This window comes from Sphingomonas sp. DC5200-1, assembly GCF_049897245.1.
Lineage (GTDB): Bacteria > Pseudomonadota > Alphaproteobacteria > Sphingomonadales > Sphingomonadaceae > Sphingomonas > Sphingomonas aquatilis.
Genome location: NZ_JAFCVW010000001.1, coordinates 572,824 through 630,494 on the forward strand (window position 1 = coordinate 572,824; position 57,671 = coordinate 630,494).

Consider the following 57,671-nt stretch of genomic DNA (forward strand, 5'->3'; position numbering starts at 1 on the left):
CCCGTCATCTATGTGAACCAGGAAATGGTGCTCCGCCTCGGCGCGGTGACCGGGGTCGGCCATGCCCGGCTGATCTTCCAGCGCTTCGGCCGCTTCTGGGGGGCGTTCAGCGTCATCGACCTGTTCCTGCTCAATGCCCTGACGATCGTCACCGAATTCATCGGCATCGCGCTGGGCCTCGACTATCTCGGCGTGCCGCGGCTTGCCGGCGTGGCGATCGCGTCGATCCTGATCGTCGCCGCGGCCAGCACGGGCAGCTTCCGCCGGTTCGAACGCTTCATGATGGTGCTGGTGTTCGGATCGCTGTTGCTCGTCCCGATCGCCGTCGCGATCCACCCGCCGGTCGGGCAGATCGCGCGCGACATGGTGGTGCCGCACATGCCCGCAGGCGGGCAGCTTGCCGACGTCATGCTCCTGATCATCGCGATCGTCGGCACCACCGTTGCGCCCTGGCAGCTGTTCTTCCAGCAAAGCTATCTGATCGACAAGCGGATCGGGCCGCGCTTCATGGCCTATAGCCGGATCGATCTCTGGGTCGGCATCGCCGTCGTGATCATTGGCGCGGTCGCGATGATGGCGTTTACCGCCGCCGCGTTCGCCGGCACCGCGGGGGTCGGCCACTTCACCGATGCCGGCGCGATCGCGCGCGGGATCGAGGCGCATGCCGGTCGGCTGATGGGCATCCTGTTCGCCATCGCGCTGATCGATGCCTCGATTATCGGCGCGGCGGCGGTGTCGCTCAGCACGGCCTATGCCATCGGCGACACGTTCGGCATCCGGCATTCGCTGCACCGCTCACCGAAGGACTCGATCCCCTTCTACCTCGTCTTCGCCGGGCTGATCGGGGTCGCGGCGGCGCTGGTGCTGATCCCGGGCACGCCGCTGGGCCTGCTGACCAATGCGGTGCAATCGCTCGCGGGCGTGCTGCTGCCCAGCGCGACCGTGTTCCTGCTGCTGCTGTGCAACGACACGGCGGTGCTGGGGCCATGGCGCAACGGGCGCTGGCTGAACCTGTTCACCGGTGGGGTGATCGCCGTCCTCGTCCTGCTGTCGGTGATCCTGACCGCCTCGGTGCTGTTCCCGACGATCGGCGCGGCGGCGATGTTGTGGATTTTGGGCGGGGGATCGGCGCTGGCGCTGATCGGCTGGGTTGGCATGCGCCTGCTGACCGGCGGGACGGCGGAGGCGATCGATCGTCGCGGCCGTGCCGACTGGCGGATGCCGCCGCTCGATACCCTCGCGCCCGCCATGCTGGGGCGGGGCGAGAAGGCCTGGCTCGGCATCCTGCGGCTCTATCTCGTCGTCGCCGGTGGCTTCGTGCTGGTCCGCATCATTCACCTCGCGCTGACACACCAGCTGTAACCGGCACCGTCCAAGGGGACTTATCATGACCCGGCTTTTCCCACTGGCGGGCGCCTGCGCGCTCGCCGGCCTCATCCCACACGCGCCCGCCGCGGCGCAGACCGTCCAGGACCGCGCGCCGACCGTCACCGCGCCCGCCACGCCGATCGCGCCCGACGCCATGCCGGACGATCAACGGTACGCGGTCCACGGGCAGGCGACGGTCGTCCTGCAAGCCACGCCCGGCTTCGCCTCGCCCTATGCCGGCGCCAACAGCCTGACGCCGCGTCAGGCGAAGGAGACCGTCGACGTCACGCTCTATGCCGGCGTGCGGCCCTGGGCGGGCGGCGAGCTGTGGGTGAACCCGGAGATCGACCAGGGCTTCGGCCTGTCCAACACGCTTGGCGTCGCCGGTTTCCCGAGCGCGGAAGCCTATAAGGTCGGCCGCAATTCGCCCTACACGCGGCTGCAACGGCTGTTCCTGCGCCAGACCATCGACCTGGGCGGCGCGCGCGAGGCGGTAACCGGCGTCGCCAACCAGCTCGCCGGATCGCGCACCGTCGATCGTCTGGTGCTGACCATCGGCAAGTTCGGCGTCGGCGACGTGTTCGACACCAACAGCTACGCCCACGATCCGCGTGCCGACTTCCTCAACTGGTCGGCGGTCGACACAGGCAGCTTCGATTATGCCGCCGACGCCTGGGGCTATAGCACCGGCATCGCCGCCGAATGGTATCGGGCCGCCTGGACGCTGCGCCTGGGCGCCTTCAACCTGTCGAAGGTCCCCAACGGCGAGACGCTGGAGAGGGGCTTCGGCCAGTATCAGCTCGATGCCGAGGTGGAGCATCGCCACCAGCTGGCCGGCCGGCCGGGCGGGGTGCGCGTCACGCTCTTCCGCAACCGCGGCCGGTTCGGGCGCTTCGATGAGGCGCTCGCGCTGGCGGCGCGGACCGGCGACGCCGCCGATACCGGCCTGGTGCGCAGCCGCCGCACGCGGGCGGGCATCGGCATCAACGTCGAACAGGCGGCGAGCGACACGCTCGGCGTCTTCGCCCGCGCCGGCATCGCGGACGGCCAAATCGAGCCCTACGACTTCACCGACATCGACCGGACGGCACAGGCCGGTCTGTCGCTGCGCGGTGTCGGTTGGGGACGGGGCGGCGATACGCTGGGGGCGGTCGTCATCGTCAACGCGATCAGCCGCGCGCACCAACGCTATCTCGATGCCGGGGGCCTGGGCGTGCTCGTCGGGGACGGCCGCCTGCCGAACCCCGGTGCCGAACGGATCGGCGAGGCCTATTACAAAGTCGCCGCCGCGCGGGGTGTCGAGCTGACCGTCGATTATCAGTTTATCGCCAATCCCGGCTACAATCGGGATCGCGGGCCGGCCAACGTGTTCGCGTTCCGGGCCCACGGCGCCTTCTGACCGGGGGATCGCAACCAAAGCCGGACCGCGATGCGGCGCGTCAGCGGCGCGCCGCGTCGCTCTTCGCGCGTTCGGCGGCGAACGGTTCGGAGGCGTTCCACGTCGGCCAGGTCGCGCCGGCCGCGATTTCGCGGCCCAGCGCATAGGCCACGCTGCCCTCCTGCGCCGCGCCGGTCATGTCCCAGCCGGGTTTGAACGCGTCGCAGGTCTGGTGATAGCATTCGGCATTGTAGCGCGCCCGCTCGCGCTCGCCAGCAGCGGCACCCCCGCGCACCAGATCGCGCCCCGCGCGAAAGTAGACGCCCGGCACGCCCTTTTGCGCGAAGGCATAATGGTCGGAACGGTAATACCAGCCCGCCTCGGTATTCTCCTCCGGCACGATCCGCAGCCCCTGCGCCGCGGCGACGCGGGCGAGGTCCTGCTCCAGCGGGGTACGGCCGACCCCGATCAGCTCCAGGTCGCGCGTCCGCCCCAGCACGACGTGCGGGTCGAGGTTGAACTGCGCCGCCGTGGTCGCCAGCGGCAGCGCGGGATGGTCGGCATACCAGGTCGCGCCGAGCAGGCCCTTTTCCTCCGCCGTCCACAGCGCGAACACGACCGAACGGCGCAGGCGCGGCGCACCTGCGAAGGCGCGTGCGATCTCCAGCAAAGTCGCGGTGCCCGTGCCATTGTCCACCGCACCGTTGCGGATCCGGTCGGCGGGCGGATCGAACGCATTCTCGCCATAGGCATCCCAATGCGCGCCATACAGGATGCTGCCCGCAGCGGGATCGGTGCCGGGCAGGATGCCGACGATATTGTGGCTGACCGCGCGGTCCAGGCTGGTGCGGACATCGGCGGACAGGGCGACGCCCTGCAACGGGACGCCGCGGAAGTCCGCCCGTTGTGCCGCGCGCTTGGCGGCGGCGTAATCGAGGCCGCCCTGCCGCAGCAGCGCGACGCCGATATCGTTGCGCAACGTGCCGCGAATGCCGAAGGCCGGCGGAACGCTGCCCGTATCCAGCGCATAACCGGGCACCGCATCGCTGTTGGCGAGCTGCAGCCAGGGGTAGCTCGACGGGAAGGTATCGTGGATCTGGAAGAAGGCGGCGGCGCCATGCTTCTGCGCCTCGGCCAATTTGGTGCGCGCCGCGGGGCTGGATGCACGCCCGCCGAAGCCCAGATCGCGCCCCGCCTCGACATCGGGATCGCCGGCAAGCGCGACCACCACCTTGCCGCGCACGTCGATGCCGCGATACGGATCATAGCCCAGCCGCGGTTCGACCACGCCATAGCCGACGAAGACGACGCCCGCGCGATCGAGCGCCGTCGTCCCGACGATACGCGACGATGCCGCGATCTCGACGCCGGGCCGCAGCGCCTCCGTCTTGCCGCCCAGCGACAGGTCGAACCGCGCTTCTTCGCGCGTCCAGCGCAGCAGCGGAACGGTCTGGCGATATCCAGCATCCCCCGCCGGTCGCAGCCCGAGCGCCGCAAACCGTTTTTCGAGGAAGGCGAGCGTGATCGCCTCGCCCGGCTGGGTCGGCCCGCGCCCGTGAAAATCGTCCGCGCTCAGCGTCTTCACATCGGCCTTGATCCGCGCCGGCGACAGGATGGGTGCGCGGGGATCGGCCGACGCCGTCGTGGCGGCGGTCAGCAACAGAAGGGGGAGCCAGCGGGTCATGCCGGCAGCGTGACCCAACCGATCGCGACGCGCAAGCGCTACACGCCCGCGTCGCGGATCGTTTCCATCGCGACGAAGGTGGAGGTGTTGGCGACATGCGGCAGCGCCGAGATCCGCTCGCCCAGCACCTCGCGATAGCGGCGAATGTCGGGGGTGCGGACCTTCAGCAGATAATCGAAGCTGCTCGCGATCATATGGCATTCCTCCACCTCGGGAATGCGCAGCACGGCGCGGCGAAACGCATCGAGCGCGGCTTCGCGCGTGTCGGACAGCTTCACCTCGGTGAAGGCGATGTGATCGAGGCCGAGGCGGACGGGATCGATGACCGCGCGGAAGCCGAGGATATAGCCCTGATCGATCAACCGGCGCAGACGCACCTGGCACGGCGTCTTCGACAGGCCGACACGGCGGGCAAGCTCGGTAACGGACAGGCGACCATCGTCGCGCAATGCCTCGATAATGCGCCGGTCGAACGTGTCAATCGGCGCGTTCTGGGATGGTTTGCCGTCCATTTCGCCTGTGACGCTCTCGAAATTCAGGTCGTTCGGCGCGATCCTGCGCGCATTTCGGACGGATCGCCAGCGCGAAAGTCGATATGGGCGGATCGTAGAGAGGATCTTCGCCCATGACCCGCCCGCCCTTCGCCGATTTCGCGCCGCCCGTCCGCCCGCAGACGCCGCTGCGCGCCGCGATCACCGCCGCCTATCGCCGGCCGGAGGCAGAGTGCCTCGCGCCGCTGCTCGACGCCGCAACGCTGCCCGACGCGATCGGCCGCGACGCGGCCGCGACGGCGACGGCGCTCGTCACCGCGCTGCGCGCCAAGCACAAGGGCACCGGCGTCGAGGGGCTGGTGCAGGAATATGCGTTGTCGAGCCAGGAGGGCGTCGCGCTGATGTGCCTCGCCGAGGCGCTGTTGCGTATTCCCGATACGGCGACGCGCGACGCGCTGATCCGCGACAAGATCGCCGGCGGCGACTGGCGCAGCCATGTCGGCGACGGCCGCTCGCTGTTCGTCAACGCGGCGACCTGGGGCCTCGTCGTCACCGGCAAGCTGACCGGCAGCGTCAACGACAGCGGGCTGGGCGCCGCGCTCACCCGGCTGATCGCGCGCGCGGGCGAGCCGGTGATCCGTCGCGGCGTCGACATGGCGATGCGCATGATGGGCGAACAGTTCGTCACCGGCGAGACGATCGCCGAGGCGCTGAAGCGCGCCCGCCCGCTGGAGGCGCGCGGCTTCCGCTACAGCTACGACATGCTGGGCGAAGCGGCGACCACGGCAGCGGATGCCGACCGCTATTATCGCGATTACGAAAATGCCGTGCGGGCGATCGGCGAGGCGTCGGCCGGCCGCGGCATCTTCGACGGTCCCGGCATCTCGATCAAGCTGTCGGCGCTCCACCCGCGCTACGTCCGCGCGCAGGCGGCGCGGGTAATGGGCGAGCTGCTGCCGCGCGTGAAGGCGCTGGCGGTGATGGCCAAGGGCTATGACATCGGCTTCAACATCGATGCCGAAGAGGCCGACCGGCTGGAGCTGTCGCTCGACCTGCTCGAAAGCCTCGCCACCGATCCCGATCTCGCCGGTTGGGATGGCCTCGGCTTCGTGGTGCAGGCCTATGGCAAGCGCTGTCCGTTCGTGATCGACTGGATCGTCGACCTCGCCCGCCGCGCGAACCGGCGGATCATGGTCCGTCTGGTCAAGGGCGCCTATTGGGACGCCGAGATCAAGCGCGCGCAGGTCGATGGCCTCGCCGACTTCCCGGTCTACACGCGCAAGATCCACACCGACGTCGCCTATATCGCCTGCGCATGGAAGCTGCTGGGCGCGCGCGATGCGGTGTTCCCGCAGTTCGCGACGCACAATGCGCAGACGCTCAGCACCATCTACCATCTGGCGGGCACTGACTTCACCGTCGGCGACTATGAATTCCAGTGCCTGCACGGCATGGGCGAGCCGCTGTACGACGAGGTTGTCGGCGCGGAGAAGCTGAACCGCCCGTGCCGCATCTACGCGCCGGTCGGCACGCATGAGACGTTGCTTGCCTATCTCGTCCGCCGCCTGCTGGAAAATGGCGCGAACTCGTCCTTCGTCAATCGCATCGCCGATCCCGAAGTGTCGATCGCCGATCTGATCGCGGACCCCGTCGAGGCGGTGCGCGCGATGGCCGCGCCGGGGCAGAAGAACCCGCAGATCGCTTTGCCGCAGGACCTGTACGGCGCGCGCCGCAATTCCGCCGGCCTCGACCTCAGCGACGAAACCACGCTGGCGATGCTCAGCGAGACGATGGCGGGCGAAGGCCCGTGGGACGCCGGCATCGTCGGCACGGCGCGCGCGGTGCTGAACCCCGCCGATCATCGCGACCGCGTCGGTACGGTGCACGAGGTATCGGTGGAGCAGGCGCAGGCCGCCGCCCGCGCCGCGCAGGCCGCCGCGCCCGGCTGGGCCGCCACCACCCCGGCGGAACGGGCCGCGATGCTCGATCGCGCCGCCGACGCGATGCAGGCGCGCATGCCGCAGCTGCTGGCGCTGATCGTGCGCGAGGCGGGCAAGTCGCTGCCCAATGCCATCGCCGAGGTGCGCGAGGCGATCGACTTCCTGCGCTATTATGCCGAGCAGGCGCGCGCGACGTTGGGCACCGGCCATCGCCCGCTGGGCGTCGTCACCTGCATCAGCCCGTGGAACTTCCCGCTGGCGATCTTCATCGGACAGGTCGCCGCGGCGCTGGTCGCGGGCAATGCGGTGCTCGCCAAGCCCGCCGAGGAAACCCCGCTGATCGCCGCGCAGGGCGTCGGCCTGCTGCATGCGGCCGGCGTGCCGACCGACGTGCTGCACTTCGTGCCCGGCGACGGCGCGATCGGCGCGGCTTTAGTCGCGGCGCCCGAGACGATGGCGGTGATGTTCACCGGATCGACCGAGGTCGCGCGGCTGATCCAGAAGGAACTGGCCAAGCGTCTGCTGCCCGATGGGTCGCCCATCCCCTTCATCGCTGAAACCGGCGGGCAGAATGCGATGATCGTCGATTCCTCCGCGCTCGCCGAACAGGTGGTGGCAGACGTCATCGCCTCCGCCTTCGACAGCGCAGGCCAGCGCTGTTCGGCGCTGCGCATCCTGTGCCTGCAGGAAGAGGTCGCCGACCGCACGCTCGCGATGATCAAGGGCGCGCTGCACGAACTGTCGATCGGCCGCACCGACACGCTGGCGACCGACATCGGCCCGGTCATCACCGCCGAGGCGAAGGCCAATATCGACGCACACATCGCGAAGATGCGGGACGGCGGCCACCGCGTCGAACAGCTCGCGCTCGCCGGCGATACCGCGCACGGCACCTTCGTCGCGCCGACGATCGTCGAACTGTCCGACATCGCCGAGCTGGAGCGCGAGGTGTTCGGGCCGGTGCTGCACGTCGTCCGCTTCCGCCGCGCCGAGCTGGACCGGCTGATCGACCGGATCAACGCCACCGGCTATGGCCTGACGTTCGGCCTGCACACGCGCCTCGACGAGACGATCGCGCATGTCACCAGCCGGGTGAAGGCGGGCAATCTCTACATCAACCGCAACGTCATCGGCGCGGTGGTGGGCGTGCAGCCGTTCGGCGGGCGTGGCCTGTCGGGCACGGGGCCCAAGGCGGGCGGGCCGCTCTACCTCGGCCGGCTGGTGTCGGGCGCGGACCTGCCACCGGCGGTCGTGTCGGACCATGCCGATCCGGCGGCGCGCGATCTGGCGCTGTGGCTGGAGGATCGGTGCGAGAGCGCGCTCGCCACGCGCGTTCGCGACGCGATCGCGACGTCGATGCTCGGCGCGGCGACCGAGCTGGCCGGCCCGGTCGGCGAGCGCAACCTCTACGCCCTCCACCCGCGCGGACGCGTGCTGCTGCTGCCGCAGACGCGCGACGGCCTGATCGAACAGATCGGCGCCGCGCTGGCCGCCGGGAACGACGCGGTGGTCGGCGATGCAGGATCGCTGGCCACGGCGCTGGCCGCTCTGCCGCCGAGCGTTACCGCTCGCGTCCGCATCGCCGACGACTGGCGGCGTGCGCTGGCCTTCGCGGGCGCGCTGATCGAGGGCGGGGCCGCGCACGTCTCCACCGCGCTGGCCACACTCGCCGAGCTGCCTGGCCCGATCGTGCTGCCCCAGGCGGGCTGCGCGGGCTATCGCCTCGACTGGCTGGTCGAGGAGGTGTCGACGTCGATCAACACCACCGCGGCGGGCGGCAATGCCAGCCTGATGGCGATCGGCTGACCCACCGGCTGGGGCGCGTCGGTCAGACGCGCTCCAGCATCAGCGCGATCCCCTGGCCGACGCCGATGCACATGAACGCCATAGCGTAGCGGCCGCCGCTGCGGTGCAACTCCTCCACCGCGCTCATCACGATCCGCGCGCCCGACATGCCGAGCGGATGGCCCAAAGCGATCGCCCCGCCGTTGCGGTTCACCCGCGGGTCGTCGGCGGCGATGCCCAGATCGCGCAGCGTCGCGATCGCCTGCGCGGCAAAGGCCTCGTTCAGCTCGATCACGTCGAGCTGGTCGAGGCCGATGCCGGTGATCCGGCACAGCTTGCGCGCCGCCTCGATCGGCCCGACCCCCATGATCCGCGGCGCGATCCCGGCCGCCGCCATGCCCAGCACCCGCGCGCGCGGCGTCAGGCCGTGCTGCGTCGCCGCCGCCTCGCTCGCCACCAGCATCGCCGCGGCGCCATCGTTGAGGCCCGAGGCATTGCCCGCGGTGACGGTGCCGTCCGCCCGCACGACGGGCTTCAGCTTCGCGAGCGCGTCGAGGCTGGTCGCGCGAGGATGCTCGTCGGTCGAAAAGACGATCGGATCGCCCTTGCGCTGCGGGATCGTCACCGGCACGATCTCCGCCGCCAGCCGCCCGCTGGCGATCGCCGCCGCCGCCTTCTGCTGGCTGGCGAGCGCAAAGGCGTCCTGATCCTCACGCGCCACACGCCACTGGTCGGCGACATTCTCCGCGGTCTGCGGCATCGTGTCGACGCCATAGGCCGCGCGCATCGCCGGGTTGACGAAGCGCCAGCCGAGCGTCGTATCCTCGATCTGCTGCGCCCGGTCGAAGGCGCCGGCCGCCTTGCCCATCACATAGGGCGCGCGCGTCATGCTCTCGACGCCCCCCGCGATCCCCAACGCCGCATCGCCGCAGCGGATCGCCTGCGCGAGGCTGCCGACCGCGTTCAGCCCCGATCCGCACAGGCGGTTGACGGTCGCGCCCGGCACGCCGTCGGGCAGGCCGGCGAGCAGCACCGCCATGCGCGCGACGTTGCGATTGTCCTCGCCCGCCTGATTGGCGCAGCCGAGCAGCACATCGTCCACCGCGCCCCAGTCCACCGATGGATTGCGCTCCATCAGCGCGCGCAAGGGGATCGCGGCGAGGTCGTCGGCCCGCACGCTCGCGAGCGCGCCGTTCAATTTGCCGATCGGCGTGCGGATCGCGTCACAGATGAAGGCATCGGGCATCGGGCGTCCTCTCCAGCGTTTGCCGAAGGGCGTCGCCCCGAATGGCGTGCGTCGTCAAGCCGCTACGGGCCGGCGCGCGTCGCTTTGCCTAGGCGCGCCGCTCGATCAGCAGGCGGTACAGCCGCTGCGGGATATGCCAGCGCCGGCCGAGCAGGATCGCGCCGATCAGGTCCGCGCCGGCATCGCGCAGCTGCGTCACCAGCGTCCGCGCCACCGGGCGACGCGTCGCCTCCGCCTCGACCACGGGCACGACGACATCGACCGCCTGCGACAGCTCGATCCCCTCATAGCCCACCGCCATCGGCGGCGCGGTGACGACGATATAGTCGAACCGCTCCCGCAACTCGGCGAGCAGGCGCACGTCGCGCCGTTGCAGCGAACAGGCCGCGGTGCCGATGATCGTCGTCATCATGTCTTCGAACGGTTCGAGTTCCAGGCTCGCGGCCGTCTCCGGCACCGGCGCATCGCTGGCGAAGCGGACGAGCAGCACGCGCGCGCCGGCGCGACGCGCCATTGCGCGGCCCAGGCCCAATGCGGCGGTTTGCAGGCTCATCCGCGAACTCGGCGCGACCAGCAGCACCGCCCGCCCGCTACCGTGATGGTGCGCGTCGACCGCCGCGATCAGCCGGCTGTAATCGCGCGCCACGCCCTCACCCTGCTCGGCGACCGGGGCGGCGAGCACCGGCAGGCCGAGCGCCCGCTCGACCTCCACCGGGGTCAGGAAGGTTTCGCGCAGGCTGCCGGCGATGAACACCGCCGCACCCGCGATCAGGATGCCGGCGAAGATGCTGCCGGCGATCAGCAGCAGCGGCGGATTGGTGCGCCTGGTCGGGGGCGTCGGCGCCTCGATGACGCGGACGTTGGGGCTGCCCGCCTCGGTCGTCTGGTTAAGCTGCACGCGCGCCTGTTCGACCTGCGACGACAGCGACTTGAAGCTGTCCGCCAGCACGTCGCGGTCGAGCTTCATCGTCGTCAGCCGGTCGCTGATCGCATTGAGCTGCGCCAGCCGCGCGCGCGATTGGCCGAGTTGCCCCGCCAGTTCGGCGCCGCGCGCCTCCGCCCCGGCCACCGTCGCGCGCGACTGGATCAACTTGTCCTTGGTCGAATCGAAATATTGGTTGCGGCCGGTGCGCTGCGTCATGACCAGCGACGATTTCTGCTGCGTGATCGTCGCCTGCAACGCGGCGATCTGCTTGTCGAGCTGCGTCACCTGCGGCGACGTCGCCATGAAGCGCGACGCCAGATCGGCGCGCTTGGCCTGCAGGCCCAGCAGCTGCGCCTGCATTTCGCCCAGCGCCCGCGCCGCCTCGGTATTGTCGTTGTACAGGCGGATATCGGCGGGCACCGATTTGGCCTGGCTGCTGAGGCTCGACAGGCTGCGGCGCCCGTCGGCCAGCTCCGCATCGCTTTCCAGCTTGCTCTTGCGCAGCAGGTCGTCCTGCGCGACCGCGCCCGCCACCTGCGCGGCGATATCGACGATGCCGTTCTGCTGCTGATAGGCGGTGATCCGCGCGCTCGCTTCGTCCAGCTGGCGCTTGATCGCGTTACGCTGCTGTTCGAGGAAGGCGACGCGACCCGAGGCACCGTCGCGCGGCTTTCGAAATAGCGGCGGATCAGCTGGCGCAGCGCGTCGGCAGCCTGTTGCGGATCGCGCGCCGTATAGGTCAGCTGAATGACGTTCGCTTCGTTCGCCTTGGTGACGTGCAGGTGCGACTGGAATTTCTCCAGCGCCGCGTTAATCTCCGCCGGTGAGGCGGCAGGGCCGAGCTGCGCGCGCACCACGTCGCGGTGCAGCTCCAGGCTGTCGAGCATCTGAAGTTCGACATTGGCGACCGCCCCCGGGTCGAGCACCTGCCCCGGCAAGGGCGCGCGCCCGGCGTCCTGCATGTCGTAGATGCCGGCGCTCAGCGGCAGCAACCGCGCCTCGGCACTATAGCTCGGCGGCAACAGCAACGCGACGAGGATGCCCAGCCCGATGATCGATCCCGCGACGATCAGCGCGAGTCGGCGATAATAGAAAATGCCGTTCAGCAGGTCGCGCAGTGCGAATTGCCCGTGGCGCGTCTCCGTTTCCTGCTGCTCGGACGAAGACGTGAAATCAAGCATCTGGTGGATTGTCCGAGGCTGCTGGAAAGGGCTGGTGCGCCTTATGGTCGGTTCCTCTTACCTTTCCATTAAGCCTTCCGCTATATCGACTTAGCGGAAGCGACCCGTCCCGTGTCTTGCAGTGGGACGGCCGGGTGGCGCGCGGGCAACGGGACGGTGACGATGGGCAGATACGGCTTGGCGACCATGGCGGCGGTGCTGGCGCTGGTTGCGCCGACGATGGACGCGCTGGCGCAGGTCGCGCCGGTCGGGCGGACGCCCGTGCGCGGGACGATGGCGGCGACACCAGCCCCCGCCCCCACCCGGGCTCCGGCCCCGGTCGTCGATCGCACCGCCTATCGTATCGCGCCCGGCGACGAGCTCGCGATCAGCTTTCCCTATAATGCCGAACTGGACCATGCCGGGCCGGTCGGTCCCGATGGCCGCATCGCGATTCCCCTGGTCGGCAACGTCCCCGTCGGCGGCCGCACGATCGACGAGGTCGCGGCGCTCATTTCGGCCGATCTGCGCCGGCAGGGCGTGGTGGAGGATGCCCGCCCGACGGTGGCGGTGCGGCAATATGGCGGCGTCGTCTATGTCGGTGGCGAGGTCCGCCAGCCTGGCCCGGTGAAGCTCACCGCGACGATGGACCCGATGCAGGCGGTGATCGGCGCCGGTGGCCTGCTCGACACCGCGCGCACGCGCAAGGTGGTGGTGATCCACCGCAATGCCGACGGCACGATCGCGCAGCGTCAGGTCGATCTGAAGGCCTATACGAAGAACGGCATCGCGACCGGCATCGATCTGCAATCGCAGGATATCGTGTTCGTCCCGCGCTCGTCGATCGCCGAGGCCAATCTGTGGATCGACCAGCATATCAACAAGCTGCTGCCGTTCAGCCGCAGCCTGAACTACAATCTGGGCGGCGGAGCCGTCTTCGGCCGCTGACATGACCGCCGCGACGCGCGCCCTGCCTTTTCCGCGACGCAGCCTGCGCGGCTGGATGCAGGCGGCCGACGTCCGCTGGGCCTATGTCGCGCTGCTGGTCGCGCTGCTGCCGCTGTTCGGGCAGAGCTTTCATTACGTGAAGCTGCTCAAACCCGCCTGGGCCCTGTCCAAGGCGTTTCCGCTGCTGTCGCTGCCGCTGTGCCTGATCCTGTTCGCCGGGCGCCGGCCGGAAGGGTCGCGGCAGATGGTCGTCACGATCCTGTGGCTGGTGCTCGTCCCCACCTTCATCTCGCTCTTCACCTTCCAGCAGACCTTCTTCATTGCGCTGGCCTCGCAGCTGAAGCTGTTGCCGCTGCTCTACATCTTCTCGCTGCTCGGGCTGCTGCGCTGGCTGCGGCCGACGCTGCGCGAGATCGCCGCCGCCTTCCTGATCTGTGCCGTCGTCACCTTCGTCCTGCTGCTCGCGATCTGGCGGCTGGCGCCGCAATCGGCCTATGCCGAACATTATGTGGCGGGCGATTCCCCGCTTCTGTCGGCGGACGCCCGCGGCAATCGCATCCGCATGCCAATGTACTTCGGCCTGATCGGCATCCTCTATGCCTGGCGCCGCTTCACCGCGCGCTGGCAACCGCGCTGGTTCGCGGCCTGGGGGGCGGGCTTTGCCATGGTGTTCGGCCTCGTCCGCATGCGCACCTTCGTGCTCGGCCTGACGCTGATGGCGGCGATCAACGGCTTTCTCGCGGCGGGCCCGCGCCTGCGGCTGCTGATGCTGGCGCTCATTCCCTTCGCGCTCGCGGCGCTGTTCTCGGTGCCGTTCATGGCGTCGATCTTCAGCACCGACAAAGCCTTCGCGTTCGACGTCCGCTATATCTCGACGATGAAGGCGATCGGTTTTCTTGGCACCGATCCGTTTCGCTGGATCTTCGGCGTCGGCACGATCAGCCCGATCGATCCCGCCGGGTTGATGACCTATTTCAACCACTTCTTCTTTCTGGGTGACATCACCTGGATGGGGATCATTTTCGAGTATGGCATCATCGGCGCGCTGCTGATCGCGACCGTCCCCTTGCGTGGCGTGCTGCTGATGGATAGCGCCCGCCGCCTGCATGACACGCCCTTCCTCGCCGCGCTGCGCGACTATCTCGTCTATTCGCTGCTGATATCGGAAATGCTCCCCATGACCCTCGCCCCCGGGGAGATCACGTCGATCATGGCGATCGCCCTCTACGCCCGCGAGCTGCCTAAGGCCGGGGGGCGCCGTCGATGAGTAGCGCGGCCGAACACTCCCTGCTGCGTCGTCTGCACCAGCGCTATGGCGGGTCGCTGGTGACGGTCGGCACGCGGCTGATCGACATTCCCTGCCGATACGGCATGCACCTGATGATCGCGCTGCGCCTGTCGCTGGATCAGGTCGGTGCCTTCTACATCGTGTTCGGCGCGCTGATGATCGCATCGGGCCTCGGCCGCCTGGGGATCGACCGCGCGCTGACCCGCGAAATGGCACGCCTGCTCGCGGCGGACGATGCGGCGGGCGCACGGGCGGCGATGCGGCGGGCGGCGATCATGGTACTGCTGCTGTCGCTCGCGCTGACCGCCCTCGCGCTGCTCGCGGCCTGGCCGCTCGCCGCCTATGTGATGCGCAAGCCCGACATGGCACCGCTGTTCGTGATCGGCGCACTGGCCATCCTGCCGCAGAATTTCGCCAATCTCGTCGCAGGCGCGCTCGCCGGGCTGCACCGCGTCACGCAGAGCCAGATCGTCTATACCTGGCTGTGGCCGGGGCTGTTCTGCGTGCTGGTGTTCGCGCTGCCGATGTCGGATGCGCATGCGCTAGCGGCCGTGGCAGCGAGTATGACGCTCGCGACGCTGATCGGCGGCGTGATGCTGCTGCGCGATCTGCCGGCGGTGACGCCGGGCCGGCCGTCCAATCCACCCGAACCCCTGCTCGGCACCGGCCTGTCGCTGTTCAGCCTCGAACTGGTGCAGCTTCTCATCAGCGCGGCGCCGCCCTTCATCCTCGGCATCATGGCCTCAACGGACGAAGTGGGCCTGTATGCCATCGCCTGGCGGGTGGTGCTGGTGATCTACATGTTCGTCAGCGGCGTCGCGTCGATGGTCGCGCCACGCTTCGCCCGGCTCTACATGATCGGCGACCTCGCCGGCTTGCGGCAGGAAGCCGCGCGCGCCCTCGCCCTGGCGCTGACGCTCGCGATCCCGCCGATCCTCGCCGTCATCGTGTTCCCGGACCGAATTCTCGCCCTGTTCGGCCAGCAATTCCTGCCCGCCGCCACCGCATTGCACATCCTGATCCTCGGTCAGTTAGCCGCCGCACTCACCACCACCACGCCGGAGCTACTCGGCATGACCGGCTATGCGCGCGCGCTGCTGCGCGTCAACGGCCTCGCGACGCTCGTCCTGATCGGCGGGCTGGTGCTGCTGTCGGCGCCTTTGGGCGCGCAGGGCGCGGCGATCGCGACGAGTGCGACGATGCTGGTCAACGCGATCGGATGCAGCCTGATCGCGCGCGACACACTGGGCTTCACGCCGCTGGGAGCCGTCTACGCGATGTGGCAGAACCGCCGGACAGCGTTACCGCAATGAGCGAACGGCTCGACGTGGCCGATAAATGCCCGCTATGTTGTCATAAATTCCTTGGTGGCGGTGGCCGGAAAACGCAATGTTAAGCCTTTGTGGCCTAAGGAGTTTTCAAGCCCGTTTCCGGAGTCCGTGGTCTTGACGTCCGACACAACGACCGATCCGAACCACGGCGAACCCTATCGGGGGGTGGAACGCCGCCTGCGTGCGCCAGTGTTGGGCATGCGCTTCCGTGATCTCGATGAAAACGGCGCGGCGCAATACATGCTGCAGACGCCGCGGACCGTCGATGAAGGCCTGGGCGTGTTCGTCACGCCCAATATCCAGCATATCGCGCTGGCGCGGAAGGACGACGAGTTTAATCGCGCGCTGCAAAGCGCCCAGATCATCGTTGCGGACGGGTTTCCGGTCTATCGCTTTGCAAAGCTGCGCGGCCTCTCGCTGCCGGGCCGCGTTGCCGGGCGGGCCGTGATCGAGCGGATGTTCGCCGACCCCGCCGCGCTGGCGGGCCACAGGGGGTTCTTCGTCGTGGACAGCCGCGCCACGGCGGAGGGCATCGAATGCTGGCTCAAGGACTTTGCGCCGGCCTTCGCGGTTGAAACGCTGGTGCCGCCGTTCGGCTTCGAAAAAGACGCCGCCTATTGCCGCTCACTCGCCGATGCGATCTCGACCTTCGACGCGACCCTGATCTTCCTGTGCATCGGCGCGCCCAAGAGCGAATTGTTCGCCTACCGCTATCGCGCGCTGCTGCCGCCGGCATGGGCCTTGTGCGTCGGTCAGTCGTTCCGATTGCTGCTGGGCATGAATGCCCCCCCGCCAGACCTGATGGTGCGCCTCAACCTGGAATGGCTGTGGCGCATCGTCCTAGAGCCGCGACGCATGCTACAGCGCTATGGGCCCAGTACGATCGGCTTTCTGCGTGCAGCGGTCGCAGACCTGCGTCAGTCGCGTTAAATCCATCTCATCTTGCTGAGGACATTTTCGTGGAAGACCAATTGCGTAACATCCTCGACGACGCCGGCGGGCTGTTGAAGCCGGCAGCGTCGCTGTCGCCGCGCGACGACCTGTTCGCCGCCGGTCTCACCTCGTTCAAGACCGTGGGCGTGATGCTCGCGATCGAAGAGGAATTCGACGTGGTGTTTCCAGATCAGCTGCTCACGCGTGCGACCTTCAGCAGCATCGCCGCGCTGACGGCGGCGATCGAGAGCATTCGGGGAGATGCCGATGCTGCATGATCCGTCCGCGACCGGACGTGCGATGGCCGCGGCGATCGAGCGGGTCGTCGCCGTCGCCGCCGCGCATGCCGACGCGGTGGATCGGGAAGGCCGTTTTCCCGCCGAGGCCGTCGCGGCGCTGCGGCAGGAAGGGCTACTCGGCGCGCTGGTGCCGGTCGCGCTGGGTGGCAGCGGTGCGACGATGGCGGAGATCGTCGGCCAATGCCAACGATTGGGCCGCGTCTGCGCATCGACCGCGATGGTCTATGCGATGCACCACAGCCAGCTCGCCTGCCTGGTGATGCATGCGCTGGACGACCCTTGGCAGCGCGACTTCGCACGCCGGATCGCGACCGAGAATTTGCTGATCGCCTCGATCACGTCAGAGGTCGGCATCGGTGGCGACATGCGGTCGAGCCGGTGCGCGGTCGACGTGCGCGATGGTCGCTTCAGGCTGGAAAAGCAGGCGCCCACCGTCTCCTACGGCGATTATGCCGATGTCTTCTTCGTGACCGCGCGCACCCATGCCGAGGCGCCGCCGTCCGATCAGGTCCTCGTCGTTGTGCCGCGCGAAGATGCCTCGTTCGAATCGACCGGCGGCTGGGACGCGCTGGGCATGCGCGGCACCAGCACGGTCGGCTTCACCTTCCGCGCCGAGGGCGTGGCCGCGCAGATCATGGCCGTGCCCTTCGCCGATATCGCCGCCGAGGCGATGGTGCCCGCATCGCACCTGATGTGGGGCGGCGTGTGGACCGGCATCGCGGTGGAGGCGCTGACCCGCGCGCGCACCTTCCTGCGCACCGCCGCGCGCCGCCAGCCCGGCCAGACGCAGCCGGGCGCGCATCGCCTGATGCACGCCGCCGGCCTGCTCGACGGCATGCAGGCGCGGCTGCGCACGCTGATCGACCAATTCGACGCTACCTATGCGCTGGGCAACGACCGCGCCGTGGCCGATCCGCAGGAGACGGGCTGGCCGCAAGGCATGGCGCGCGCGACCGTGCTCAACATGCTGAAGCACGACGTATCGACGCAAGCCCACGAGGTGGTGCTGGAGGCGCTGCGTATCTGCGGCATGGCCGGATATCGCAACGGCACCGAATTCAGCATCGGCCGTCATCTGCGCGACATCCTGTCGGCGCAGCTGATGATCAACAACGACCGCATCGCCAGCGGCACCGGCGCCATGCTGTTCGCACAGCGCGCCGAACTGGGAACGCTCTGAACCATGGACATGCCCACCAGTTTCCGCACCCGCCTGATCGAGGCCGGCCTCGTCTTCCCGACCGGTATCGACGGGCTTTGGGGTCGCAGCGGCACGTTCGAGGCGGTGTTCGACGGCCTGGAGCGCGCGATCACCGCGGCGGGACTGAAGGACAAGCCGGAAGTCATGCGCTTTCCGCCCGCGATGGCGCAGAAGACGTTCGAAAAGAGCGGCTATATGAAGAATTTTCCGCATTTCGCGGGATCGGTGCATTGCTTCTGCGGCGACGATCGCGCGCATCACAAGCTGATGGGCCAGATGGAGCGCGGCGAAGATTGGATGGGGAACCAGCAACCCGCTGACCTCGTCCTGACGCCGGCCGCCTGTTACGCGGTATACCCCATCGTCGCCGAACGCGGCGTGCTCGGCGAGAACGGCCACCTCGTCGACGTCGCGTCCTATTGCTTCCGCCACGAACCCTCGCTGGAACCGACACGGCTGCAGCTGTTCCGCATGCGCGAATATGTGCGGATCGGCACGCCCGAACAGGTGCTCGCCTTCCGCGCCGACTGGATGGAGCGCGGGCAGGACTTCGTCCGCACGCTGGAGCTGCCGTTCGAGGTCGATGTCGCCAACGATCCGTTCTTCGGCCGTGCGGGCAAGTTGCTCGCCGACAATCAGCGGATGCAGAATCTGAAATTCGAGCTGCTGGTGCCGGTCAATGACGGCGCCGGGCCCACGGCCTGCCTCAGCTTCAACTATCACATGACCTATTTCGGCGATACCTGGAACATCCGGACGCCCGATGGCGCACCGGCGCAGACCGCCTGTTGCGCCTTCGGCATGGAGCGGCTGGTGCTGGCGTTGCTGCGTCATCACGGCTTCGACCTCGCCGCCTGGCCCGCGGGCGTGCGCGCGACGCTGGGCCTCGACTGAGCGCATCCGATGGCGATGACCCCGATCTATATCGATGGCCGGTTCGGCTGGCTGCATGCACCGGCCGAAGGCGGACACGCGCCGGTCGGCGTCGTGCTGTGCCCCGCGTTCGCACAGGAAGAGGTGTGTACCCACCACGGCCTGATGGCGCTGGGCGAGGCACTTGCCGCGCGCGGGGCCGCGGCGGTCCGCTTCGATTATGGCGGGACCGGCGATTCGATCGACGGGCCGGTGACGCTGGACGGGCTGGTCGCCGATGCCGAAGCGGCGGCGGCCTGGCTGCGCGGCCATGCCCACGTCGATCGCGTGATGCTGGCCGGCGTGCGATTGGGCGCGGCGGTCGCCATGCTGGCGGCGAAGCGGCTGGATGATGTCAGTGCCCTCGTCCTGCTCGCACCGGTGCTGTCAGGTCAGGCGTTTCTGCGGGAAACCCGTGCTTCGGCGGCGGTCGCGAGCCTGTCGGGTCTCGATCCCGTCCCGCCTTTGGAGAGCGATCAGCCGCTCAACACCAACGGCTTCCGCTGGACCGCCGCATTCCAGCGCGAGGTGGCGGCGATCGACCTCACGTCCGTAGAGGCGCCCGTCGAGACGGCGCTGTTCGTGCCGCCGCGGACGGACCGGCGTTCGGGCAAGCTGGCCCAGCGCTGGCGCGACGCGGGCGGTGCGGCCACCGAACTGCCCTTCGCTGATTACGACGGCTGGATGCAGGATCCCACGACCAACGAGACGCCGGTCGACACCTTCATTGCCGTCGCCGATTGGGTGACCCGGCACGCCGGAACGCCCGCGGGCGCCGCCATCGCGCCGCTGCGTGACGCCATATCGCTTCACACCGACAGCTATATCGAAGAGCCGCTACGCTTCGGTCCGGACGACGCGCTGTTCGGCATGCTGTGCCGACCCGCCGGCCGCCCGGCGGCGCCGGTCGCGGCATTGTTGATGCACGAGGGCAGCACCCATCACATCGGCAACGGGCGCGCCTATGTGCGCCTCGCGCGCCGGCTGGCGGCAGAGGGCTTCGCCTCACTGCGGATGGACCTGACCGGCATGGGCGACAGCCCCGCGGGCGACAATCCGCGCCATCCGCATTACGACCCCGAACGCATTCCTGAAGGCGTCGCCAGCCTCGATTGCCTGGAGGCGCATGGCTTCCCCCGCGCGATCGTCGCCGGCCTGTGTTCGGGCGCACACACCGCCTTGCAGGTGACGCTCGCCGACGAACGCGCGGTGGGCAGCGTGGTGCTCAACCTGCAAAAGTTCATCTGGCATTATGGCGACGATATCCGCGTCGCGGTGCGCGACAACAAACGGTCGCTGAAGGGCTATATCCGCGCGATGCGCAATCCGGGCGAATGGCGCCGGATGCTGAAGGGGGAGGCCGACCTGCCCGGTATCGCCCGCGTCCTCGCCAAGCGGAGCGCCGTCCGCCTGCGTCACGCCGCGACCAGCCTGCTGCCGCCCAAGCCTGGATCGGAAGCCGCGCAGGTTCGCGAACAGCTCCAGACGCTGTCGGCGCGCGGCGCCCACGTCCACCTCGTCTTCAGCGACGAGGACCCCGGCCTTGCCGACATGGGCATGAAGCTCGGCCGCTGCGCGCGCCTCCTGCGTCAGTATCCGCCCGTCCGGATGGTCACGCTCGACCGCGCCGACCATCACTTCAACGGCACGCTCGCGCGCGATCGGCATATCGAGATGATGATCGCCGCGATGACCGACGCGGTCGCCGCGCATGGTGCCGGCCTGCCCCCCGTCTCGCCGCGGACGGAGCTGCCGGCGGCGGCGGAGTGACCCAGGCCGCTTCGGTGCGGCCCGAAGCGGCCAGCGGCACGATCGCCGGACGCGGATTTCGCCTCGGCATCTATGCAGCGCTGATCACGCTCGATCTCACCGCGCTACTCGCGTCCTTCACCTTGGCCGGCGCGGTCACGTTGAACGACGCACTCGACGTCTGGGTGGTCAACGATCTCGCGGTGCTGCTGCCGATCTATTTCGGCATAGTGCTGCAGCGAAAGCCGTACAGCGGCCGGTTCTTCCAGAACTGGCGGCGGACGACGCGCGATGCGGTAACGGCGCTGCTGACCGCGACGGGAACGGCGCTGTTGCTGGTGTCCTATCTGCATGCCGAAGTCGACGTATCGTTCCGTCTGCTGCTGGCCGGGGTCGTGATCGCCGCCGCGCTGATGGTGGCGGGCCGCTGGGCCCTGCACAAACTCGCCGAAGCGCATACCGGCGGCTGGCATATCGCCACCATGGTCGTCATCGACGGCATTCAGCCCGCTGCGCTGCACGATCCATCGATCGCGCGGCTGCCGGCGATCGACATGACCGGCATCGACATCACGGCGCCCGCGCTGCCCCACCATATCCTGGCGACCTTCAGCGAACGAACCGCCGACGCCGAGCGCGTCATCGTCGCCTGCGCGGCGGACCGGCGCGAGGCCTGGGCGCGACTGCTTCGCGGTGCCAACGTCCAGGGCGAAGTGCTGCTGCCCGAATGGCAGAGCCTGGCGCCCGTCCGCCTCTCGCACCTTGCCGACATGCCCAGCGCGGTCGTGTCGCTGGGGCCGCTCGACACGCGCAGCCGCCTGCTCAAGCGCGCCTTCGACCTGTCGGTCGCGGGGGGCGCATTGGTGCTGCTCTTCCCGATCCTGTTCCTCACCGCACTGGCGATCAAGCTCGACAGCCGTGGGCCGGTGCTGTTCCGCCAGCCGCGCGTCGGGCGCGGCAACCGGCTGTTCCACGTCCTGAAGTTTCGCAGCATGCGCGTCGATGGCGCCGATCTGGCGGGCGATCGGTCGACGCAGCGTGGCGACCCGCGCGTCACCCGCGTCGGTCGCTTCATCCGTGCGACCAGCATCGACGAATTGCCGCAGGTGCTCAACGTGCTGCGCGGTGAGATGAGTATCGTCGGTCCGCGTCCCCACGCGCTCGGCAGCCTGGCGGGCGACCGGTTGTTCTGGGATGTCGAGCCCCGCTATTGGCAGCGGCACGCGATCAAGCCCGGCATCACCGGCCTTGCGCAGGTCCGCGGCTATCGCGGCGCCACGGAACATGCCGACGACCTGCACGGCCGCGTCGATCACGACCTGGCCTATCTGCGCGGCTGGACGCTGTTCCGCGACCTGCGCATCATCCTGATGACGCTACGGGTGCTGGTCCACCGTAACGCCTTCTGACGCGTCAGTCCTTCGGCGCTTCGCGCACGTCGCCCTCGCCCGCCGTGCCGGCGCTGCCGATCGAACGGTCGATCAGGCCCGACCGGCTCATCCACCAGAACAGCAGCACGCCGGGCAGCGCGGCAAAGGTCGTGCCCCAATAGAAGGCGACATAGCCGAACCGGTCGACCAATTGCCCCGTCGTCGTTGCGGTCAGGATACGGCCGACGATGCTAGCCGCCGCGGAGATCAACGCATATTGCGAGGCGGTGAAGCGCAGGTCGCACAGCGCCGAGAAATAGGCGACGACGGTGACGCCGCCGATGCCGCTCGCCATATTCTCGAACGCCATCGCGCCCGCGAGGCCAAGGTTCGAATGCCCCGATGCCGCCAGCAGCGCGAAGCTGGCGTTGGACACCATCATCAGGATCAGGCTGAGCATCACCGATCGCTTCAGGCCCAGCCGCGCATACAGCACGCCGCCGAGCGCGAGACCGATCCAGAACGCCCAGAAGCCGATAACCACGTCGTACAGCGCGATCTCGTCATTGGTGAAGCCCAAGTCGTCGAGCAGCAGCCGCAGCGCCTGCTGCCCCAGCGTATCGCCGATCTTGTGGAGCAGGATGAACGCGAGGATCAGCCACGCGCCGTGGCGCCGGAAGAATTCCAGGAACGGCCCGACGATCGACGCCTGCACCTCGGCAAGCCCGCGCCGCTGCGCCGGTTCGCGCCGCCGCGCCGGCTCGCCGCGGGTCAGCGCGACGATCATCGCCGGTAACGCGAACAGCACGCAGGCGAGATAGGCGACATGCCAGTTCGATCGCGCCGCGATCACCAGCGCCAGCGATCCGGCCAGCACCGACCCGATCTTCCAGCCATATTGCGTCATGCCCGATCCGACGCCCATCTGTTCGGGCTCCAGCGTCTCGATGCGATAGGCGTCGATGACGATGTCGTAGGTGGCGCCAGCAAAGCCGACCAGCACGACCGCGATGATCGTCGCCTGCAAATTCGCCGACGGATCGACCAGCGCCAGATTGGCGACCGCCGCCATCACCATCACGCCCGCCAGCAGGATCCACGACACGCGCTGGCCCAGCGCGCCGATCAACGGCAGCCGGACCCCATCGACCATCCACGCCCATAACGGCTTCAGATTGTAGACGAGGAAGCCCAGCGTGAAGGCGGTGATCGTCGCCTTGTCCAGCCCGTCCTGCTTCAGCCGCGTCGTCAGCGTCGCGCCGATCATCGTGAAGGCGAGGCCCGACGAAATGCCCATGAAGAACACCGCGATCGGCCCGCGTTCCGCATAGGGCGCCAGCGGCGTCAGCCGCGCCCGGATCGCAGGCGAGCGGCGCATGATCGCGATGACGAGAGCGGCAAGGGCCGCGACGATGAGGAAGTAAAGATTGTTGCCGGTCAACATGGCGGCAACACTAACGGCTTATTCGCCGCCGACCAGCGGGATTACGCGGCGGGCGCCTCCCCCGGCGGCACGGCGAACAGCGCGAAGCCCGTGGGCAGCTTGCGTGGGCGCTTGCCGGCGAGCGCGGCGTCGATCGCCTCGATCGATCCGATCAGGTCGCGTTGCTGATAGGGTTTGACGAGGCGCCCGGTCGCCAGCGCCTCCGCCTCGGGCGGGAAGCGGCCGGTGACGAACAGCACCGGCACCGCGGCGGCACGGGCACTGCGTGCGACATCCAGTCCCGATCCGTCCGCCAGATTGACGTCGACCAGCACCAGGTCAAGCGCCTCTCCCGATTCCAGCACCGACACCGCCTCTGCAACGCGGTCCACCGTCGCGATGATCGTATAGCCCGCCTCGCGCAGAATATGTTCGGTATCGAAGGCGATGAGTGGTTCGTCCTCGACCACCAGCAGCCGTTCGATCAGCCGCTTCTTCCGCCCGAACAACATATGCCGCTATGCCCCTTGGTTGACGGCGTTATCCCATGTCACGCCCGATTCGGTTAACGCGCATCTGGCGGCAAGTGACGCAAATTTTTTCACGCGCGGCACAATTGCGCGTATGGGGCGACGATGGCCGACCCCAAAGACCCCCGCACCCCTGCCGCCGCGGGCAAGACGCCCGGCGACCGGATCGCGAAACTGCTCGCCCGCGCGGGCGTCGCCAGCCGTCGCGAGATCGAACGAATGATCGCCGAAGGGCGCGTCGCGCTCGACGGCACGGTGCTCGATACCCCCGCCACCGTGCTGACGTCGCTGCGCGGCGTGACCGTCGATGGCCAGCCCGTCGGCTCGCCCGAACCGACGCGGTTGTTCCTGTATCACAAGCCGACCGGGCTGCTGGTCACCGAACGCGACCCCAAGGGGCGGCCGACGATCTACGATCGCCTGCCGCACGACCTGCCGCGGCTGGTGCCGGTCGGACGGCTCGACCTCAATACCGAGGGCCTGCTGCTGCTGACCACCGACGGCGGCTTCAAGCGGCAGCTGGAGCTGCCTGCGACCGGCGTCGAGCGCAGCTATCGCGCGCGCGCCTATGGCAACGTCACGCAGCAGCAGCTCGAGGAGCTGGCCGAGGGCGTCGAGATCGAGGGCATTCGCTACGGATCGATCGACGCCAATATCGAGCGGCGCACCGGCGCGAACGTGTGGATCGAGATCACGATCACCGAAGGCAAGAACCGCGAGGTGCGCCGCGTCCTCGAACATCTGGGGCTGCAGGTCAGCCGCCTGATCCGCACCCGCTACGGCCCGTTCGTGCTCGGCGACCTGCCGGTCGGCGGGATCGGCGAGGTGAAGCAGCATGAGATCGTCGGATTCCGCAAGACGCTGAAGGGCGGCGCTCCGGACGAGTCGATCGCGGCCGCTCCCCGTGCCGGCTTCCGCACCGCGCCAAGCGTCGATCGCACCACCCGCACGCGCCGCGGCGCCGAGCGTGGCGTGGAGCGGCCGGCAACCGTACGGCCGACCACGCCAGGCGAGCGCCCGACGCGATCGCGCCCGCGTTCCGAGGGTAGCGCGGACCGTCCCGCTGCGGCCCGTACGGCGAACCCGCGCGCCGCCGCCACCGGCGAAGCGCCCCGCCCCGGCTTCCGCACACCCGCAACGACCGATCGCGGCGCCCGTACGCGGACCCGAACCGACACGCGCGCCCGCGACGACGCCCGCGACGGCAAGGCCAACGTCCCCACCGGCGGCTCGGCGATGAAGCCGTGGGAGCGTCATGATGAGCGCGGCGCCGATCGCAGCGGCGACCGCAACCGCTCAGGCGCTCCCCGCGTCGGCCAAGGCAAGCCCGGCGCATCCCGCACCGGCCAACGACCTCCCCGCGGTGACGCCCCGACGCGCAGCGGCCCCGCAGGCGGCGGCGGCTCGCCGCGCCCATCGGGCGGGCGTCCGCCCAGCGGTGGCTTCAAGGGCGGGCCCAAGGGCGGGCCGCGCGGAGGTCGCTCGTGAGGGTAATCGCCGGCCAGTGGCGCGGGCGTCCGCTCGTCGCGCCCAAGGGCGACGCGACGCGCCCCACCGCCGACCGCACGCGCGAGGCCTTGTTCTCAATGCTCACCAGCCGCCTCGGCAGCTTCGAAGGGCTCGCCGTCGCCGATCTGTTCGCCGGATCGGGCGCGCTGGGGATCGAGGCGCTGTCGCGTGGCGCGGCGTCCTGCCTATTCGTCGAACAGGACGGCGCGGCGCTGGATGCGCTGAAGGCCAACCTCGCCAAGCTCGGCACGCGCGGCGACGTGCGCAGCGGGTCGGTAATGGCGCTGGGGCCGGCGCGCGCGCCGCTCGACCTCATCATGATGGACCCGCCCTACGGCACCGGTGCAGGCTTGGTAGCCTTGGATAAATTGGCGCGGCTGGGCTGGACGAACGCCGCGACCTGGGTCAGCATAGAGACCGCACGCGACGAGGCGGTCGAGGTCGCCGGGTTCGCCATCGACACCAGCCGCGTGCATGGGAAGGCCCGTGTGACACTCTTGCGGGCCGCCTGATCGCAACAGGAGGGAGCCATGGCGACGCAGTTCATTCCCCACCATTACGATGCCCCGCGGCGGTCGGGGCCGCAGGCGGTGGTCGGATGGGTGCATCATCCCTTGCCCAAGGGCATCGAGCTGGAGGTGCAGACGACGCCGTCCGCACAGGCGCTCGACAATCAGCAGATCGCGACGACGCGGCTGGTGCTGAGCCGCAACCAAGCGTTGCTGCTCGCCAGCTTCCTGCTCAACGCGACCGGCTATTCCGAGGCCGATGTCCCGAAACGCAGCGTGTCGCGCTGGCCGCGCTGGTTCAGTCGGCGGTCCTGACCCGCGGCAACAGTGCGAGGCCGGCGAGGCTCACGAGGCCCGCCGCGACCAGATACAGCCCGATCCACCACAGCCCGCGCGCAGCGAGCGCCTGCGCCGCGATCGGCGCGAGTGCCCCGCCCAAGATACCGCCGACGTTGAACGTCATCGACACGCCGGTGTAGCGCACGCCCGCCGGAAACAGCGTCGGCAGCCAGCCGCCGAGCGGACCATAGGCAAAGCCCATGACGAACAAGGCGAAGGCCAGCCACGCGAACACCACGACCAGCGATCCGGCGCCCAGCATCGGCCCCATCAGTGCGCCGGCGACGATGCAGCCCAGAAAGCCGATTACCAGCATCCGCTCCGCCCCCGTCCGGTCTGCCAGAACGCTCGCGACGATCACGCCTGCGGCGAGAAACAGGATCGCGACCAGCTCGACGCCGAGCAGCGCCGTCTTGTCATAGCCCAGCGTCGTCGTGCCGTAGCTCAGCGTAAAGGCGGTCGCGAGGTAGAAGAGCGCGAAGCACGCCACCACCCCGCCGGTGCCGGCCAGCAGCGCGCGGCCATGACCGGCAAACAGCGTCGCGAGCGGCACCTTGGGCAGCGCCTCCGCCTTGGCCGCTTCGACGAAGGCGGGCGTCTCGGTCAGCTTCAGTCGGATCCACAGGCCGAGCGCGACCAGCACCGCGCTCACCAGGAACGGCAGGCGCCACCCCCAGGCGCGGAACTGATCGTCGCTCAGCACCAGCCCCAGCAGCAGGAACAATCCGTTCGCCAGGATGAAGCCGACCGGCGCCCCCAGCGGGGGGAACATGCCCCACGTGTTGCGCCGATGCGGCGGTGCGTTCTCGACTGCGAGCAGCGCCGCGCCGCCCCATTCGCCGCCCAGCCCCAGCCCCTGGCCCAATCGCATCAGGCACAATAGCAGCGGCGCCCAGATGCCGAATTGTCGATAGGTCGGCAGGAAGGCGATCGCGACGGTCGACCCGCCCATGAGCAACAGGCTGGCGACGAGGGTCGACTTGCGCCCGATCCGGTCGCCGAAATGCCCGAACACCGCCGCACCGATCGGCCGCGCGAAGAAGGCCACGGCGAAGCTCGCGAAGCTCATCATCTGCCGCGCCGATGCACTTTCCCCCGGAAAGAACAGCGCCGGAAACACCAGCGCCGCGGCGGTGGCGTAAATGTAGAAATCGTAGAATTCCACCGCCGTACCGACGAGGCTCGCGGTCAGGATCCGGCGCGGCGAGGCTGGCGTGACGGCGGCGTCCGGGACTTCGGCGGCAGGGGTTTGGCTCATGCCGCCTTTCTAACCCCCAAATAAAGGCATCTGGCAACAAAGTTGCCATCCCTTCGCAACATTCCGCCGCTACCGCGATGCCACCGCGGCTCCCCTCCCCCTGTGGGTCGCGATGTATCGGTCGCCTTTCTGTCGACTGGTGCTCCCTGAACTACGGGGCGGCCGCACCGGTGGCTGCCCCGATTTTTCCGGGCTTGCCGCGCTCGCAGCTTGCCGAGCCAAGCGCCGTTCCCTACCTGTTCGCCGGTGACCGACACCGCCTCCCCCGCCGCCCTGCAGGATCCGCCGTATCTCAAGGGGTTGAACCCGCCGCAGCGCGACGCAGTGCTCACCACCGAAGGCCCGGTGCTGATGCTGGCCGGCGCCGGTACGGGCAAGACCGCGGCGCTGACCGCGCGGCTCGCGCATCTGCTGTGGACGCGCAAGGCGTGGCCGTCGGAGATCCTCGCCGTCACCTTCACCAACAAGGCCGCGCGCGAGATGCGCGAGCGCGTCGGCAGAATGGTCGGCGACGCGGTGGAGGGCATGCCGTGGCTCGGCACCTTCCACGCGATCGGCGCCAAGATGCTCCGCCGCCACGCCGAGCTGGTCGGGTTGCAGTCGAACTTCACCATCCTCGACACCGACGATCAGCTGCGGTTGCTCAAGCAACTGATCGTTGCCGCGGACATCGACGAAAAGCGCTTCCCCGCGCGCAGCCTTGCCGGCCTGATCGACGATTGGAAAAACAGGGGCCTCATCCCCGCCGATATCGATGCCGGCGAAAGCGAACGCTACGCCAACGGGCGCGGCGGCGAGCTGTACGCGCAATATCAGGCACGGCTGCGCAGCGTGAATGCCTGCGACTTCGGCGACCTGCTGCTCCACATGCTCACCATCCTGAGGACGCATACCGATGTGCTGCGCACCTATCAGGAGCGCTTCAAATACATCATGGTGGACGAATATCAGGACACCAACATCGTCCAGTATCTCTGGCTGCGGCTGCTCGCGCAGACGCGCAAGAACATCGCCTGCGTCGGCGACGACGATCAGTCCATCTATTCGTGGCGCGGCGCGCAGGTCGAAAATATCCTGAAGTTCGAGAAGGATTTTCCCGGCGCCAAGGTGATCCGCCTCGAACAGAATTACCGGTCGACGCCGCACATCCTCGGCGCCGCATCGGGCGTGATCGCGCATAATGGCGGGCGGCTCGGCAAAACGCTGTGGACCGAACTCGATGTGGGCGAGAAGGTCCGCGTACTGGGGGTGTGGGACGGCCCCGAAGAAGCGCGCCGAGTCAGCGACGAGATCGAGGCCGCGCAGCGGAACGGCACCCCGCTCGACCATATCGCGATCCTCGTCCGCGCGCAGCATCAGACGCGCGAGTTCGAAGACCGCTTCATCTCGATCGGCATGCCGTACCGCATCGTCGGCGGCTATCGCTTCTACGAACGCGCCGAAATCCGCGACGCGCTCGCCTATCTGCGCATCGTCAACCAGCCGTCGGACGATCTGGCCTTCGAACGCATCGTCAACGTCCCCAAGCGCGGCCTTGGCGACAAGGCGATCGCCAAGATCCACCAGCTCGCCCGCGCCGAGGGCGTGCCGCTCACCATCGCCGCGGCGCGCATCCTCGACACCGACGAACTGACCCCGCAGGCGCGCCGCGCGCTCGGCAATTTCGTCGGCGACATCGCGCGCTGGCGCGACCGGGCACGCGACCTACCGCATGCCGAACTGGCGCGGCAGATGCTCGACGAATCGGGCTATACCGCGATGTGGCAGGCCGAAAAGTCGGTCGAGGCGTCCGGGCGGCTCGAAAACCTGTCCGAACTCGTTCGCGCGATGGAGGAATATGAATCGCTCGGCGCGTTCCTCGAACACGTCAGCCTCGTCATGGACAAGGAGGGCGCGGTACAGGCGCCCGAGGTGACAATCATGACGATCCACGCCGCCAAGGGTCTCGAATTCGACACCGTCTTCCTGGTCGGTTGGGAAGAAGGCCTGTTCCCCTCGCAACGCGCGATCGACGAAGGCGGCACGCGCAGCCTGGAGGAGGAGCGCCGCCTCGCCTATGTCGCGATCACGCGTGCGAGGCGCCGCGCGACGATCCTGCACGCCGCCAACCGCCGCATTTACGGCCAGTGGACGTCCAGGATCCCGAGCCGCTTCGTCGGCGAATTGCCGTCCGAACATACCGACAGCGACACGACCATGTCGGGCGGCGAAAGCCTGTGGCGCGCCAATTGGAGCGAGCGCGCCGATCCCTTCGCCAATGTCGCACGCGGCACCGGCCGCGGTCCGGGCTGGCAGCGCGCGGCGGGGTCTGGCTCCGGCTTCACCACCCAGCCGACGCGGATCGTCGAGAGCCGGGCGAGCGCGGTCAGCATCGGCAACAAGGGGCGCAGCGACCTCAGCGTCGGCATGCGCGTGTTCCACCAAAAATTCGGCTATGGTGCGATCGCCGAGATCGAAGGCAACAAGCTGGAGATCGACTTCGAAGCCGCCGGCCGCAAGCGGGTGATGGACAGCTTCGTCACGATCGGGTGATCAGGGCGCCCCCGCCCGAGTATTACCCTCCTGGTCATTGCGAGCGCAGCGACGGACTGAGGCGACGGACTGAGGCGGCCGATCCCACCTTGGCGTCGTCCGGCAACCGCGCCACCGCGACACGCCCCCCATCATCCGTTCAGGAACCGGCAGGGTAGGTTCCGCGTATGGCCGTTACGGTTCCGAATCAACGGACTAAGAAGCTCAGGACGATCGCCATGCTCAAGTCGCTGTCCCTCGCCGCTGCCGCGGCCGCTGCGCTCGCCGCCGCCACTCCGGTCGTCGCCCAGTCGGCGCAGGACGAGGCGCGCTTCACCGCCGCGCAGCAGCGGTTCGACGCCGAACTCGCCCGCTATCGCGCCGAGGTGGATCGCTATCGCGCGTCGCGCGGCGGCTACACCGGCACCGGCGGCTATCGCGAAGCACCGGCCGCAAACTATTACAACAACAATAGCTACCCCGGCGATCGCGACGAAAACGGCTACGATCCGTCGCGCTATTATCGCAGCGGCGACAATTATCGCGAACGCGTGTTGAGCGCGGACGAGCGTGTCTATGCTGGCAATGACGGCCGTTATTATTGCAAGCGCAGCGACGGCACGACCGGGCTCGTCATCGGCGGCGCCGCGGGCGGCATTCTGGGCAATGTGATCGATGGCGGCCGCAGCCGCATCGTCGGCACCTTGCTCGGCGGTGCGGCAGGTGCGCTCGCCGGTAAGGCGATCGACCAGAACCAGTCGCAGGTCCGCTGCCGCTGAGGTCTACGGGGCGCGTCGGCGACGGTGCGCCCCCGCCCCTCTCGCTCCGTCACCCCGGACTCGTCCCGGGGTCCACCGGGCCGCCAGGGGACAGCAAGAGGCTGTGGCCTCCCCCCTCGCCGCAGAGTGGTCCCTGGAACAAGTCCGGAGTGACGGGGGAGTTTGCGGCAGCCTTGAGCGTGCCGAACCTTACCCCAGCTCCACCGCCATCAGCGTCACGCCGACATATTTCTCCGCCTCGGGCTCGAACAGCGCACTCGGGCGGAAGGTGTTCGCGGTCAGCGTCGGATCACCCAGGCCATCGAGCTTGAACGTACCCAGTTTCTCCTCACGTGGCGGCTTGCCGTCGCGCTCGACCGTGGTCGCATCGACGTAGATCTCGCCATGGCGCGTGTAGAGGATGTGGGGGGCGATCGTGACCGCACCCTTGTTGTAGGTGGCGGTGACGGTCATCTGGCGGACGATGGCTTCGAACATCGTCGGCACCGGTCCGGTCGGCGCAGAGGGCTGATTCATCCTCGCATCCATAATCGCTGATGCTGCATCGCAGCAAGACGCTTTACGCGCCCGTCATAGCGCAGTCAGCGATTCTGCGCGAGCAATCTGTCGAAGACGTCGATTTCCAACGGCTTCTTGAACTGGCAGCCGGCGAGATAATCGTCGGACCACATCACGTCGGCCGCGATCGTGCCCGCTTCGGGCAAGGTCAGCCAGATCGTGCTGCCCTTGGCCAGCGCGGAATAGGTTTGCAGGCGAACGCCGTGGATCGAGAGATCGACCACCTTGCACAAGGTGCGAGCGGCCTTGCCGATATGCGCATCCAACGAAACCGGCGCACGCGGAGAGCGGCGCCGGCCATTGGGTTCTGCAGGTTCGAACTCGGCGGCAAACATCGATCAAGAGTATCGCGTCGATGGTTAACGCCGAGTCAACGATCCGGTCAGTTCTTGCGGAGCGTGAGACCGCCACCGAAGCGCTTGTTGAAGCGCGCGACCTGGCCGCCCGCGTCGAGGAGCTGACCACGACCACCGGTCCAGGCGGGGTGCGCCAGCGGATCGATGTCGAGCTGCATCGTGTCGCCTTCCTTGCCCCAAGTCGAGCGGGTTTCGAACACGGTGCCGTCCGTCATCTGGACCTTGATCATGTGGTAGTCGGGGTGGGTATCTTTCTTCACGTCACACGCTCCGTATGCGGCTGGTTCCGACCAGCCTGAAAGGGAAGCGGCGCCCGTAACGGAGCGCCGCCGAAAAGTCAAAAGTCAGCGAAAGTCACACGCGTTACGCCTTGGGCGGATCGGCGATCATCGCAGTAAAGTTAGCCTCTGCAACGACTTGCCCGTCGACCTTCGCAACACCTGCGAACTTGCAGACGCTCGAGCGCTTCTGGACGAATTCCACCTCCAGGCGCAGCAGCACGCCGGGTTCGACGGGCTTCCTGAACTTCGCGCCTTCGATCGCCATGAAATAGACGAGCTTGCCCGATCCGGCGAGGCCTAGGCTTTCGACCGCGAGCACGCCCGCAGCCTGTGCCAGCGCCTCGACGATCAGCACGCCCGGCATGATCGGACGACCGGGGAAATGCCCCTGGAAGAAGCCTTCGTTGATCGTCACCGCCTTGATCGCCGCGATCGACCGGTCGAGGACGATCTCCTCGACCCGGTCGACCAGCAGCATCGGGTAGCGATGCGGCAGCGCCGCCATGACCCGCCCGATATCGAGCGGCCCCATGGTCTGTGCGTCTTCGCTCACCGACGCGGGCCCTTAGCGGCCCTGCGGGGTGCCGGCGGCCGGCGCAGCGGCCGGAGCCGGAGCGCCCGCCTGCTGACGGCGCTGGGCGTTCGCGTAGACGATCTGACGATACTGCTGCAGCAGCTCGACGGTCTGCTGCTGCGGCTGCCAGTTGGCCGGCGGCGTGATCGAGACGGTCGGCGTCGTGCGATCGATCTCGGCGATGATGTCGCGCGTGATGTCGGTCGCCGGCGGCGCGTACTGGATCGCGTTCGGCGACAGCACTAGGTTGATCTTCTTGGCCGTCACGACCGCACGCAGCGCCGGGTCATACTTGGCGACGATCTGTTCCAGCGCATAGGCCTGCGCCTTGATCGCGGGGTTCTGCGCGGCTTCGATGCCGGGCTGCGCGGCAGCCTGGGCGTCGCGCACCTGCTTGGCGATCGTCGGGTTCGATTCGGCCGCGGCGGCTTCCGCCTGGCTGATCTGGCCGTCCTTGTTGGCGTCGAGGATGCCACGCAGCTTCGTGTTCAGCGCGTTCTGCGCCGCAGCGGCCTGATCCAGCTGCGCCTTGTAGGTCGTGCCGATCTGCGTGTTGGCGGTTTCGAACGCCTTCGCGCTGAAGATCGCCGCGTCGGGCTGCGCCGTGGCAATGCCAGCGGTCTGCGCCGAGGCGCCGCCGGCGAGCAGGGCGACCGAAGCCGAGGCGATCGCCACGGCGCACGTCTTGGTAATCGTCTTCATTAGAACTGCGTCCCTACGTTGAAGGTAATGAGCTTGGGATCGTCGCCCTTCTGGGTGACGAGCGCCTTGGCGAGGTCGATACGCAGCGGGCCGAACGGCGACGTCCAGTTGACGCCGATGCCGATGCTGACGCGCGGCGTCGGGCTGCTGCCGTAATAGGTTTCCTTGAACGGCGAGATCGCCTGATCGAACGCGATCGTGTTCGTCTCGCTGCCCGAACATGCGCCGCCCGCAACCGCCGAATAGCCGATCGAACAGGTCGTCGCACGCAGCGCCGGCGCGGTCGCGCCGTCCGGCGTGTAGGTATTGTAATAAAGCTGGCGCCCCGCCGAGTCGGTCAGCAGCCGCTGGATCGGCAGCACCGTCACGTTGCCTGCCGAATCGGTGATCGTCGGGAAGCTCGCGGTCGGCAGCGGCTTGGTCAGGCCCCACAGGCTGCCCGCCTGGACATAGACCGACGGACGCAGGCCCAGTTCGCGCGCGCCGGAGCCCAACGGGATCTCCAGTTCGGCGCGCACGAGGTAATAGGCACGGCCGCCCAGCGCGTCGTCGACGATCTGGTCGCGGTCGGTGACGAGGATCTGCTTGCCGTTCGCGTCCGTCGTATAGGCCTGACGCTGCACGCGCGGGCCGACGCCACGGATATCGAAGCCGCGGAACTGCGGTTCGCCGAGGTAGAAGCGATCGGTAATGCGGACGCTGTCGATGCCGGGGCCGCGGCTCTTTTCCAGCGAGTGGATATAGCCGCCCTCACCGACGATCGAGCCGATGAAGCCGCTGCCGACGTTCCAGAACTTCGATCCTTCGACGCGCGTACGGATATACTTCACGTCACCGCCCAGGCCCGCGAAGTCCTGGTTGAAGGCGAAGCGCTGGCCCGCGGTCGGGCGCAGGCGGCTGTTGAGGCTGTCGTAGATCAGCGAATAGCCGACCGTCGACGTCCAGCGGTTGCCGATCGCTTCGCAGAGGTAACGGCCCGCCTTCAGCGGATCGCAGACGCCGTTGGTGAAATAGGTCGCCGAATCGAGACCGACCTGATCGTAGGACAGGCCATAGCGGCCGGCGAGCGACCAATATTCGGTCAGCGGCACGCCCGCGCGCACCTGGAAACCGGTCGACACCTGCGAATAGGTCGTCTGACGCTGCGTGCCGATATAGTTGAACGAGTTGAAGTCGCGGCGGAACACGTCGACGCCGATCGCGACGTTCTTGTCGAACAGATACGGCTCGGTGAAGCCGAGTTCGACCGACTTCGAATAGGTCGAATAGTTCACGCCCGCGCGCAGCACCTGCCCCTTCCCGCGGAAGTTGTTCTGCGTGATGTTCGCCTGGATGATGAAGCGTTCGAGGCTGGAATAGCCGACCGACAGCTGCAATTCGCCGGTGCTGCGTTCTTCCAGCGTCGTTTCCAACACGACGCGATCAGGTGCGGAACCGGGGTTCTGCTTGATCTCCATCTTGTCCTGGAAGAATCCCAGGCTGTTGATGCGATCCTGGCTGCGCTTCACCTGGAAGCTGTTGAACGCATCGCCTTCCGCCAGACGGATTTCGCGGCGCACGACCTTGTCCTGCGTCTGCGTGTTGCCGTTGATGTCGATCCGCTCGACATAGGTGCGCTGCGCCTGGCCGATGTGGAAGTTCATCCCCATCGTCAGCGTTTCGGGATCGCGGCTGTAATCCGGCTGCACGTCGGTGAAGGCATAGCCGAACAGGCCCGCCGACTGGCTCAGCTGATCGATCGAATCCTCGACCAGCTTGGCGTTGTACCATTCGCCCTTCTTGACCGGCAGCGACGCGGCAAGCTTCTTGTTGTCGAAGTCGCGGATTTCGCTGTCGACGGTGATGTCGCCGAACTTGTAGCGCTTACCCTCTTCGACGACATAGGTGATGATGAAGTCGCGCTTGTCGGGCGTCAGCTCGGCGACCGCGCTGGTGACACGGAAATCGGCATAGCCCTGCGTCAGATAGAATTGGCGCAGCTTCTGCTGGTCGTAGTTCAGGCGATCCTGATCGTAAGACGTGTTGGACGACAGCAGGCGGAACCAGCGCGATTCCTTCGTCGCCATCTCGCCGCGCAGCTTGCCATCGCTGAACACCTCGTTGCCGATGATGTTGATCTGGCGGACCTTGGACTTCGGCCCTTCGTTGATCTCGAACACCACGTCGACGCGATTCTGGTCGAGGTTGACCATCTTCGGATTGACGACCGCGGCGAATCGGCCCTGGCGGCGATACAGTTCCAGGATGCGGCTGACGTCCTGCCGCACCGCGGTACGGGTGAAGATCTGACGCGGCGCGAGCTTGATTTCCTTGGTAATCTTGTCGCTTTTCAGCGCCTTGTTACCTTCCAGGATCACGCGGTTGATGATCGGGTTCTCGCGCACCTTCAGCACGATGTCGCCGGTCTCGACACCCTCGATCTGATATTGGACGAACAGGTCGGATGCCTGCAGGTCCTTCAGCGCCTGGTCCAGCGTCTCCGCGGTATACGGAATGCCGACGCGCAGCTTGGTGTACGATAGCACCGTTTCGGGTTCGATGCGCTGCGATCCTTCGACGCGCAGCGACTTGATCGTGCGCACGGGCGCCGGCGTGGCGGCGGGCGCCGTTGCCGCCTGTGCGCCGGTCGCGGGTGTCGTTGCCGGCGCCTGGGCCGGCGCCTGGGCCGGCGCGGCCGCCGTCTGCGCCATGGCGGGCACACCCGACAGCATGGTGCCGGCGAGCAGCGCGGCACCCAGGCCGGCGAACTTGGAACTTGTCATCGCTGTCACTCAACCCACCCCAAAAACGTCAGGATACCCACGTAACGTCGGGAACCGCAGCGCAACGCCCTGCCCCAACCCGGTCAGCCGATCAACCCGGCCAACCGCTGCCACAGACCAACCGCGCCCAAATCGTTGAACGTGACGATCAGCATCAACGCCAATACCGCAGCCAATCCGCCGCGAAATGCCCATTCCTGTACCTGAGGTTCGAGGGGACGACGCCGCACCGCTTCGATCGCGTAGAAGAAGAGGTGTCCGCCATCCAGCATCGGCACTGGCAGCAGGTTGATGAACCCCAGATTGATGGAGAGCATCGCGACCAGCCAGACGAAGGCCGAAACGCCCAGCGCCATCTGCTCGCCGGAGATTTTGGCGATGCGGATCGGTCCGCCCAGTTCGTCGATCGAGCGGCGACCGCTGATGATCTGGCCGATCGTTTCCAGCGTGCCGCCGATGATCTCGCCCGTCATCCGCACACCGGCGATCGGCGCCTCGGCAAGGCTGACGGGGGCGAGCACGGGATCGCCGCTCTGCAGGCCCAGCCGGCCGATGCGATATTCGTTGCCGAACCGGTCGCGCTGATGGACCGTGCCGATCGTCAGCGGCGCCTCGATATCGCGGCCGGCGCGCGCCACCGTCACCGTGACCTGCTGGCCCGGCCGGATCAGCGCGTAGCGCGCGAGGTCGGAGAAGGTGTCGACCCCGCGGCCGTCGAGCGCGACGATGCGGTCGCCCGCGCGCAGGCCCGCCTTCGCCGCCGCGCCGCCCTCCACCACCGCGCCGACGACGGCGGGGGTGCGATCGACGCCATAGCTATAGGCGAAGCCGGCGAGGATCAGCACCGCCAGGATCAGGTTCACCGCCGGCCCCGCCGCGACGATGATCGCGCGCTGCCACAAGGGCTTGGCCTGGAAGGTCCGCATCCGCTCGTCGGCGGGCAGCGACAGCCATGCCGCATCGGGCTGGCTCGCGGGGTTCATGTCGCCGGCGAAGCGGACGTAGCCGCCCAGCGGCAGCCAGCCGAATTTCCAGCGCGTGCCCCGGGAATCGGTGAAGCCCGCGATCTCGCGCCCGAAGCCGATCGAAAACGCCTCCGCCTTCACGCCAAAGACGCGGCCGGCCAGATAATGGCCCATCTCATGAATGAACACGAGCGGCCCGATGGCGCACAGAAAGGCGAGGACCGCCATCAGGATACCGGGGGACTGGATCAAGCTGCGCAATCCTTCACGCGTGAACCTCTACACGCCCCCCAGTCCGGCCCGTGCTTCGGCCCCGAACCTGCTCGTCCGCTATCCGCCGTGCCTCGGCATCGACCGCCAGGACCGATTCCACCGTGGCGGGCGCCTGCGGGTCGTAACGCTCCAGCGTATCGGCGACGATTGCGGCAATTTCGAGGAAGCCGATCCGTCGCGCCAGAAAGGCAGCGACTGCCACTTCGTTCGCCGCGTTGAGGATCGCCGGGCGCGCACCGCCCGCCTCCAGCGCCTCGCGCGCCAGTGCCAGCGCGGGAAAGCGCACCGGATCGCACGCCTCGAAATCGAGCCGGCCGATCTTGACGAGATCCAGCGGTTCCATCGGCGTCGCCATCCGGTCGGGCCAAGCCAGCGTATGCGCGATCGGCACGCGCATGTCGCTGGGGCCCAGCTGCGCGAGCATCGACCCGTCGACATAATCGACCATCGAATGGATCACCGACTGCCGGTGCATCACCACCTCGATCCGGTCGTTGTCGACCGGGAACAGGCGCGCCGCCTCAATCAGCTCGAGGCCCTTGTTCATCATCGTCGCGCTGTCGACGCTGATCTTCGCGCCCATCGACCAATTGGGATGCGCGACCGCCTGTTCGACCGTCACGTCCGCCATCCGCTCCAGCGACCAGTCGCGGAACGGCCCGCCGCTGGCGGTCAGGATGATCCGCCGCACCCGCTCGGGCCGCGCGAAATCGAAACATTGGTGGATCGCGTTATGCTCGCTGTCCGCGGGCAGCAGTGTCGCGCCGGACGCCGCGGCGGCGGCGAGGATCACCTCGCCCGCCGACACCAAAGGCTCCTTGTTGGCGATGACGACGGTGCCGCCATGCGCGATCGCCGCCATCACCGGCTCCAGGCCCGCACAGCCGACGATGGCGCCCATGGTCCAATCCGCGCCCGCCGCAGCATCGCAGATCGCCTGCCGCCCGCCCGCGGCTTGCGTACCCGTCCCCGCCAGCGCCGCGCGCAGATCGGGCAGGCAGCTTTCGTCGGCGACGACAGCCACCTCCGCCTTCGTGCGAATCGCCGCGGCGGCCAGATTCGCGACATCGCAATTGGCGGTCAGCGCGCGGACGCGGAACCGGTCCGGCTCGCGCTCGACCAAGTCAAGCGTCGATGTGCCCACCGATCCGGTGGCGCCCAAAATGGTGACGGTCTTCATGCAGGAAATCCCAGCGGCACCACGACGAGCAGCGCCGCGATCGGCAGCACCGGCACCACGCCATCCAGCCGGTCGAGCACGCCGCCATGGCCCGGAATGACGCTGCCCGAATCCTTCACGCCCGCACGGCGCTTCAGATGGCTTTCATACAGGTCGCCCGCCTGCGCCAGGATCGCGAGCACCGGCGTCGCCGCCACAAAGCGCAGCGGCAGCAGATAGACGCGGCTCATCACGAGCGCGAGCACGGTCGCGGCGACGATCCCGCCGATCAGCCCGGCCCAGGTCTTGTTGGGGCTGATCGCCGGCGCCAGCTTCGGTCCGCCGATCGTCCGTCCGGCGAAATAGGCGCCGATATCGGTCGCCCAGACGAGACTCAGCGCCCATAAGGCGTTGCGCAGGCCGTCGGGCTCATGCCGGATCAGCAGCAGCGCATAGATCGGCAGCCCGCAATAGAGGACGCCGAGCGCCAGCGCCGGGCGCCGCGTGACGATGCCGAGGAAGAAGAAGGCGCCGGCCAACAGCCCGAGCGCGAAGAAATTGGGACCGGCCGCGATCGGGCACATGATCGCCAGCGGCACGAACAGGACATATTGGCCCAACCGCTTGGTCTGCGGCGGCGCGCCGTTCAGCTCGCTCCATTCGGCCATCATGAACACGCCGATCACCGCGGCGAGCAGCCAGAGCGCAAAGCCGCCGAACGCCAGCGCGACCAGCGCGACGGCGATCATGCCGACACCGGTCACCGCGCGCACGGCCAGGTCCGACGGGCGCTTGCCCGGGGCGGCGTCGCTCACAGGCCGCCGTAACGCCGCTGGCGCTGCCCGAACGCGGTCACCGCATCGGCCAGCGTGTCGCCGTTGAAATCGGGCCACAGGGTCTCGACGAACAGCAGCTCGGCATAGGCCGCCTGCCACAGCAGGAAATTCGACAGCCGTTGCTCGCCCGACGATCGGATGACGAGGTCGAGCGGTGGCAGATCCGCGGTCTGCAACTCTGCCTCGATATGTTCGGGCGTGATCGATGCAGGGTCGATCTCTCCCGCCGCCGCACGCGCCGCCAGCGTCTGCGCCGCCGCGACCAGTTCGGCCTGCGATCCGTAATTGAGGGCGATCACCAGCACCGGGCCGGTGTTGCCCGCGGTCTTGGCAACCGCATCGTCGACCAGGGCGACGAGATCGGGCGCGAACCGGCGATAGTCGCCGATGATGCGCAGCCGGACATTCTCTTCGACCAGCTCGGCGAGATCGCTGCGGATGAACAGCCGCAGCAGGCCCATCAGCGCGCCCACCTCTTCCTCAGGCCGGCGCCAGTTTTCCGAGCTGAACGCATAGAGCGTCAGCGCCTCGATCCCCATCGCGCGCGCGGCGCGTGTGACGCGGCGCACCGCCTCCACCCCCGCCTTGTGCCCGGCGACGCGCGGCAGGTGCCTGGCCTTCGCCCAGCGGCCGTTGCCATCCATGATGATCGCAACATGGCGCGGCACGAGGCCGGTATTCGGAACCGCCGAGAGGAGGGGTGCGCTGCTCACGCGAACACTCCCGAAGGAGTGCCGGGCCGCTCATGCCCCCGGCATGAGCTAAACAGCTGGCGCTGTTTACCCATCACTTACCCAAAATTTCCTTTTCCTTTGCCGCCGCCGCCGCATCGACATCGGCGATCGTCGCGTCGGTCAGCTTCTGCACCTCGGTTTCGTGGCGCTTGCGCTCGTCCTCGCTGAACACGCCCTTCTTCTCATCGGTCTTGAGGTTGTCCATGCCGTCGCGGCGGACGTTGCGTACCGCGATGCGCGCGCCCTCGGCGTACTTGCCGGCGAGCTTGGCGAGTTCCTTGCGGCGCTCTTCGGTGAGGTCCGGGATCGGCAGACGCAGCGTCTGGCCGTCGTTGATCGGATTGAGGCCCAGGCCCGCGGAGCGGATCGCCTTTTCCACCGGCCCGACGTTCGACTTGTCCCACACCTGAACCGAGATCATGCGCGGCTCCGGCACGGAGACGGTGGCGACCTGCGTCAACGGCATGTGGCTGCCATAGACCTCCACGGTGACGGGATCGAGCAGCGCGGTGGAGGCGCGACCGGTGCGCAGACCGGCCAGGTCGTGCTTCAGCGCTTCGACGGCACCCGCCATGCGGCGCTCGAGATCGGACTTGTCATAGGCAGCCATGGGTTACTCCACTTCCTTCTGCACGACCGTCGAGACGCCCTCGCCGCGCAGCACCGCGGCGAAATTGCCGTGTTCGCGGATGTTGAAGACGACGATCGGGATGTTCGAATCACGGCACAGCGCGACCGCGCTGGCATCCATGACCTTGAGATTCTGGGCGAGCACCGTGTCGTAACTGACGGTCGCGAACCGCGTGGCGCTCGTATCCTTCTTGGGGTCGGCGTTGTAGACGCCATCGACGCTGGTGCCCTTGAACAGCGCGTCGCAATTCATCTCGGCCGCGCGCAACGCCGCGCCCGAATCGGTGGTGAAGAAGGGCGATCCGACGCCGGCGGCGAAGATCACGATCCGCCCCTTCTCCAAATGTCGCATCGCGCGGCGGCGGATGAAGGGTTCGCACACCGACGACATCGGGATCGCCGACTGCACGCGCGTCTCGACGCCGATCTGCTCCAGCGCATTCTGCACCGCGAGCGCGTTCATGACGGTCGCGAGCATGCCCATATAATCGCCGGTCGCGCGTTCCATGCCGCGCGCCGCACCGGAAATGCCGCGGAAGATGTTGCCGCCGCCGACGACGATGCACAGCTCATAGCCCTGCGCCTTCACGTCGGCGATTTCCTCGGCCACGCGCGCGGTGACGGTGGGGTCGATCGACAGGCCACCGCCCTCCCCCATCAGCACTTCGCCGGACAATTTCAACAAGATGCGTTTGTAGCGCGGCGCGGGGCTCATGGGGTCCTATCGCATGGGGGAGAAAGCGGCCGGACCTTAGGCGCACATCCGCGCCGGAGCAACCGTCGCCGCGCGGCCCCCGCGTGAGGAAATGGTGCAGGGGCACGGTACGGACCGACGGATGGTGCAAAGGCTGAACCTGCGTTGACGAAGGGGTTCAGCAGATTTCAGGCTCTGCTCGCGTATCGCCGGAGTCATGGACAGGCTGACCCACTGGCTGAAGACGATGTGGCGCCGTTTCCGGCGTGCTTCGGAGGCCGCGTTCGAATCCCCGCGCCGTCCTCCGCCGAAACCCGCGCGCCGCGGACCGCGTCGCTTGCGACGACGGCGCCCCCGCTCGCGATAGGAGCGCCATCCTCCGTGTCGACATGCGGTAGCAAACCCCTCAACCCCTAAACGAGGATGCGCTTCGGCACCCGAGCAGCCGCCCCCTCCCGTCCATATTTGACTCACCTTCCAATGTTGCTATTGCGAATCGTAGTCAATTAGGGGCGGTAATGAGGTATCTGTATCTGACCATCGTGGGCGCGCTGTTGGGAACGACGGCCGCGACCGCGCAAACCGCTCCGCCTCGACAGGACGAGGCCAATGTCCACGACATCGTGGTCACGGCACAGCGGTCGCGCAGCGATATCGTCGCGTCGGGCCATCAGGTGACCACGATCGATCAGAGCGAGATCGAACTCGCCCGCTCGGCATCCGATACGCTGGCGACCATCCTTGCCAAGACCGTGCCGGGCCTCGCCGATTCCAGTCGCACGATCACCGATTTCGGCCAGACGTTGCGCGGGCGCGGCGCGCTGATCCTGGTCGACGGCGTGCCGTACAACACGAACCGCGACAGCGCCCGCGGCCTCATCGCCCTCGAACCCTCCGACATCGCGCAGGTGCAGGTGCTGCGCGGCAGCAGCGCGATGTACGGCAGCGGGGCGACCGGGGGCATCATCTCGATCAACACCCGCCCTGCCGGCGGGCCACTCCGGGCGGAAACGGTGCTGGCGGGCACCGGATCGCTCTCCAACCTGACCACGGACAGTCTGGGGGGCCGGGTGCAGCAATTCGTCTCGGGCTCGGCGGGCAGCTTCGACTTCATCGTCAACGGCGGCTATCAGCGAATCGGCGGCGGGTTCGACGGCAACGGCAATCGCCGCGCGCCCGAACCCAGCCAGGGCGACCTGTTCGACAGCAATGTGTGGAACGTCGGCGGCAAGGCCGGGCTGCGCCTCGGCGGAGCCTATGTCCAGCTGTCCGCCAGCCATTATCGCGCCGATCAGCATACCGATTTCGTGTCCGACCCGGCGGTCGACCGTTTGCCCGCCGGCACCGCCGCCGCCCGCCCCTTGCGCGGAATTCAGCTCGCCAACCAGAACCAGCTCTACAGCACGGTGCTGACCGCCAACCTCGCGGCGCGCGACGTCCTCGGCAGCCGGCTGACCGCGCTCGGCTATTACCGCGACTTCTTCTCCCGCTACACGCCGTTCGATGCGCGCGGCATCGCGACGCGCGGGCGCAACGTCGATCAGGTGACGCAGAACAGCCGGGTCTTCGGCGGCCGCCTGACGATCGAGACACCGCTGGGGGAGCGCAGCTCGCTCACCTGGGGTGGCGATCTCACCCATGAACAGAGCGACATGCCGCTCGATGTGTTCGACCCCGTTGCGTATGATGCGAGCCGGGGGCTCGTGTTCAACCGGATCGCGACGCTCCTCTACATGCCGGAATTGACGACGCTGACCTATGGCGGCTTCGTCCAGGCGCAGCACCGGTTCGCCGACTGGCTCGCGGTCGAAGGGGGCGCCCGCTACGACCGCGCCCGCGCCCGCTTCGATGCCTTCGTCCCGCTCTCGCAATCGCGTGCGGCACGGCCGGGCACGATCCCCGGCGGCACCATTTCCTATGGCGCCTGCACGTTCAACGGCAGCGCGACGGTGACCCCGGTCGCGGGTCAGGATTTCTTCGCGACCTTTTCGCAAGGCTTCCAATTGCCCGATATCGGGCTGCAATTGCGCAACGCGAACCTCGGCTTCAACATCCGCAACTCCGACCTGCAGCCGGTCCGCATCGACAGTTATGAAGTCGGCTGGCGTGGCCGATTCGGTCAGGCGCGCATGACCGCGTCCGCATTCCGCACCACGTCCGAACTGGGCGATGTGCAGAGCCTCAACAACGGCCTGATCCTGGTGCGCACCGCCGAGCGCATCCGCGGTATCGAGGGATCGATCGACGTCGGCGACCCGACCGACCGCGTCCGCGCCGGGGCGACCGCGACCTGGATCCGCGGCCGCGAACGCCCCGCCAATGCCGCCGCGTCGCGCCCGATGACCGGCTATCGCATTCCCCCGCTCAAGGTCACCGCCTATGTCGAGGTCACACCCGTCGACCGGCTCGACATCCGGTTGCAGGGGCTGCTGTCGGGCGACCGCGACTATCGGCTGAACGGCGTGCAGAGCTTCGGCCGGCGCAAGGTCGAGCAATATGCGGTCTTCGACCTGACCAGCCGCTGGCGCCCGACCGACCGGGATACGATCACGGCGGGGATCGAGAACCTGTTCAACACCCAATATTTCCCGGTGTACAGCCAGCTGCTGCGCAGCAACCTCAACAGCAGCCGCGTGCCCGCCAACGGCGCCACGCTGACGGTCGGCTACCGCCGCAACTGGTGAGCGTGTCGCCTGATGGACCTGGCAGCGGGCATCCGGCGCCGCGCGCACCGACGACGCGCGCATCGCCGCTCCGCCGGGGTTAGAAGCCGACGATCAGGTCCGCACTGGCAAGCCACTGACCGCGCCGGGTCCCGCCATCATAGGGCCGCGTACCGTTCAGGGATCGATCGTAGCGCACCTCCGGTCGAACCGTCACCGCGACCCGGCGGCTGTTGAGCGCCGCGGGGCGGTACGAGACGCCGGCGGTCACCGCGCCATAGGTCGTCGGCGGCGCAGTGTAGATCAGCGCCGGCACGCCACGGATCGCGTCGGCGAAGGCCGTGTCGGACCCGTATGTGACGACGAACGCGCCCTGCGGATCGCGCAGCGCATCGAGGCGAAGATTGGCCGACCATTGCGGGTCGATCGTGTGCAGGACATAGGCCGTCGCGCCATAGGCCTCCGCGTTCAGCCCGTCGTCGCGCAGGTAATTCGCCTCCCCCGCCACCGTCGTGCGGTCGTCGATCTTGTAGGTCGCCGTGACGTCGTTCCACCAACGCATCGCCCGGTTCGCATTGGGCAGGGCCAGCCGCGAATTTTCCGGTCCGAAGCGCGTCATCGCCAGGACCGTCAGGCGATCGCCGGCCAGGTGGCTCAGGCTGACCCCCAGATAGCCCGCTGCGGCGCCGTTATTGTCAGACCTGCCGGGGAGCACCTCGTTCCCCGCATCGATGCCGCCGATGACGTCCAGTTGCGGGCTGACATGCACCGTCGCGATCGCCCCAACCGTCTGGAACGCCAGCAGGTAATTGGTGACATAGGACAAGGTGTAGAACGGGCGCGTCGAGGGATCGAGCCCCTCATATCCCATCAGCCCCGGCGACAGCCCCAGTTTGAAATCGACGCCGCCCGGCGTCAGCACCGGCGTGTGGACCACGACATTGGCCTGCGTCAGGATGAACTGATAGCGGCCGGTGAACGTCCGATCGAACAGGCCGATGGTCGGCGAATAGCGCGCGTCGGTTCCGAACAGCCCCTGCAGGTTGAAGCCCACGTCCACCTGCGGACCACCCGCGACCGGGCGCGCGATCGTTCCCAGTATCTGGTTGAGCAAGGGGCGGTTCGCGCGGTCGGCGAACTCCTGTCCGAAGTTCACGCCGTTCGCCGGATTGGCGGGATTGACCGCGATGCTCCCTTCGACCTGCAACGCATAGGTGATCGCCGGATGCTCGCGCGACGATAGCGTGTCCGCCGGCGCGTCGGGCGCCACCGGATCGGCGTCCGGCACCCGCGCCAGCGGTTGCGATGTCTGCGGCGCGCCGACACCGTCGGCGGCTTGCGCAAGCGCCGGCGTCGGCGCGATTAGTGCTGTGCTGGCACACAGGCTGAGGAAATGGATCGTCTTCATCGCTCGTTTCACAAGGCAGGGGCAGCCGGATGGCGCGCCGGCGCGCGGCTCTCCTCGCGTCGCCAGCGACGGCGCGATGGGTGCGCAACCGGCCGCCGTACCGGCTGCCGTGGTCGTCGGATCGGATGATGGGAAGCGAAGGCCCGGCCGGGCCTCCGCCGTCCCAGGCAGCGGTTCAGCTGGCGAGACGCAATGGAACCGAGGAGCGCGCGGCCCCTGCCGCCGCATAGCCGCCATGGGCCAACCGGAAGTGCGCGATCAGCTCGCCCAGTTCATCGGCCTGCCCGGCCAGGCTGCGCGCGGCGGCGGTCGCTTCCTCCACCATCGCGGCATTCTGCTGCGTCGTGGCGTCCATCTCGCTCACCGCGATGTTGATCTGCGACAGGCCCATCGCCTGCTGCTCGGCCGCCGTCGCGATCTCGCTGGCCAGACGGCTGATCTCGATGATCCGCCCGGTCAGGCGATCGAGCACCTTGCGCATCTCGCCGACCGCATCCACGCCGGTGCCGACCTGCGCCGTGCTCGTGGTGATCCGCGCCTTGACGTCGCCCGCCGCATCCGCCGATCGCTGGGCCAGCGCGCGCACCTCGCTCGCCACAACGGCGAACCCCTTGCCGGCCTCGCCTGCGCGGGCGGCTTCCACCCCGGCATTCAGCGCCAGCAGGTTGGTCTGGAACGCGATGCCGTCGATCACGCTGATGATCTCGGCGATCTCGTCGGACGATTTCTCGATATCGCTCATCGCGATCACCGCCCGCCCGACGACCGTATCGCTCAGCGTCACGTCCGCGCGCGCCGCCTCGACGACGCTGTTGGTCTCGCGCGCCGCTGCCGCGGTGGTACGGACCTGCGAGGTGATCTCGTCCATCGCCGCCGCGGTTTCCTCCAGGCTCGCGGCCTGCTGCTCGGTCCGGCGCGACAGGTCGTCCGAAGCGGTGCTGATCTCGCCCGAGCCCGTCCGCACCTCCACCGCGTTGCTCGCGACCGCGGACAGCGTCGTGCCGAGCTTGTCGATGGCGGCGTTGAAGTCGACGCGCACCCGATCGTAATCCCCGTTGAACGGCTGATCGATCTGCGCGGTGAGATCCCCCGCCGCGACCTTCTTCAGATGGGCGCCCAATGTGGAGACGACGAACGCCTGATCCTGTTCCGACCGGCGCTGCGCGATGGCGTTCGCCCGGAACACCGCCACCGCCTTGGCCATCCGATCGATTTCGGACGACACGATCGCGCGGACCGGCGGCTCCTCCAGATTGCCGTTGGCCAATTCGTTCATCTCGCCAGCGATCGCATCCAGCGGTTCGCCGACGATCCGGTTCGCGGTCCGCCGCAGCACGATGATCAGTCCGCCGATGATCGCGATCGCCGCGATCAGCAGCGTCAGTTCCGCCTGGCGCGCATCCGCCATCACCGCGCTCATCGGCAGGTCGACGCGGACGAACCACGCGCCCTTGATACCCTTGAAGTGGATCGGCGTCTCGATGCGCAGCACGTCGCCCAGCGCCGGGTCCGACGTCCGGCCGATGCTCCCCATGCTGGCCGGCGCGGGCTTGCCGAGCAGCGCCGCATTGCGATTGTAAACGAAGGTGCCCTTGTCGGTGACGACGGTCGCCGTCCCGCCGAACGGGACGACCACCTTGTCGAGCCGATCGCGCAAGGCGCTCAGCGCGATGTCGGCGGTCACGATCCCGATGGGCTTGCCCTGCTCCATGATCGGTTCCGCGATCGTCGTCATCAGCACGTCATGGCCTTCGACCGCATAGATATAGGGCTCGATCAGCACGGTGTGCCGCGCGCGCATCGGCATCAGATAATAGTCGCCCGGCCCTTCCTTGGCGTAATCCTTCAGCGGCTCCAGCGACACGCGGTCGCCCGCCCGGTACAGATAGGGGAGGAACCGGCCCGTCTTGTCCGATGCCTTGCTGTCGACGAAGGCCGCATCGCGATTGTCGAACGCGCCGGGTTCCCAGCCGGTCGACATGCCGAAGATCTGCGGGTTGCCCCGCACCTCCGACCGCAGCAATTCGATATGCGCGTTGCGATCCACCACGCCTTGCTGGCGCAGCGACTGCATCGCGACCAGCGCCGAATGGACCAGCCCGATGGGACGTTCGAATTCGCCCTCCGCGCTGGACGCTATCTGCTTCGCCACGATCAGGCCGGTTTCCGACGCGCGTTCCCGCGCCGCGCGGTCGATCAGCACACCCGTCGTCGCCGATCCCAGGCAGACGAAGACGGCAACCGCAATGGCGCCCCGAATGCTGATCATCGTCGCCAAAGATCGTAACGCTCGCATATTTCCCGCCATGTCTTGCTTCGTTGGCGAGGGCTTTAGGTGCCGATTGTATAATTTTTGGTTCATCATGTTCAAAATGGACATCGGACCGGGCGCGACGCCGCCGCGCTGGCGTTCGCCGTCACCGGCAAGGGACGCGCGAGCTGGTTTTCAACCGCAACGTCGCATCCAAAGCGCGCGGGCCATCCGTCACGCTGACGCAACCGCAAAAAGCGTCATCCGACACGACACGAACCGCGCGCACAGGGCACGCAGCCGCATGCGCGAACCGTGCCCAGCAGGCACCGCGATTGCCGTGCTTCTGAAAAGGAGAGTGTCTAACCGCGGCTGCGATTCAGACCCCAAAACCGCCTAAGCTGTTACAGTGCTTAGGAGATTGGGAAGCGGTGGTGCCCCTGGCCGGACTCGAACCAGCATGCCTTGCGGCGTTCGATTTTGAGTCGAATGCGTCTACCAATTTCGCCACAGGGGCAGCGAAGACAGGGCGCCTAGCGGGTCATGCCGCGCACCGCAAGGGCATCGCGGCTCACCACAGCAAGAAAGCGCATCAGGCCGTCGGTGCGCGTCGTCGATAGCTCAACGCCTCGGCAACATGGACGCGCCCGATGTCGTCCGCGCCGGCCAGGTCGGCGATGGTCCGCGCGACGCGCAGCACGCGGGTGTAGCCACGCGCCGACATGCGCGTCGCTTCGGCGGCCTGGGCGAGCAGGCGGCGGCCGGCATCGTCGGGGGTCGCGACCGCGTCCAGCAGCGTGCCGTCCGCCTCGGCGTTGGTCCGCGGCGTCTGCCCCGCATAGCGCGCGCTCTGGATCGCGCGGGCGGTCGCGACGCGCGCGGCGACCTCGGCCGATCCTTCCTCGGGCGGCGGCAGGACGAGGTCGGCGGCGCTGACCGCCGCGACCTCGACATGCAGGTCGATGCGGTCGAGCAGCGGGCCGGACACCTTGGCCTGATAATCCGCCGCGCATTTCGGTGCGCGGGCGCAGGCGAGGCTGGCGTCGCCCAGATGCCCGCACCGGCACGGGTTCATCGCCGCGACCAGCTGCACCCGCGCCGGAAAGGTGACGTGGGCATTGGCGCGCGCGACGCTGACCACCCCCGCCTCCAATGGCTGGCGCAGCGAATCGAGCACCGCGCGCTGGAACTCCGGCAGCTCGTCGAGGAACAGCACGCCGAGATGCGCGAGGCTCACCTCGCCCGGCTTCACCTTCAGCCCGCCGCCGGTCAGCGCCGCCATCGACGCGCTGTGATGCGGGCTGCGGAACGGCCGGTTGCGCGTCAGCCGCCCGCCCGCCAGCGTCCCCGCGACGGACTGGACCATCGACACCTCCAGCGCCTCGGCAGCGTCGAGCGGCGGCAGGATGCCGGGCAGGCACGACGCCATCAGCGATTTGCCCGCACCCGGTGGCCCGACCATCAGCAGATTGTGCCCGCCCGCCGCCGCGATCTCCAGCGCGCGCTTGGCGACCTCCTGCCCCTTCACCTGGCGCAAGTCGGGCCCATGGCCCGATGGTTCGACCTCGCCCGGCATGGGCGCGCTCAGCAGGCCATGGCCTTTGAAATGGTTGATCAGCGCCAGCAGGTCGGGCGCCGCCAGCACCTCGACCGATCCCGCCCAGGCCGCCTCGCTCCCCTGCGCCGCGGGACAGATCAGCCCCAGCCCCTCGGCGCCCGCATGCAGCGCGGCAAGCAGCACGCCGGGCGACGGCGCGATCCGCCCGTCGAGCCCCAGTTCGCCGACGACGAGATACTCAGCCAGCGCCTCGACATCGACGACGCCCATCGCGCCGAGCAGCGCCAGCGCGATCGGCAGGTCGAAATGCGCGCCCTCCTTGGGCAGGTCGGCGGGCGACAGGTTGACGACGATCCGCTTCGGCGGCAGCGCCAGCCCCATCGCCGCGATCGCGCCGCGCACCCGCTCGCGGCTTTCCGCCACCGCCTTGTCGCCCAGGCCCACGACATTGAAGGCGGGCAGGCCCGCGATCAGCTGCACCTGCACCTCGACGCCGCGCGCCTCCAGCCCTAGATACGCCACCGTCCGCACGATCGCCGTCATGTCCGTCCCCCCGGGGACCGGTCATAGCCGCTTTCGTGTGACGGGGAATGACCATTTCGGATCAATCTTGCGTCGTTGCCCAAGCGCGTCTTGTAGATGTAACACACAAACGCCACATCGCGCGCCATGAGGGTCTCCTCGCCCACCGCGGCCTCCGTCACCGCATTGACTTCGCCGCGCCTGCTGGTTAAGCGCGCACCATCACGGCCGCCTCTTCGGGGTGGCCCTTTTCTATTTCGACGTATCCGAGGGATGAATCATGAAGCGGACCTTTCAGCCGAGCAACCTGGTGCGTGCGCGTCGCCACGGCTTCCGCTCGCGGATGGCGACCGTCGGCGGTCGTGCGGTGATCCGTGCGCGTCGCGCGCGCGGCCGCAAGAAGCTGTCGGCGTAAGCACGCCCGTGGATGTCGGCACGCCTGCCGGCATCCGCACTCTTTCGCGTCGCAGCGAATTTCTCGCGGCGAATGCGGGGCGGCGTGCGCCGATGCCGGGATTCGTCCTGCTGGTGCATGATCGCAAGGATGGTGACCCCGCCATGGGCGTGGGCTTCACCGTCACCAAGAAGATCGGCAACGCCGTCGTCCGGAACCGCATGAAACGGCGGTTGCGGGCGTTGGCGCGCGAACTGTTGCCCGCGGGCGGCATCCGCGGCGCCGACCATGTTCTGATCGGCCGCGATGGCGGGATCGAGCGCGACCATGCGCTGCTGAAGGCCGAATTCGCAAAAGCGCTGGGCAAGATCGCGCGCGGCGAGGATTCGCCCTCGCGACCGCGCGGGCCCCGAAAGCCGAAACGGTGATCGCGCGCCTTCTCATCCTGATCGCGCGCGGTTGGCAACTCGGCCCATCGCTGATCCTGCCGCCCAGCTGCCGCTACCAACCCTCCTGTTCGGCCTATGCAATCACGGCACTTCGCCGCTATGGCGCGGTCAAAGGGGGCTGGCTGGCGGTGAAGCGGATCGCGCGCTGCCATCCATGGGGCGGGCACGGACCCGACCCGGTCCCTTGAGCCAAGACGGGGCAAGACCTTGAACAAAGAACGCCAGAATTTCGTCCTGTTCGCGGTGATCGCGGCCCTGATCCTGTTCGCGTGGCCGCTGATCCAGGGCAAGTTCTTCCCCGTGTCGAACCCGCCGGTGACGAAGATCGTCAACGGCAAGTCGGTGCCGGTGACCGCGAAGACCGCCGATCCCACCGCCGACGCGCCCGCCGCGATCCGCAGCCGTCAGGCGGTGCTGGGCGATTCCCCCCGCGTCCGCATCCAGACCCCGACGCTGCAAGGCTCGATCAACCTGAAGGGCGCGCGCATCGATGACCTCGTGCTGGTCAAGTACAAGGAAACGATCGCCAAGGATTCGCCGCCCATCCGCCTGCTCTCGCCGAGCGGCGCGCCGGAGGCCTATTTCGCCGGCTTCAGCTGGCGCGACGACGGGCTGAAGCCGCCCGCGGGCGATGCCGTTTGGACCGCCTCGTCGCCGATCCTCGCGCCGGGCAAGCCGGTCACGCTCACCGCGACCAACGCCAGCGGACAGCGCTTCGCGATCGAACTGTCGGTCGACGATCAATATATGTTCACCGTCAAGCAGACGGTGCAGAACGCCGGCACCGCGCCGGTGCCCGTCGCCCCCTATGGCTATGTCAACCGCGTCGGCGTGTCGAAGGACCCCGGCACGTGGCAGATCCACACCGGCCCGATGTCGGTCCACAACGGCGGCGCCGATTATGGCGTCAAGTTCAAGGACCTCGACAAGGCACCCGAAAAGTTCGCCACCACCGGCGGCTGGCTGGGCTTCACCGACAAATACTGGCTCACCGCGCTGATCCCCGATCAGCAGGCGCAGTTCGACGGCCAGTTCCGGGCCGGCGCCAACACCGCCTATCAGGCCGATTACGCCTTCGCGCCCAAGCTGTTGCCGCCGGGCCGCGCGATCACGCAGACGACGCGCTTCTTCGCGGGCGCCAAGGAAGTAAAGGCACTCCAGCATTACGAAAACGACCAGGGCGTCACCAAGCTCGACAAGGCGATCGACTGGGGCTGGTTCGAAATCCTCGAAAAGCCGATCTTCACCTATCTCGACTGGCTGTTCCGCATGGTCGGTAACTTCGGTGTCGCGATCATCCTGCTGACGGTCACGATCCGCGGCCTGATGTTCCCGATCGCCCAGCGCCAGTTCGCCAGCATGGCCAAGATGCGCGCGCTCCAGCCCAAGATGAAGGCGCTCCAGGAACGCTACAAGGACGACAAGCCGCGCATGCAGCAGGAGGTCATGGGCCTCTACAAGACGGAAAAGGTCAATCCCGTTGCCGGCTGCGTCCCCACGCTGATCCAGATCCCGATCTTCTACGCGCTGTACAAGGTGCTGATGCTGACGATCGAAATGCGGCACCAGCCGTTCGTCGCCTGGATCAAGGATCTGTCCGCGCCCGATCCGCTGACCCCGGTCAATCTGTTCGGCTACCTGCACTTCACGCCCCCGCACCTGATCGCGATCGGCGTCGTGCCGATCATTCTCGGCATCTCGATGTACTTCCAGTTCAAGCTGAACCCGGCGCCGATGGATGACACGCAGAAGCAGGTGTTCGCGGTGATCCCCTGGGTGCTCATGTTCGTGATGGCCAGCTATCCGGTCGGCCTGCAGGTCTACTGGATCGCGTCCAACTTCCTCGCCATCCTGCAGCAGCGCATCCTCTACGCCCGCCACCCCGACCTCAAGATCGCGGCGGCCAAGTGAGCGAGGATATCGTTGCCCCCGAGCATGAGGGCTTTAGCCCTGAGATGCTCGAGGCGGCGCGCAAGACCTTTGCGGGGCCGGTCGGCTTCCTGAAGTCGGCGCCGTCCCTCGAACATCTGCCCGCACCCGTGGTGCCGGAGGTCGCGTTCGCCGGCCGTTCGAACGTCGGCAAGTCGTCGCTGCTCAACGCACTGACCGGGCGCAACGGCCTGGCGCGCACGTCGAACACGCCGGGGCGGACGCAGGAACTCAACTTCTTCGACATCGGCAGCCCGCTCGCCTTCCGGCTGGTCGACATGCCGGGCTACGGCTTCGCCAAGGCGCCCAAGGACGTCGTCAAGAAATGGCGCTTCCTGGTCAACGACTTCCTGCGCGGCCGCGACACGCTGAAGCGCGCCTTGGTGCTGATCGATTCGCGCCACGGCATCAAGGACGTCGACCGCGACATCCTCGAAATGCTCGACAAGGCCGCCGTCAGCTACCGCCTCGTCCTGACCAAGGCCGACAAGGTGAAGGCGACCGAACTCGCCGACGTCATGGACCGCACCGCCGCCGAAGCCCGCAAGCGCCCGGCGGCGCACCCCGACATCCTCGCGACCTCCAGCGAAGGCGGCATGGGCATCCCCGAACTCCGCGCCGCGGTGATCGAAGCGATCGGGTAAGAGGCGGACGCCCTCCCCACCCACAACGTCACCCCGGACTTGGTCCGGGGTCCACCGGGCCGCAGGGGGTCGGCAAGAGGCTCAAACCATCCCCCTCGCCGCGGAGTGGGCCCCGGACCAAGTCCGGGGTGACGCGGTGAGTGAGGCCACCGAAGCCCCCAAAAAAGCCCCGTCATCCCGGCCCTGAGCCGGGATCCCGCTTCTTCTGGAACGTCTAAAGCGGGACCCCGGATCAAGTCCGGGGTGACGAAGGGAAGCAGGCGGCGAGATCGTCCCCAACCTCTGTTGGACCGAAACTCCCGCGCCCACCTAAAACGTCAAGCCGATGATCCCCCACCGCCCCCTCCCCACCCCATCGCCACACAAACCGAAACGATCGCCCCCGATCGTTTCCGCCAAGCTGCCCATGTTGTCCATCTTCCACCCCCTCGCCCCGCTGGACCTCACCCCACCCCGCGGCTAACCCAGCCCCATGAAGCTCATCATCGGCAACAAGGCCTATTCCAGCTGGTCGCTCCGTGGCTGGCTCGCCGCCAAGCAATCCGGTCTCCCCTTCGAAGAGGTCGTCGTGCCGCTGTACGACGCCGAATGGGACCGCCGCCGCGAAGGCGCCGAATTCGCGCCCTCGTCGGGCAAGGTGCCGATCCTGTGGGACGGCGACGCGGTGGTGTGGGATAGTCTCGCCATCGTCGACTATCTCGCCGACAAGGTCGGGCGCGACCGCTTCTGGCCCGCCGATGAGGCGGCACGCGCCATGGCCCGCTCGATGGCGGCGGAAATGCACGCCAGCTTCGTCGCATTGCGCCGCAAGCACCCGATGAATATCCGCCAGGTCTTCCCGGCCAAGCGCCCCGACGAGGACGTCATCGTCGATCTCAAGCGCATCATGGAATTGTGGGCGCAGGCCCGCGCCCGCTTCGGCAGCGACGGCGCCTTCCTGTTCGGCGATTTCGGCGCGGCGGACATCATGTTCGCCCCCGTCTGCACGCGCATTATCTCCTACCAGCTCCCCATCGCGCGCTTCGCCGCCGCGTACATCGACGCGGTCGTCCAGCACCCCTGGATGCAGGACTGGATCGCCGCCGCGCAGGAGGAAGACTGGGTCATCGAACAGTTCGAGCAGCCCACCGCGTGAGCGCGCCCCTCGACGTCGTCGCGCTGACCCAGGCGCTGCTCCGCGCCGACAGCGTGACACCCGCGCGCGGCGCCGTATTCGACGTGCTGGAGGCGGCGCTCGCCTCCATCGGCTTCACGATCGACCGCATCGTCACCGGCGACGCACCCGACGGCCCGGTCGAAAACCTGATCGCCCTGCGTGAAGGCACGGGCGCGCATCTCGCCTTCGCCGGTCACGTCGATGTCGTGCCACCCGGCGAGGGATGGCAGGGCTCGCCCTGGTCCGGCGATATCCGCGGGGCTCTGCTCTACGGTCGCGGCGCGGTCGATATGAAAGGCGCGGTCGCCGCCTTCGTCGCCGCGGCGGCGCGTGCGAGCGGCCCGACGCTCAGCCTGCTGATCACCGGCGACGAGGAAGGCCCGGCGACCTACGGCACGCCCGTGCTGATCGAACGGTTGGCCGCGCTCGGCATCACGCCCGACCTGTGCCTCGTGGGTGAGCCCACCTCGGTCCGCCAGCTCGGCGACATGGTAAAGATCGGCCGCCGCGGGTCGGTGAACATCTGGATCGAGGTGCCGGGCCGGCAGGGCCACGTCGCCTATCCGCACCTCGCCGACAATCCGGCCGGCAAGCTCGCCCGCGCGCTCGCCGCCCTGGAGGATATGGCGCTCGACCAGGGCAATGCCTGGTTCCAGCCGTCGAACCTTGAGATCACCGACATCGCGATCGGTAACCCTGCGCACAACGTCATCCCGGCGAAGGCCACCGCGCGCCTCAACATCCGCTTCAACGACGAACAGCGCGGCGCCGACCTCATCGACCGCGTCCGCGCCGTCGTTCATACCCACGCCCCCGCCGCGATCGTCACCGGCAAGGTGTCCGGCGAGGCGTTCCTCACCCCGCCCGGGCCCTGGACCGCGATGGTCAGCGCCGCGATCGAGGCGCAGACGGGCCTCGTCCCCGAACTCTCCACCTCCGGCGGCACCTCCGACGCGCGCTTCCTGTCGAAACTCTGCCCGACGGTCGAATTCGGCCTGCTCAACGCGACGATGCACCAGGTCGACGAAGCCGTCGCCATCGCCGACCTCGAAACGCTCACCACCATCTACGCCGACATCATCACGCGCGCGGCATGACGCTGCGGCTTGCCGCGGCGGCGATGATGATCGCGTCGGGCTCGCTCCACGCGGTCGTCAACGCCGTCATCAAGAGCGGCAAAAACAAGATGGCGGGCCGCGCGACGATCGACGGCACCGCCGCGCTGATCCTGCTGCCCGGCCTGCTGGTCGTGCCGCTGCCGCACGGCGCCTGGGGCTGGCTGGTCGCGAGCACCGCGATCCATGCGCTTTACCTGCTCGCTGTCGTGCGCACCTACGAACTGGCCGACTTCTCCGCCGCTTACCCCATCATGCGCGGCCTCGCCCCACCGCTGACCGCGATCGTCTCGGTCGCGCTGCTCCATGAACGGGCGAGCGCTACGCAGATCGCCGGCATCGCGATCGTCGCGGGCGGGATCCTGATTCTGTCGATCGGCCGCCATCTGTCGCGCCCGGCGCTGGGCTGGGCGGCGATCTGCGGCTGCTGCACCGCGGCCTACACCGTCGCCGACGCGCATGGTGTCCGCGCCGCGCCGACGGTGGCGAGCTTCATCGTCTGGGACTTCGTGCTGATGGGTCCGATGATCGTCGCCCAGTTCGCGGTGATGACACGCGGCGCGGTCTTCGCCGACATGCGGCGACAATGGGGGCCCGGCGCGATCGCCGGCGCGCTGTCGATCGGCACTTATGGCCTTGCGCTGGCTGCCTTCGCTCACGGCCCCACCGCCCCGCTCGCCGCGCTGCGCGAGACGGGCATGGTGACGGCGCTGCTGATCGGCGTGTTCTGGCTACGCGAACCCGTGACGGCGCACCGTGTCGCGGCGATCGGCGCGATCCTTTGCGGCGCGGCGCTAATCCTGTTGCGCTGACCCTACCGCCCGCGCCGCAACACGATGTAGAGCGCGCCCTGCCCGCCGTGCCGCGGATGCGCGCCGCGCACCGCCGCGATGGCATCGGCGTGGCGCGACGCGGCGAGCCAGTCGGCGATCGCCGCGCGGATCGCCCCGCGGGCGTGCGGGCGCTCGCTCTCGGGGCGCGGCGGCTTGCCGGTCACGAGCAGCAGCACGCGGTCGCCGCGCGCGATGGCGCGGGCAAGGCCATCGTCGAGCAACGCATGCGCCGACGACAGGCTATGCCCGTGCAGGTCGATCGAGCTGTCGGGGATGACGATCCCGCGCGACAGCCTTTTGTCCCAGCCCCCGTCCAGCGTATTCTGCCGTGGCGGCGCGGGCGGGGCGACCATGCGCGCCGCTGGTGCCGGCGCCGCGCCGAGCGCCCGGGTGAGTGCCTTCGACGGTTTCGTCGCCTTGGTGGGGGCGACAGGCGTTGGGGCCGCCGGCCGCGCGGCCGGTACGACGCCGCGCAACGGTTTCACCGTCGCCATCACCCGCGCCCACAGGTCGGCTTCGTCAGGGTTGAGCTGGCGCACCGACCGTCGTTCCGAACGAGGTGCTCTGGAAACGCGCCAGCGTGCCGCGGGGCAGCAGCGGGAACGCCGTGCCGCGCGCCGCCATGCCACCCGCGGTCGCCTCCGCTACCGGCCCTGCACCCCAATAAGTGTCGAAGCGGTTGCTGCCCTTGATCGCACCACCGGTGTCCTGCGCCACCCACAGGCCGCTCGCGTCCTGCCGGTCCATCGACAGGAAGACGGGCGCGCCCAAAGGCACATATTTTACGTCCGCAGCCGCGCTGACCCCGCCGTTGACCACATAGCCCATCGCCCCCACCGGCGGGGTGTCGAGCTCGCGGAAGAAGACGAAGCTCTTATTCTCCTCCATGATCGCGCGGCCCTCCTCGGGGTGCGCGCGCAGCCAGGCGACGATGCCCTGCATCGACGTCTGGCCGGGCTGGAGAAGCCCGCGCGCCTTCATCAGCGCGCCGATCCCCGTATAGTCGCGGCCATTCTGCGTATCGTAGCCGACCCGCATGACCTCGCCGTTCGGCAGCCGCAGCCGACCCGACCCCTGGATCTGCAGGAAGAACACCGCCGCCTCGTCCGCGCCCCAGGCGAGGACCGGCGCCTTGCCCTGCAACGCCCCGCGGTCGATCGCCGCGCGATCGTAATAGGGCACCAAGGCGCTGCCCTGCACCCGCCCGCGCACCTTCTTGCCCTTCAGCGCATCGCTGAACTGGCCGAGGTCGACATCGATCAGATCGTCGGGCCGGGCGTAAATCGGCACCTCATAGCCGGCGCGCCGCTCCCGCGACGCCGCGATCTCGGGCTCGTAATATCCGGTGGCGAAGGCCCT

The 57,671-nt window shown here is 68.2% G+C and carries 50 protein-coding genes and 1 tRNA gene (2 of these 51 only partly in view); 26 read left to right on the forward strand and 25 right to left on the reverse strand.

Annotation, left to right across the window (positions count from 1 at the left end; genetic code table 11):
* On the forward strand, positions 1-1,362 hold the 3' portion of the coding sequence (locus ACP7A3_RS02680; RefSeq protein WP_426254875.1) for an NRAMP family divalent metal transporter. 294 nt of this gene lie to the left of the window's left edge; the window shows 1,362 of its 1,656 coding nt (coding positions 295-1,656); its start codon lies beyond the left edge, outside the window; the stop codon is at positions 1,360-1,362.
* A 25-nt stretch (positions 1,363-1,387) separates the two neighbouring features.
* Positions 1,388-2,767, forward strand: coding sequence for a carbohydrate porin (locus ACP7A3_RS02685; protein WP_426254876.1), 1,380 nt, complete (start codon positions 1,388-1,390; stop codon positions 2,765-2,767).
* A gap of 40 nt (positions 2,768-2,807) precedes the next feature.
* On the opposite strand, the gene ACP7A3_RS02690 is transcribed toward ACP7A3_RS02685, so the two are convergent.
* On the reverse strand, positions 2,808-4,430 hold the full coding sequence (locus tag ACP7A3_RS02690; RefSeq protein ID WP_426254877.1) for a M28 family peptidase: 1,623 nt from the start codon (positions 4,428-4,430) through the stop codon (positions 2,808-2,810).
* Positions 4,431-4,468: 38 nt separating this feature from the next.
* A complete protein-coding gene (locus ACP7A3_RS02695; protein WP_017978447.1) occupies positions 4,469-4,942 on the reverse strand; it encodes an Lrp/AsnC family transcriptional regulator in 474 nt (157 codons plus the stop codon).
* Positions 4,943-5,055: 113 nt separating this feature from the next.
* Here ACP7A3_RS02695 and putA point away from each other — a divergent pair, with 113 nt between their 5' ends.
* Positions 5,056-8,667, forward strand: a complete 3,612-nt coding sequence (putA, locus tag ACP7A3_RS02700; protein WP_426254878.1) for a trifunctional transcriptional regulator/proline dehydrogenase/L-glutamate gamma-semialdehyde dehydrogenase — start codon at positions 5,056-5,058, stop codon at positions 8,665-8,667.
* 22 nt (positions 8,668-8,689) lie between these two features.
* On the opposite strand, the gene pcaF is transcribed toward putA, so the two are convergent.
* The gene (gene pcaF, locus ACP7A3_RS02705; RefSeq protein WP_426254879.1) at positions 8,690-9,892 is read right to left on the reverse strand and encodes a 3-oxoadipyl-CoA thiolase; all 1,203 of its coding nucleotides are present in this window, start codon (positions 9,890-9,892) and stop codon (positions 8,690-8,692) included.
* A gap of 88 nt (positions 9,893-9,980) precedes the next feature.
* Positions 9,981-11,351: a hypothetical protein gene (locus ACP7A3_RS02710; RefSeq protein WP_426254880.1), complete on the reverse strand. Its 1,371-nt coding sequence runs from the start codon at positions 11,349-11,351 to the stop codon at positions 9,981-9,983.
* Positions 11,352-12,160: 809 nt separating this feature from the next.
* Between ACP7A3_RS02710 and ACP7A3_RS02715 the strand changes: the two genes are divergently transcribed.
* The 9 genes from ACP7A3_RS02715 to ACP7A3_RS02755 are packed head-to-tail and all read left to right on the forward strand — an operon-like array spanning position 12,161 to position 22,047.
* Entirely contained in the window at positions 12,161-12,925 is a 765-nt protein-coding gene (locus ACP7A3_RS02715) for a polysaccharide biosynthesis/export family protein (protein WP_426254882.1), read from the forward strand.
* A 1-nt stretch (position 12,926) separates the two neighbouring features.
* The gene (locus ACP7A3_RS02720) at positions 12,927-14,192 is read left to right on the forward strand and encodes a hypothetical protein (RefSeq protein ID WP_426254883.1); all 1,266 of its coding nucleotides are present in this window, start codon (positions 12,927-12,929) and stop codon (positions 14,190-14,192) included.
* Positions 14,189-15,526 carry a lipopolysaccharide biosynthesis protein gene (locus ACP7A3_RS02725; RefSeq protein WP_426254884.1) on the forward strand — a complete coding sequence of 446 codons (1,338 nt, stop codon included), beginning with the start codon at positions 14,189-14,191 and terminating at the stop codon, positions 15,524-15,526. Before ACP7A3_RS02720 ends, ACP7A3_RS02725 begins: the two co-directional genes overlap by 4 nt.
* A 54-nt stretch (positions 15,527-15,580) precedes the next feature.
* Positions 15,581-16,474, forward strand: coding sequence for a WecB/TagA/CpsF family glycosyltransferase (locus ACP7A3_RS02730; RefSeq protein WP_426254885.1), 894 nt, complete (start codon positions 15,581-15,583; stop codon positions 16,472-16,474).
* Positions 16,475-16,503: 29 nt separating this feature from the next.
* Positions 16,504-16,755 carry an acyl carrier protein gene (locus tag ACP7A3_RS02735; RefSeq protein ID WP_017978439.1) on the forward strand — a complete coding sequence of 84 codons (252 nt, stop codon included), beginning with the start codon at positions 16,504-16,506 and terminating at the stop codon, positions 16,753-16,755.
* Positions 16,745-17,956, forward strand: coding sequence for an acyl-CoA dehydrogenase family protein (locus tag ACP7A3_RS02740; RefSeq protein ID WP_426254886.1), 1,212 nt, complete (start codon positions 16,745-16,747; stop codon positions 17,954-17,956). The genes ACP7A3_RS02735 and ACP7A3_RS02740 overlap by 11 nt, the downstream gene beginning before the upstream one ends.
* Before the next feature lie 3 nt (positions 17,957-17,959).
* Positions 17,960-18,871 carry an amino acid--[acyl-carrier-protein] ligase gene (locus ACP7A3_RS02745; RefSeq protein ID WP_426254887.1) on the forward strand — a complete coding sequence of 304 codons (912 nt, stop codon included), beginning with the start codon at positions 17,960-17,962 and terminating at the stop codon, positions 18,869-18,871.
* 15 nt (positions 18,872-18,886) lie between these two features.
* Positions 18,887-20,659, forward strand: a complete 1,773-nt coding sequence (locus ACP7A3_RS02750) for a serine aminopeptidase domain-containing protein (protein ID WP_426257129.1) — start codon at positions 18,887-18,889, stop codon at positions 20,657-20,659.
* The gene (locus tag ACP7A3_RS02755) at positions 20,656-22,047 is read left to right on the forward strand and encodes an exopolysaccharide biosynthesis polyprenyl glycosylphosphotransferase (protein ID WP_043059494.1); all 1,392 of its coding nucleotides are present in this window, start codon (positions 20,656-20,658) and stop codon (positions 22,045-22,047) included. The genes ACP7A3_RS02750 and ACP7A3_RS02755 overlap by 4 nt, the downstream gene beginning before the upstream one ends.
* A 4-nt stretch (positions 22,048-22,051) precedes the next feature.
* Here the strand turns inward: ACP7A3_RS02755 and ACP7A3_RS02760 are convergent, their stop codons facing one another.
* Together ACP7A3_RS02760 and ACP7A3_RS02765 are read right to left on the reverse strand one after the other, a co-directional pair.
* Complete coding sequence (locus tag ACP7A3_RS02760; RefSeq protein WP_426254889.1) at positions 22,052-23,452, reverse strand: AmpG family muropeptide MFS transporter; 1,401 nt, start codon at positions 23,450-23,452, stop codon at positions 22,052-22,054.
* Between the two features lie 41 nt (positions 23,453-23,493).
* Positions 23,494-23,943, reverse strand: coding sequence for a response regulator (locus ACP7A3_RS02765; RefSeq protein ID WP_017978433.1), 450 nt, complete (start codon positions 23,941-23,943; stop codon positions 23,494-23,496).
* A 123-nt stretch (positions 23,944-24,066) separates the two neighbouring features.
* Here ACP7A3_RS02765 and ACP7A3_RS02770 point away from each other — a divergent pair, with 123 nt between their 5' ends.
* The 3 genes from ACP7A3_RS02770 to ACP7A3_RS02780 are packed head-to-tail and all read left to right on the forward strand — an operon-like array spanning position 24,067 to position 26,294.
* Positions 24,067-25,449: a pseudouridine synthase gene (locus ACP7A3_RS02770; RefSeq protein WP_426254890.1), complete on the forward strand. Its 1,383-nt coding sequence runs from the start codon at positions 24,067-24,069 to the stop codon at positions 25,447-25,449.
* Positions 25,446-25,982, forward strand: a complete 537-nt coding sequence (rsmD, locus tag ACP7A3_RS02775; protein ID WP_024310514.1) for a 16S rRNA (guanine(966)-N(2))-methyltransferase RsmD — start codon at positions 25,446-25,448, stop codon at positions 25,980-25,982. The genes ACP7A3_RS02770 and rsmD overlap by 4 nt, the downstream gene beginning before the upstream one ends.
* Before the next feature lie 18 nt (positions 25,983-26,000).
* Positions 26,001-26,294: a hypothetical protein gene (locus ACP7A3_RS02780; RefSeq protein ID WP_017978430.1), complete on the forward strand. Its 294-nt coding sequence runs from the start codon at positions 26,001-26,003 to the stop codon at positions 26,292-26,294.
* Here ACP7A3_RS02780 and ACP7A3_RS02785 read toward each other — a convergent pair.
* A complete protein-coding gene (locus ACP7A3_RS02785) occupies positions 26,278-27,576 on the reverse strand; it encodes an MFS transporter (protein WP_426254891.1) in 1,299 nt (432 codons plus the stop codon). The genes ACP7A3_RS02780 and ACP7A3_RS02785 overlap by 17 nt on opposite strands.
* Positions 27,577-27,822: 246 nt before the next feature.
* Between ACP7A3_RS02785 and ACP7A3_RS02790 the strand changes: the two genes are divergently transcribed.
* The gene (locus ACP7A3_RS02790) at positions 27,823-30,108 is read left to right on the forward strand and encodes an ATP-dependent helicase (protein WP_426254892.1); all 2,286 of its coding nucleotides are present in this window, start codon (positions 27,823-27,825) and stop codon (positions 30,106-30,108) included.
* Between the two features lie 218 nt (positions 30,109-30,326).
* Positions 30,327-30,866 (forward strand): glycine zipper 2TM domain-containing protein, encoded by a 540-nt coding sequence (locus ACP7A3_RS02795; RefSeq protein ID WP_426254893.1) that lies wholly within the window; start codon positions 30,327-30,329, stop codon positions 30,864-30,866.
* A 189-nt stretch (positions 30,867-31,055) separates the two neighbouring features.
* On the opposite strand, the gene ACP7A3_RS02800 is transcribed toward ACP7A3_RS02795, so the two are convergent.
* From ACP7A3_RS02800 to pyrH, 12 genes are all read right to left on the reverse strand, one after another.
* Positions 31,056-31,382, reverse strand: coding sequence for a hypothetical protein (locus tag ACP7A3_RS02800; protein WP_017978426.1), 327 nt, complete (start codon positions 31,380-31,382; stop codon positions 31,056-31,058).
* Positions 31,383-31,447: 65 nt separating this feature from the next.
* Positions 31,448-31,759 carry a PilZ domain-containing protein gene (locus ACP7A3_RS02805; protein ID WP_017978425.1) on the reverse strand — a complete coding sequence of 104 codons (312 nt, stop codon included), beginning with the start codon at positions 31,757-31,759 and terminating at the stop codon, positions 31,448-31,450.
* A 47-nt stretch (positions 31,760-31,806) separates the two neighbouring features.
* The gene (gene rpmE, locus ACP7A3_RS02810) at positions 31,807-32,040 is read right to left on the reverse strand and encodes a 50S ribosomal protein L31 (protein ID WP_024310513.1); all 234 of its coding nucleotides are present in this window, start codon (positions 32,038-32,040) and stop codon (positions 31,807-31,809) included.
* Between the two features lie 103 nt (positions 32,041-32,143).
* Complete coding sequence (fabZ, locus tag ACP7A3_RS02815; RefSeq protein ID WP_063688681.1) at positions 32,144-32,593, reverse strand: 3-hydroxyacyl-ACP dehydratase FabZ; 450 nt, start codon at positions 32,591-32,593, stop codon at positions 32,144-32,146.
* Positions 32,594-32,626: 33 nt separating this feature from the next.
* Positions 32,627-33,337, reverse strand: a complete 711-nt coding sequence (locus ACP7A3_RS02820; RefSeq protein WP_063688678.1) for an OmpH family outer membrane protein — start codon at positions 33,335-33,337, stop codon at positions 32,627-32,629.
* A complete protein-coding gene (gene bamA, locus ACP7A3_RS02825; protein WP_426254894.1) occupies positions 33,337-36,099 on the reverse strand; it encodes an outer membrane protein assembly factor BamA in 2,763 nt (920 codons plus the stop codon). Before bamA ends, ACP7A3_RS02820 begins: the two co-directional genes overlap by 1 nt.
* Positions 36,100-36,182: 83 nt before the next feature.
* Positions 36,183-37,316, reverse strand: coding sequence for a M50 family metallopeptidase (locus ACP7A3_RS02830; RefSeq protein ID WP_426254895.1), 1,134 nt, complete (start codon positions 37,314-37,316; stop codon positions 36,183-36,185).
* 13 nt (positions 37,317-37,329) lie between these two features.
* Positions 37,330-38,517 (reverse strand): 1-deoxy-D-xylulose-5-phosphate reductoisomerase, encoded by a 1,188-nt coding sequence (locus ACP7A3_RS02835; protein ID WP_426254896.1) that lies wholly within the window; start codon positions 38,515-38,517, stop codon positions 37,330-37,332.
* Positions 38,514-39,311, reverse strand: a complete 798-nt coding sequence (locus ACP7A3_RS02840; protein WP_017978418.1) for a phosphatidate cytidylyltransferase — start codon at positions 39,309-39,311, stop codon at positions 38,514-38,516. The genes ACP7A3_RS02835 and ACP7A3_RS02840 overlap by 4 nt, the downstream gene beginning before the upstream one ends.
* Complete coding sequence (locus ACP7A3_RS02845; RefSeq protein WP_082049222.1) at positions 39,308-40,045, reverse strand: isoprenyl transferase; 738 nt, start codon at positions 40,043-40,045, stop codon at positions 39,308-39,310. The genes ACP7A3_RS02840 and ACP7A3_RS02845 overlap by 4 nt, the downstream gene beginning before the upstream one ends.
* A gap of 73 nt (positions 40,046-40,118) precedes the next feature.
* Positions 40,119-40,676 (reverse strand): ribosome recycling factor, encoded by a 558-nt coding sequence (gene frr / locus ACP7A3_RS02850; protein ID WP_017978416.1) that lies wholly within the window; start codon positions 40,674-40,676, stop codon positions 40,119-40,121.
* Positions 40,677-40,679: 3 nt separating this feature from the next.
* A complete protein-coding gene (gene pyrH / locus ACP7A3_RS02855) occupies positions 40,680-41,411 on the reverse strand; it encodes a UMP kinase (protein ID WP_017978415.1) in 732 nt (243 codons plus the stop codon).
* Positions 41,412-41,908: 497 nt separating this feature from the next.
* Here pyrH and ACP7A3_RS02860 point away from each other — a divergent pair, with 497 nt between their 5' ends.
* The gene (locus ACP7A3_RS02860; protein ID WP_426254897.1) at positions 41,909-44,074 is read left to right on the forward strand and encodes a TonB-dependent receptor; all 2,166 of its coding nucleotides are present in this window, start codon (positions 41,909-41,911) and stop codon (positions 44,072-44,074) included.
* 79 nt (positions 44,075-44,153) lie between these two features.
* Here ACP7A3_RS02860 and ACP7A3_RS02865 read toward each other — a convergent pair whose 3' ends face one another.
* From ACP7A3_RS02865 to ACP7A3_RS02880, 4 genes are all read right to left on the reverse strand, one after another.
* Positions 44,154-45,461, reverse strand: coding sequence for an outer membrane beta-barrel protein (locus ACP7A3_RS02865; protein ID WP_426254898.1), 1,308 nt, complete (start codon positions 45,459-45,461; stop codon positions 44,154-44,156).
* A 175-nt stretch (positions 45,462-45,636) separates the two neighbouring features.
* On the reverse strand, positions 45,637-47,730 hold the full coding sequence (locus ACP7A3_RS02870; protein WP_426254899.1) for a methyl-accepting chemotaxis protein: 2,094 nt from the start codon (positions 47,728-47,730) through the stop codon (positions 45,637-45,639).
* Between the two features lie 414 nt (positions 47,731-48,144).
* Positions 48,145-48,229, reverse strand: a tRNA-Leu gene (locus ACP7A3_RS02875).
* Between the two features lie 75 nt (positions 48,230-48,304).
* Complete coding sequence (locus ACP7A3_RS02880; protein ID WP_426254900.1) at positions 48,305-49,813, reverse strand: YifB family Mg chelatase-like AAA ATPase; 1,509 nt, start codon at positions 49,811-49,813, stop codon at positions 48,305-48,307.
* 259 nt (positions 49,814-50,072) lie between these two features.
* Between ACP7A3_RS02880 and rpmH the strand changes: the two genes are divergently transcribed.
* The 8 genes from rpmH (at position 50,073) to ACP7A3_RS02920 (ending at position 56,291) form a co-directional block, all read left to right on the forward strand.
* Complete coding sequence (gene rpmH, locus ACP7A3_RS02885) at positions 50,073-50,207, forward strand: 50S ribosomal protein L34 (protein WP_017978410.1); 135 nt, start codon at positions 50,073-50,075, stop codon at positions 50,205-50,207.
* A gap of 8 nt (positions 50,208-50,215) precedes the next feature.
* Complete coding sequence (rnpA, locus tag ACP7A3_RS02890; protein ID WP_017978409.1) at positions 50,216-50,614, forward strand: ribonuclease P protein component; 399 nt, start codon at positions 50,216-50,218, stop codon at positions 50,612-50,614.
* Complete coding sequence (gene yidD, locus ACP7A3_RS02895) at positions 50,611-50,823, forward strand: membrane protein insertion efficiency factor YidD (protein WP_017978408.1); 213 nt, start codon at positions 50,611-50,613, stop codon at positions 50,821-50,823. The genes rnpA and yidD overlap by 4 nt, the downstream gene beginning before the upstream one ends.
* A 19-nt stretch (positions 50,824-50,842) precedes the next feature.
* Complete coding sequence (gene yidC, locus ACP7A3_RS02900) at positions 50,843-52,546, forward strand: membrane protein insertase YidC (RefSeq protein WP_426254901.1); 1,704 nt, start codon at positions 50,843-50,845, stop codon at positions 52,544-52,546.
* Between the two features lie 44 nt (positions 52,547-52,590).
* Positions 52,591-53,208: a ribosome biogenesis GTP-binding protein YihA/YsxC gene (gene yihA, locus ACP7A3_RS02905; RefSeq protein WP_116461407.1), complete on the forward strand. Its 618-nt coding sequence runs from the start codon at positions 52,591-52,593 to the stop codon at positions 53,206-53,208.
* Positions 53,209-53,680: 472 nt separating this feature from the next.
* Positions 53,681-54,343: a glutathione S-transferase family protein gene (locus ACP7A3_RS02910; protein ID WP_043059055.1), complete on the forward strand. Its 663-nt coding sequence runs from the start codon at positions 53,681-53,683 to the stop codon at positions 54,341-54,343.
* Complete coding sequence (gene dapE / locus ACP7A3_RS02915) at positions 54,340-55,461, forward strand: succinyl-diaminopimelate desuccinylase (protein WP_426254902.1); 1,122 nt, start codon at positions 54,340-54,342, stop codon at positions 55,459-55,461. The genes ACP7A3_RS02910 and dapE overlap by 4 nt, the downstream gene beginning before the upstream one ends.
* Positions 55,458-56,291, forward strand: coding sequence for an EamA family transporter (locus ACP7A3_RS02920; RefSeq protein ID WP_426254903.1), 834 nt, complete (start codon positions 55,458-55,460; stop codon positions 56,289-56,291). Before dapE ends, ACP7A3_RS02920 begins: the two co-directional genes overlap by 4 nt.
* A gap of 2 nt (positions 56,292-56,293) precedes the next feature.
* On the opposite strand, the gene ACP7A3_RS02925 is transcribed toward ACP7A3_RS02920, so the two are convergent.
* Together ACP7A3_RS02925 and mltA are read right to left on the reverse strand one after the other, a co-directional pair.
* Positions 56,294-56,806, reverse strand: coding sequence for a Smr/MutS family protein (locus ACP7A3_RS02925; RefSeq protein WP_426254958.1), 513 nt, complete (start codon positions 56,804-56,806; stop codon positions 56,294-56,296).
* Positions 56,807-56,831: 25 nt separating this feature from the next.
* Positions 56,832-57,671 carry the 3' portion of a murein transglycosylase A gene (mltA, locus tag ACP7A3_RS02930; RefSeq protein WP_426254904.1) on the reverse strand. 513 nt of this gene lie beyond the right edge of the window, so the window shows 840 of its 1,353 coding nt (coding positions 514-1,353); its start codon lies off the right edge, out of view; its stop codon occupies positions 56,832-56,834.

Bases quoted from the DNA above. Each gene is read 5' to 3' on its own strand.
- ACP7A3_RS02685 (WP_426254876.1), top strand. From the start codon at position 1,388: ATGACCCGGCTTTTCCCACTGGCGGGCGCCTGCGCGCTCGCCGGCCTC.
- ACP7A3_RS02690 (WP_426254877.1), bottom strand. From the start codon at position 4,430: ATGACCCGCTGGCTCCCCCTTCTGTTGCTGACCGCCGCCACGACGGCG.
- ACP7A3_RS02695 (WP_017978447.1), bottom strand. From the start codon at position 4,942: ATGGACGGCAAACCATCCCAGAACGCGCCGATTGACACGTTCGACCGG.
- putA (WP_426254878.1), top strand. From the start codon at position 5,056: ATGACCCGCCCGCCCTTCGCCGATTTCGCGCCGCCCGTCCGCCCGCAG.
- pcaF (WP_426254879.1), bottom strand. From the start codon at position 9,892: ATGCCCGATGCCTTCATCTGTGACGCGATCCGCACGCCGATCGGCAAA.
- ACP7A3_RS02715 (WP_426254882.1), top strand. From the start codon at position 12,161: ATGGGCAGATACGGCTTGGCGACCATGGCGGCGGTGCTGGCGCTGGTT.
- ACP7A3_RS02720 (WP_426254883.1), top strand. From the start codon at position 12,927: ATGACCGCCGCGACGCGCGCCCTGCCTTTTCCGCGACGCAGCCTGCGC.
- ACP7A3_RS02725 (WP_426254884.1), top strand. From the start codon at position 14,189: ATGAGTAGCGCGGCCGAACACTCCCTGCTGCGTCGTCTGCACCAGCGC.
- ACP7A3_RS02740 (WP_426254886.1), top strand. From the start codon at position 16,745: ATGCTGCATGATCCGTCCGCGACCGGACGTGCGATGGCCGCGGCGATC.
- ACP7A3_RS02745 (WP_426254887.1), top strand. From the start codon at position 17,960: ATGGACATGCCCACCAGTTTCCGCACCCGCCTGATCGAGGCCGGCCTC.
- ACP7A3_RS02750 (WP_426257129.1), top strand. From the start codon at position 18,887: ATGACCCCGATCTATATCGATGGCCGGTTCGGCTGGCTGCATGCACCG.
- ACP7A3_RS02760 (WP_426254889.1), bottom strand. From the start codon at position 23,452: ATGTTGACCGGCAACAATCTTTACTTCCTCATCGTCGCGGCCCTTGCC.
- ACP7A3_RS02765 (WP_017978433.1), bottom strand. From the start codon at position 23,943: ATGTTGTTCGGGCGGAAGAAGCGGCTGATCGAACGGCTGCTGGTGGTC.
- ACP7A3_RS02770 (WP_426254890.1), top strand. From the start codon at position 24,067: ATGGCCGACCCCAAAGACCCCCGCACCCCTGCCGCCGCGGGCAAGACG.
- ACP7A3_RS02780 (WP_017978430.1), top strand. From the start codon at position 26,001: ATGGCGACGCAGTTCATTCCCCACCATTACGATGCCCCGCGGCGGTCG.
- ACP7A3_RS02785 (WP_426254891.1), bottom strand. From the start codon at position 27,576: ATGAGCCAAACCCCTGCCGCCGAAGTCCCGGACGCCGCCGTCACGCCA.
- ACP7A3_RS02795 (WP_426254893.1), top strand. From the start codon at position 30,327: ATGCTCAAGTCGCTGTCCCTCGCCGCTGCCGCGGCCGCTGCGCTCGCC.
- ACP7A3_RS02800 (WP_017978426.1), bottom strand. From the start codon at position 31,382: ATGAATCAGCCCTCTGCGCCGACCGGACCGGTGCCGACGATGTTCGAA.
- ACP7A3_RS02805 (WP_017978425.1), bottom strand. From the start codon at position 31,759: ATGTTTGCCGCCGAGTTCGAACCTGCAGAACCCAATGGCCGGCGCCGC.
- fabZ (WP_063688681.1), bottom strand. From the start codon at position 32,593: ATGGGGCCGCTCGATATCGGGCGGGTCATGGCGGCGCTGCCGCATCGC.
- ACP7A3_RS02820 (WP_063688678.1), bottom strand. From the start codon at position 33,337: ATGAAGACGATTACCAAGACGTGCGCCGTGGCGATCGCCTCGGCTTCG.
- bamA (WP_426254894.1), bottom strand. From the start codon at position 36,099: ATGACAAGTTCCAAGTTCGCCGGCCTGGGTGCCGCGCTGCTCGCCGGC.
- ACP7A3_RS02835 (WP_426254896.1), bottom strand. From the start codon at position 38,517: ATGAAGACCGTCACCATTTTGGGCGCCACCGGATCGGTGGGCACATCG.
- frr (WP_017978416.1), bottom strand. From the start codon at position 40,676: ATGGCTGCCTATGACAAGTCCGATCTCGAGCGCCGCATGGCGGGTGCC.
- pyrH (WP_017978415.1), bottom strand. From the start codon at position 41,411: ATGAGCCCCGCGCCGCGCTACAAACGCATCTTGTTGAAATTGTCCGGC.
- ACP7A3_RS02860 (WP_426254897.1), top strand. From the start codon at position 41,909: ATGAGGTATCTGTATCTGACCATCGTGGGCGCGCTGTTGGGAACGACG.
- ACP7A3_RS02865 (WP_426254898.1), bottom strand. From the start codon at position 45,461: ATGAAGACGATCCATTTCCTCAGCCTGTGTGCCAGCACAGCACTAATC.
- ACP7A3_RS02870 (WP_426254899.1), bottom strand. From the start codon at position 47,730: ATGATCAGCATTCGGGGCGCCATTGCGGTTGCCGTCTTCGTCTGCCTG.
- ACP7A3_RS02880 (WP_426254900.1), bottom strand. From the start codon at position 49,813: ATGACGGCGATCGTGCGGACGGTGGCGTATCTAGGGCTGGAGGCGCGC.
- rpmH (WP_017978410.1), top strand. From the start codon at position 50,073: ATGAAGCGGACCTTTCAGCCGAGCAACCTGGTGCGTGCGCGTCGCCAC.
- yihA (WP_116461407.1), top strand. From the start codon at position 52,591: ATGCTCGAGGCGGCGCGCAAGACCTTTGCGGGGCCGGTCGGCTTCCTG.
- ACP7A3_RS02910 (WP_043059055.1), top strand. From the start codon at position 53,681: ATGAAGCTCATCATCGGCAACAAGGCCTATTCCAGCTGGTCGCTCCGT.
- ACP7A3_RS02920 (WP_426254903.1), top strand. From the start codon at position 55,458: ATGACGCTGCGGCTTGCCGCGGCGGCGATGATGATCGCGTCGGGCTCG.
- ACP7A3_RS02925 (WP_426254958.1), bottom strand. From the start codon at position 56,806: ATGGCGACGGTGAAACCGTTGCGCGGCGTCGTACCGGCCGCGCGGCCG.